Source organism: Leucobacter sp. OH1287 (assembly GCF_003859945.1).
Classification (GTDB): Bacteria; Actinomycetota; Actinomycetes; order Actinomycetales; family Microbacteriaceae; genus Canibacter.
Map to the genome: position 1 here is coordinate 1 of NZ_RQYM01000012.1, position 57,671 is coordinate 57,671.

The following is a 57,671-nucleotide window of genomic DNA, read 5'->3' on the forward strand; positions in this document are numbered from 1 at the left end:
CATTGTTGCAGTATTCATTCGTGTTTTGTCCTTCCTGCTGAACATATCAGCGAGTTGAACCAGTTACACACTTAAATCCACAGTCCCCAACCATTATCTCGGCGGTTTCTGGTGTTGCGAAGGGGATTCGGATCCTCTCAAACATCAACATGGTGCTCGCAGTCGGCCTGGCCGTGTTCATTTTTGTTGTCGGGCCTAGCGCCTTCATTATGAACGCGATCCCGAGCATTATGATCGACTACTTTGCGAGCATCCCCGACGGTCTTTCCGCAAACATGGCAGAAAGCCCCGAGATGCAGAGCTTCCTGAGCGCCTGGACAACCTTCTACTGGGCGTGGTGGGTTAGTTGGTCACCCTTCGTTGGTGTTTTCGTCGCCAAGATTTCTAAGGGACGCACAATCCGCCAGTTCGTGCTCGGTGTGCTGTTTATCCCCAGCACGATTGTGATTATCGCCTTCACCGTGCTCGGCGGCACCGCGATCTGGTTCCAGCGGGAACAGCAGGCGTTCGCGCCCGGGAATGATCCGGCGCAGCTGCCAAACCCGGACGAGATTATGTTCAGGCTGCTGGAGCTGTTACCGGGCACCAACATTGTGGCGCCGCTGATTATCGGGATCCTCGCGATCTTCTTCATCACCTCAGCGGACTCGGCATCGCTCGTCAACTCGCAGCTGTCACAGCGCGGTAACCCGGAACCGAAGCGACTGGTCACCGCCTTCTGGGCGTTGTGTATGGCGGGGATCGCGGTTGTTATGCTGCTCAGCGGCGGCAAGAACGCGCTACAGGGGCTGCAAAACCTGATCACGATTACGGCGCTGCCGTTCGCGGTTATTCTGGGACTGATCACGGTCGCGCTGCTACAGGAGCTACGCAATGATCCGTTTATGATCCGCATACGCTACGAGGAGAGCGCGCTGAAGAACGCGGTCCGCCAGGGTGTCAGCGAGTACGGCGATAACTTCGCACTGGAGGTGACACCAACCGAGGTTGATGACGAGTTTGCGGCGGGCGCAGACTTCGACTCCGCAGCCCCCGAGGTCACCGACTGGTATGTGCGCACCGACGCCAACGACAACCCGGTTGAGTACGACTACGCAACCGGCGAGTACCTGAACGAAGACGGCGAACCGGACGGGTCAGGAGTCGCGAGCTAATCCTGCGACCATGTTACCGAGCGAGGCGAGTGAGCTCGGGTGGAATGACCCCGCGAGCACATCACGGTAGAGCCTGCTGAGCTCACTGTCTGCCCGGTAGGCTGCCGCGCCACTAACAGCGATAGCCGCGGTGACGGCGTGTTGCGCGCTCGCAACAGCCTGATTCTTGGCTGCTGCAAGATCCACAAACCAAGCTGGCCGGGCTGCCTGCGCGTCTGACTCTGCCGCGAGCAGCTCAACCGAATTAACCGCGGCGCGGTGCGCAAGCTGGGCCTCAACAAACCGGGTCTGCAGGGTCGGGTTGTCAAGCGGCAGCACAGTCTCACCGGCCATCGTTACGCGGGAGCGGTTGAGCGAGGCAGCAGCGAGTTCGAGCGCGCGGTCGGCGACGCCGAGATACACCGAAGCGGTCAGCAGCGAGAAGTTGGTGAAGATCGCAAACACGAGCGGGTTTGCCCCGTCACCCGGCTCGCAGACGGTGATCACGTCGCTGTTTTTCAGCGGCACATCGTGAAGCTCGGTTGTGTAGCTGTGGGTGGCCCGCATACCGAGGGTGTTCCACTCTCCCGGGTGGGTTATGGATCCGCCAGCAAGCCCGTCACTTCCCGCTTCCTGGCCGCGAGCACTAAGCTCCTTACCCGCTGTGTCGCCGCGCCGGATCACGCCGAACACGAGTTTGCCTTTGTCTGGGCCAGAGGTGATTTTGGCGTGCACCCCGAGCCGCGACCAGACCGGTGAGAGGGTTGTGAAGATTTTGGTGCCGCTGATCAGGTAGCCGTCGTCGGTTGGTTCCGCGGTTGTTTTTGAATCCAGCAGAACAGCCTCGTTGCCGGGCTCAGAAATGCCGAAGGCTGCGATCTCCCCCGCCGCAATGTCCGCGAGCAGCCCGTCTGCCCCCGCGATTTCGCGGTTGTTTAGCCAGGCGGTGATCTGCGCCCACACCTGGTGCATGTTTGCGGCGAGCGCGGTTGCCGGTGAGGCGGCGGCGAGCTGGCGCTGCAGCCTGGTTTGAGCGAGCAGGGTGGTTGCGGATCCGCCCAGCGACGTCGGGGCTGCGGTGCGGAGGTAACCGCTCTCTCGCAGCGCCGCGATGTCGGCGAGACAGAACTCGTTTGCGAGGTCGTAGCCTGCTGCGCGGTCTGCGATTTCTGTTAGGACTGCTGGATCAAACTGAAAATCACTCATTCTTTAACGATATATTATAAAATCGCGTTGCGCTAACGCCTGAAACACAAAGTTCGCTGGCAATCATATCGATTCACAAAAACGAGTAGACTTGTTGCAGGTACCCAAAAACAAAACTACCAGCGGGAGAGGTTTTGCGCACAATAGACTGGCAAGACGGTGCAATCACAATGATTGACCAGACGCTGCTACCCCACGAGGTTAAGCAGCTGCGAGTTACCGACGTAGACACCCTCATCACCGATATTCAAAGGCTCGCGGTGCGCGGAGCCCCCGCCCTCGGAATCGCCGGAGCGCTCGGTGTTGCGCTGCTCGCTGACCAGTTCCGTAACGACCCCGAGCGTGTGCGCGCCGACGCAGCGAGACTGCGTGAGGCAAGACCAACCGCGGTTAACCTGTCTTGGGGTGTGGACCAGGCTCTCGCCGCCCTCCCGGAGGGCCACGCGGCGGTTCTCACTCGCGCGCTGCAACTGCGCGACGCCGATATTGCAGGCTGCGTCTCCATGGGTGAGTACGGCGCTGACCTGGTAACCCGTCTGGTGAGCGAAAAAACCGGGAAAGATCAGGTGCGGATGATGACAATCTGCAACACCGGCGGCCTCGCAACCGTTGAGCGCGGCACAGCGCTCGGCGTTATCCAAACACTGCACGAGCGCGGCTCACTCGCGCACGTTATCGCCTGTGAAACCCGTCCCCTGCTGCAGGGCGCCCGCCTCACCGCCTGGGAGCTGACCAACTTTGGCGCACCGTTTGACCTCGCCGTTGACTCTGCAGCACCGTTCCTGCTCAGCCGCGGAGCAGCCGATGCGGTTGTGATCGGCGCTGACCGGGTTGCCGCCAACGGTGACACCGCAAACAAGATCGGCTCCTTCAGCCTCGCGCTCGCCGCCAAATACGCCGGTGTGCCGTTTATTGTTGTTGCACCCGAGAGCACCGTCGACCTCAGTTGCGCAGACGGTGAGGCGATTGAGATTGAGGATCGCGGATCCGCCGAGGTGGTTAACTTCGCTGGCACCCAGACCGCGCCCGCGGGCACAACCGCACTGAACCCAGCTTTTGATGTCACCCCGCACAGTCTAATCACCGCGCTGGTTACCGAGCGCCGGGTGGTTAACTTCGCTGCCGGGCAGACACTAAAGGACACCCCGCTTGGCGAGCTTCGGCTGCCTTAACCCAATATGAAAGGAAAACCCATGACCTGGTTTACTAAAACCCGAGTAACAGCGTCAATCGCTGGTGTGGCAGCCGCAGGTTTGCTACTCGCTGGCTGTGCCGGCGGCAACAGCGCTGACTCAAACTCTGCAGCAGAGAACAGCAAGTTCGTTTACATCACCTCCGACCCGATCGGACAGAACGAGTTCCTGCGCTCCGGTAAAACCGGAATCGACACCGTTGCTGAGAAGCACGACGGTGAAGCAGTCACCTACGAGTCAAAGGATGACGCAACCCGCCGCGCAAACCTGGAGCAGGCTGTTGCTGAGCAGCCAGCCGTGGTTGTGATGCTCGGCTTCCAGTTCGCAGACCTCGCTAAAGAGTTTGCTGAGCAGTACCCAGAGCAGAAGTTCCTGCTGATCGACACCTTTGTTGAGGGCGCACCAGAGAACCTCTACCAGGCAACCTTCCGCGAGCAGGAGCCTTCATACCTGCTCGGTGTTGAGGCTGCCCTGCTGACCAAGCAGAACAGCGTTGGCGCGGTGCTCTCTGTAGACAACGACCTGCTGCGCAAGTACTCTGACGGTTTCGCAGCTGGCGCGAAGAGTGTAACCGCTGACATTAACGCGCTTGAGCCGCAGATCATCGGTGGCGAGAACCCGTTCGCTGACACCGCCCGCGCGAAAGAGCAGGCGATCGCATACGTTTCAACAACCGCAACCGATCAGGTGTTCGCGGTTGGTGCGGCAGCTAACGGTGGCATTATGGAGGCCGCCGCTGAGAAAGGCTTCTTCGCGTACGGCGTTGACGCAAACCAGTGCGGTATGGCTCCCGGCCACGTCGTTGACGGCACCCTGAAGGCCGTAAACAAGGTTGTTGAGACCGTTGTTGGCGAGATCCTCGAGGGTAAGAGCAACCCCGAAGCAACCAGCTCATTCGGCCTCGCTGAGGGCGGTATGAACGTGGTTAGCCTCGCAGACGGCGCAGACGACTCAGGCTGTGTTGTGATGGAGCACCCAGAGGTGCTGAAGCAGGTGAAAGAGGTTGCCGAGAAGATCAAGTCCGGCGACATCAAAGTAACCGAGAAATCAGGTTCATAACCCGGCTACACAGCTACACGGCTAAACGGCTTCACAGCCGGGCGGCCACACAGCTAAACAGCTAAACGGCTTCACAGCCAGATAGCTACCCGGGGCGGATTTAAGGGTAAAACCACTCTCGATTTCCGCCCCGGGTGTTATCATAGACCGGCAGGATTAGGGGCAGCAGAATGACAGACAACGCAATTGAGATGCGCGCAATCACCAAGCGCTTTCCCGGGGTTGTTGCCAACGACAGCGTAGATCTAACCGTTCGAAGCGGCGAGATTCACGCGCTGATGGGTGAGAACGGCGCTGGTAAATCAATTCTGATGTCCCAGCTTGCGGGTATTTACCGGCCCGATAGCGGATCCATTCGAATCAACGGCAAAGAGGTCAACTTCACCAACCCGCTGCAGGCGATTGATGCCGGCGTGGGCATGGTGTTCCAGTCTTTTAAACTGTTCCCGTCACTGACCATCGCAGAGAACGTGGTGTTTCGGCAGGAACCAACCAAGCGCGGCATAATCGACCGCCGGGCAGCCGAGGCGGAGGTTGCCGCAATCGCCGAAAAATACGGCCTGCAACTGGATCCATCCGCCCGCGTCAGCGAGGTGCCCGTCGGTGTGCTGCAGCGCGTTGAGATCGTTAAAGCCCTCTACCGCGGCGCCCAGATTCTGGTGCTCGACGAGCCAACAGCCGTTCTCACACCGCAGGAAACAGAGAAACTGTTTGAGGTTTTGCGGGCGCTGCAGGCTGACGGGCGAACAATAATTATTATCACCCACAAGCTCAGCGAGGTGCTGTCCATCTCCGACCGCGTCACCGTGCTGCGTGACGGCAAAAGCATCGCCGAGTTTAACACCAAAGAAACAACCGCCGCCGAGCTCACCCAGGCAATGACCGGGCGCGATGTGGATCTGCGTCAGCCCGCGCCGAAGCAGCCTACGGGTAAGACAGTGCTCGCCGTTGAGCAGCTGACGGTCGCAGGAACCGGCAGAAACGCGGTTGACAGCGCCTCCCTCACCGTCCGCTCCGGCGAGATCGTTGGCATCGCGGGCGTTGCCGGAAACGGCCAGGTGGAGCTCGCCGAGGCGATTATGGGGATGCGTCCAACCCTCTCCGGCAGTGTCTCGGTAAACGGTAAAACCCTCGACAGGGCCTCGATTGCGCAGCGCCGCGACGCGGGTATCGCCTACATTCCCGAGGATCGCCACGCGGTTGGATCCGCCGGCTCCGCCTCCGCAATCGACAATCTCGCGCTCGGTCACCACCGGCACGCCCCGCTGCTGCAGCGCGGGCTGCTCTCAAAACAGCGTCTGACCGAGCACGCGAAACGGTTGATCTCGCGCTTTGGCGTGAAAATCGCGAGTCCCGCAACTCCGGTTGGCACACTCTCCGGCGGTAACCTGCAAAAGGTTGTGGTTGCCCGCGAGATGGACACCGAGTCACCGCTGTTAATCGCCGAGCAGCCGACACGCGGGGTTGATATTGGCGCGATTGCCGCGATCCACCGCGAACTCACCGAGTATCGGGACCGGGGCGGTGCGCTGCTTTTGATCTCCGCCGAGCTCTCCGAGATTATGTCGCTCGCGAGCAGGATTCTGGTGATGTTCGAGGGCAGGATTGTGGTGGAGCTCGACCGCCAGGAGGCGACCGAGGCGCTTATCGGCCTCTACATGGCGGGGCACTCCCCCGACAGCGTTGCCACCGAGGCCAGCGATGCTGCCGAGGCCAACGATACCGCCGTGGCCAGCGATGCCGCCGAGGCCAGCGATGCCACCGAGGCTAGTCCAGCAGGCGGTGCGCAGCCAGCATAATGTGGTGATCGAGGCCCGCCTGCCCGTAGGACCAGTCTCCCCCGAGCAGCGAGGCGATGCGATCCAGCCGCTGCCGAACCGTGTTCGGGTGCAGGTGCATCTGCTCAGCAACCAGCGGCACCGACCGGCCCACAAACAGGAAGGTGTAGGCGGTTTCGGCGAGGTCTGTTCCGTGTTTGCTGTCGTAGTCGAGAATCGGCCCGAGCGTCTCCCGCACCGCCATCCGGGTCGGTTCCAGGTTCACCCGCGACAGGAAGGCGCCGATCGCGCCGTAAGACTCAAGCGACACCAGCACTTCATTTTGTGGGGCGGATCCGCCCACAGCCCCGCTTCGTGCGGCGCTGTTTCGTACCGCGCTGCTCCTGGCGGCGCTGACAACGCGCTCCACCAGCGACATCTCGGGCGGCACAATCTCGATGCGGTGAAGCCGCGGAGAGTGACCGATCAGCAGCCCCTCCCAGCCGCGGTTGCTGCCGGAGAACAGCTCACGCACGAGTTTGAAGGTTGCCTCGTTGACGAGACTGACCAGCTGATTGCCGATAATCGCCCGCAGCATGCCCGCCCCGAAATCCTGCTCTAGCCGGTGATCGAGCGCGGAGAGGGTGTGGCGGTCACCGTCACCGACGAGCACACGGAAGGGTTCACCCTGCACAATGCCGTGCTCCTCAAGACGGCGCAGCATAGTTTTGCTGATGCCACCGACCGGCGGGGTTAGCACATACTCGAGCAGCTCCCGCTGCCTGACGGCGATGTCGCCGCGGATCCGCCGCTGCGCTGTAATGAAGGTTGAGACCACTCGCCCACAGCGCCGCATCACGCTCGCCGTTTGTGTGTCGAGGACGCTGGAGACGATGAGCGCGCCAACCACCTCGGTGCCGCGTTTCACGCTAAAGGCGGTGATTGGGTGTCCGTTTTCGTCGACGGAGCTCTGCGGGTTGGTTTCGCGCGCGGCGGCGTCGAGCAGCTGCCGTTCGGCGTCGCTGAGGCTTGCAGAACCGCGCACATCGTGACGGACGGTGAGGTCGAAGATCCGCACCTGGGCGCCGAGCGCGCGGCTGATACCGGCGCTGAGGTCCTCCAGGCCACCACCGGCCGCGAGCGCGTCAAGCAGCGCCTCGTCAGCGAGCAGCAGTCGGCTGTGCAGGTCGTTTCTGTCCTGCTCAACCCGCAGGTCGTGCTGCAGCGCCTTAACCTCGGCGACTAGGTGACTCTGCATGTTTTCCATGTGTAACATTCTACATACTTCAGTACAAAGTGTTTGTTTAGCCACATAAGGTTTGCTCGTTTGTGGGTGCAAACTTTAAGTACTAAACCCTTCACCCTCATCACGATGGAGTTGATAAACATGGCGACAAAACAGATCCGCGGCGCGGTGCTCAACCAGATTGGCGCAGCAGCACCGTTTGCAGAGAGCAAACCAATCACTGTTGACACTGTGGAGCTCACCGGCCCCGCCGAGAACGAGGTGCTCGTAAAGATCGAGGCAGCCAGCATCTGCCACTCCGACCTCTCGGTTGTTAACGGATCCCGCCCCCGCCCAACCCCGATGCTGCTCGGCCACGAGGCGGCCGGCATCGTCACCGAGCTGGGGTCAAACGTCACAGAGTTCAAGCCTGGCCAGCGCGTTGTGCTGACCTTCCTGCCGCGCTGTGGTGAGTGTAAAGAGTGTCTCACCGACGGTAAACTGCCCTGCGCACCCGGCTCAAAAACCAACGAGGCTGGCACCTTGCTGGACGGCACCGGCCACCTCACCCGTGACGGCGAAGAGGTTAAACACCACCTCGGCTGCTCTGGTTTTGCCGAGTACGCGGTTGTTGACAAGCGCTCAATCGTGGCGATCGGCGAGGATGTGCCACCAGCAATCGGTGCGGTTCTCGGCTGCGCTGTGCTCACCGGCGGCGGAGCTGTGCTCAACGCCGCGCAGGTGACCGGCAAAGACACCGTTGCAATCGTTGGACTCGGCGGAGTTGGTATGGCTGCGCTGCTCACCGCTGTTGGCCTTGAGCCCGCAAAGGTTATTGCGATTGACGCCAATGAACAAAAACTTGACCTGGCTAAGGAGTGGGGCGCTCACGAGGCGTACACCCCGCAGCAGGCAGAGGAGCTCGGAATCACCGCCGACGCTGTTATTGAGGCAGCCGGTCACCCGAAGGCGTTTGAGACCGCGTTCAAACTGATCGGCTTCGGCGGCCGAATGGTCACCGTTGGCCTCCCAGCTCCAGGCGCTATGAGCGAGGTGGAGCCCGTTAAAATCACCGGTCGCGCCCAGACAATCATCGGCTGCTACCTTGGTTCCGCTGTGCCAAAGCGCGATATTCCACAGTTTGAACAGCTGTGGCGCGAGGGCAAACTGCCGCTTGAGCGGCTGATCTCTGGCAGCTTCGAACTCGACAACATCAACGAGGCTATGGATGCGCTGGCGAGCGGCAGTGTGCTGCGCCAGATCGTCGAGTTCTAATTTTGCGGATCCGCGAATTGCATTGCCCCCGACAAGCGGATCCGCAATCCCCCTAAATAACAACTTTCGAAACTAAAAAACTTACTCTCCACCTTCGATAACAAAGGAAGATATAAAATGACTAAGCACTATCGTGTAGCTATTCTCGGTTCTGGATTTGGCGGTCTCGGCATGGCAGCCCAGCTCGTTCGCGCTGGGATTGAGGACTTCGCTGTGTTCGAGAAGGCTGACTCTGTTGGCGGTGTTTGGCGAGACAACACCTACCCGGGCGCAGCCTGCGACACCCAGGCACACGTTTACTGCTTCACCTACTTCCCACACCTGCGCGTCTCCCAGATGTACGCTGCGGGTGAGGAGATGCTAGGCTACCAGGTTGCTCTGAAGGACGCCTTCGGCATCGAGAAGCACATGCACTACAACGCCGAGGTGATTGAGGCTCGCTGGAACGACGAGGCAGCCCACTGGGAGATTAAGACCCGCGACGGCGGCGAGTACACAGCAGACTTCTTCATCCCAGCATGGGGTCAGCTAAACGCACCAAAGACCCCAGAGTGGGAGGGTATGGAGAAGTTCAAAGGCATCCAATTCCACTCAGCAGAGTGGCGCCACGATGTTGACTTCACCGGCAAGAAGGTTATCTCAATCGGATCCGCTGCGTCAGCTGTGCAGTACATCCCTGAGGTAGCAAAAACCGCTGGCCACCTCGACGTGTTCATGCGTTCCGCTAACTACATTCTTCCTCGCGACCAGATCACCTTCACCCCTGAGCAGCTCGACAACTTCGAGCAGCACCCTGAAACCTTCGAGGCATCACGCCGCGAGATCCACACCATGCGTGAGGAAGGTTTCGAACGCACCCGCAACAACACCAGCAGCCAGGCAGAGGGACGCCAGGAAGCACTCAACTACCTCTACGAGGTGGTAACCGATCCAGAGCTGCGCGAGAAACTCACTCCGAACTACGACTTCGGTTGTAAGCGAATCCTGCGCACCTCTGCTTTCTACCCAGCACTGCTGCGCGACAACGTTAGCGTTGTTACCGAGGGCATCGACCACTTCACCGAGAACGGTATCGTTACCGCTGACGGCGTTGAGCACGAGGCTGACGTTATCATCTACGGCACCGGCTTCTACTCACAGCGCTTCCAGGGTGATCTGAAGATCATCGGTCGCGACGGCCTGTCACTCGCAGACCGCTGGGGCGAGGAGGACGCAGAAGCATACGTTGGTCTGTCAGTTGATGGTTTCCCAAACATGTTCCTGATGTATGGGCCAAACACCAACCTCAACCACAACTCTGTTGTTACCATGCTGGAGATCCAGCAGGAGCACGTGCTTGACGCGCTGCGCAAAACCGCTGACCTCGACAAGGCATCTGTTGAGGTGAAGCCGGAGGTGCTTGAGGCGTTCAACACCAAGCTGCAGAAAGACATGGAGGGATCTTCATTCTCTAGCGACTGCTCTAGCTGGTACAAGAACTCTAAGGGTAAGGTTATTAACAACTGGTCAGGAACCGTTGAGGAGTACCGCCAGCTCGCTGAAGAATTCAAGCCAGAGGACTACGTTGTGCGCTCAGGCGCTGAGGTAGTATCCCTCTAAACAGTAAAGAAGAGGTGGATTATGTCTGACCTGATTCCCACAACAGAGGTTGCCGCAGACCAGCGCCCCCTGATTGAGGCGTTCCGCGAGAACGGCAGCAAGTCGTTCCAGGATGCCCCGGATGTTGCAACCGCTCGTGCAAACTACGAGAAATCATCTGCCGCAAACGGCCTCACCCCCGACGGGGTTTTAAGCGTTAGAGACGTGGCGGTCGGGTCAGACGATTCACGCTTCCTCGTGCGAGTCTACGACAACCGCAGCAGCAAACAGCCAAGCGACGGTGTTATCGTGTTCTTCCACGGCGGCGGCTGGGTTATTGGATCCCTCGACACCCACGACCCGGTCTGCCGCAGGCTCGCAACCCTCACCGGTCTGCCGGTGGTTGCGGTTGACTACCGGCTCGGGCCGGAGCACCGCTTCCCCGTCGGCCACGAGGACTGTGTTCGCGCGATCGAGTGGATCCGTGACACCGCCGCAGAAAACGGCTGGGATGCAAACCGCATCGCCACCATCGGCGACTCCGCGGGCGGCGGTCTCGCAAACGTTATCGCCTTCGAACCGCGTATGCTCGTTGACGGCACAACCGTGAAATGCCAGGTGCCGCTCTACCCGATGCTGAACGTTGACAGCGAGTCACCGGGCTGGGAGCAGCTCGCCGACGGCTTCCCGCTCAGCGCAAAAACCCTCCGCTGGTTTATCGACAACTACATTGAGGGCGGCTGCGGCGGCGACGGTGGTTCACTGCCGGAGCACGGTGCCCGCGGTGAACTAGCGAAAGACTACCGCGTATCACCGCTGTTGCTGGCGCGTGAGGCTGCTGCAGGCAGGGCTGACAAGCAGCTGCTGCGTCAGCCACCCGCGCTGATTCAGTCGCTGGGGTTGGATCCGCTCGGCCACGAGGCTGTTGAGTATGCCGCGCTGCTCGCGCAGGGCGGCACCCACGTTGAGCTTGTGCACTGGCCACACCACGCGCACGGGCTCTACACCTCGGCCGGTAAGATTGCCTCCGGTGAGGCGTTCCTGGAGCGCAGCGCCGAGTTCATCAAGCGGTTCATCTAACTCCTCTCTGACGGGAGATTTAACCGAATAACAAAGCCTTTTAAGGGGCGTTTAGCGACTGTTAGCTAAACGCCCCTTACTAAATGGCGCGGGGCTCACAAATGTGGTTGGATTATTAGTATGGTTCAGCAACAGTCCCGAGCGGCCGGGCTTAATCGGCTGCTCACCAAGGCAGCCAGCAGCTCTGTGCTCCTGTCTATTCTCTCCGCGTTCGCCGTTGGCGCGGTGTTTATGATTATCACCGGCTCCGACCCGATAACCGGCTACACCGCGATGGTGAAGGGCTCCTTCGGCACCGGCATCGGTTTCACAAACACAATCAACCGCGCAATCCCGATCGTCTGCTTCGGTATCGCAATCGCAATCGCCTTCCGCGCCGGTATTTTCAACCTCGGCGCCGAGGGTCAGGCGGTGCTCGGGGCGCTCACCGGCGGCCTTGTCGCCCTCTACCTGCCGGGCCCCGCGATCCTCGTCACAATCGCCGCGATTGTCACCGCGTTTATCACCGGTGCGCTGTGGGGACTGATCACAGCTGTGCTGCAGAACCTGCTCGGTGTGCCAATCCTCATCTCAACACTGCTGCTCAACTACCCCGCCCGATTCTTCTCCTCCTGGCTGATCCGCTTCAAGCTCAACGACCCGAGCACCGACCTGATTGCGAGCGCCCAGATTAACAAGGATGTGCTGCTGCCCTATATTGTGCCGCGTGGCAGCGAAACCGCGAAGTCTCTCGCCGCTAACTTCGGCGGCACAAGCCACATCACCTCGTTCCTGACCGGCGTAAACGTCTCACTGTTCCTGGTGATTGCGCTGCTTGTCGCGGTTGTGTTTATGAACGCGAAAACCAAGTACGGTTTCGAGTCCGGCCTCGCCGGCAAAAACCCCGAGTTCACCCGCTACGGCGGTGTTAATCCGGGGCTTTTAACCGTGAAAACAATGGTGCTGTCGGGCGGTCTCGCCGGTGTTGCCGGTGTGTTGCTGGTGATCGGCCTGCCAAACACCCGCATGCTAGAGGGTCACGTTGTGCAGACCGGTTACGCCTACACAGCGCTGCTGGTCACCCTGCTCGCCCTCTACCGCCCGCTCGGCACCGCAATCGCTGGCGTGTTCTTCGCCGCGATTATGGTTGGCAGCGACGCAATGGGCCGCGAGCTTGGCATGTCACCGCAGATTTCCGCGGTGATCCAGTCGCTCGTTATCATCTTTATCTCCTTCAAAATCGTTTTGCCGCAGCTTAAAAAATCCCGCTCGGCCGCCGCCGCGGGAGGTGCGAAGTGAACCTGTTTGACCTGGTAGACTCCGATCTGTTTGCATCGGTTTTAAGATCCCTGATCCCGATTCTGCTCGCCGCCCTCGGCGGTATGCTGTGTGAGCGGGCCGGTGTTTTCAACATCGGTCTGGAGGGCATGATCCTGGTCGGTGCCTTCGGCGCGGTTGCCGGATCCTTCTTCGCCAGCAGCTGGGTTGTTGGCGCGCTCGCCGGTGCGCTCGCGGGCGCCGTCTTCTCGCTGATTCTCGGCTACGGCAGCGTCTATCGCGGCGGTGACCCGATTGTGCTCGCGGTTGCGATGAACATTCTCGCTGTCGGTTTAACAACCTTCCTAATCGTCGCGGTGTTCGGCGTGCAGGGTGTTTTCAAAGACCCCGGCATCCACGGCATCCCGGTGTGGCGGATCCCGCTGCTCTCTGATATCCCGTACCTCGGTGAAATCTTCTCACTGACCCCGGTCGGCTATCTTGCGCTGCTGCTTGTGCCGGTGCTGTGGCTTGTGCTGTTCCGCACCCCAACCGGGCTGCGCCTGCGCGGCGTTGGTGAGCGCCCCGTCGCCGCCGCAACCCTCGGCGTTAACCCGCACCACTACCAGCTGACCGCGGTGATTATCTCCGGCGCGCTCGCAGGACTCGGCGGTGCTCAGCTCGCGCTCGGTAACGTGCAACAGTTCACAGAGAACATGTCGGCGGGTCGCGGGTGGATCGCGGTGGTCGCTGTGATGCTCGCTCGTGCCCACCCGATCGGGGTGCTCGGCGCTGCGCTACTGTTCGGCCTGACGGACGCCTTCGGGTTCAGGCTGCAGAGCCTCGGCCTGCCGCAGCAGCTCACCGACGCACTGCCGTATGTTGTGACGCTTGTTGTGCTGCTGTTTATGGCTAAGCGTTTCAAGCAGACTAAACAGGCGCAGCTGGCGTGAGTGCGGATCCGGCGACGCTCGCCTCCCTGCCGGCTGAGGCGCGCGAGATTGTGCGGCAGCTTGAGCTTGCGCCGCTGCCGCACGAGGGTGGATTCTTTCGAAACACTCTCGCCTCCGAGCACTCCAGCGCAATCTATTATCTGCTCGCGGCGGGCGATTTCTCTGCCCTGCACCGTTTAAATTCACCGGAGGTGTATCACTGGTACGCGGGCAGCGCCCTAAACATGCTGGTGCTTAACCCGGACGGATCCACCAGCGAACACCGCCTCGGACCCGACCTGGCCGCGGGTGAACGCCCGCAGCTGATTGTGCCCGCTGACTGCTGGCACGGATCCGCCCCCGCCGGCTCGTGGGCGCTGGTTGGCACAACCATGGCGCCACCGTTCAGCTGGGACGGGTTTGAGCTTGGTAGCAGGGAGGAGCTGTGCGAGGAGTATCCGGCGGCGCGAGACGCGATCCGCCAGCTCACCAGGGCGTAAAAAGGGTTTACAAAGCGGGAACTCATCCACTATATTTTTAGGTAAAGCTAACCTAAGTCTAATTCGAGCTGGAAATCCCCAAATGTCTTTGTTCATTAAATCCGCGCTTGCCCTCTCGCTGCTGGGTGGAATCACTGCCGTACAGAGCCCCGCCGCCGACCCCGCAACCAATCCGGTTACTATTCCCGGCACCGTTCCCGGTTTTGGCACAACAACCGACAGCTGCGATGTTAACGCCGACGGCGTAACCGACCTGGTGATCGGCAGCTACTGGTTCAGCGACCAGGTTGCGACGGTGAAGCTCGGCCCTGTTAGAGCGGACTCAAAAACCCTCACCTTCACCCCGGGCGGATCCAGCTACAACATGGGCATCGAGGTGCGCTGCTCCCCCGACACAAACGGTGACCGCGTTTCAGACCTGCTGCTCACCATGCAGGGCGGAGGCACCGCGGTTGTGTTTGGTGGATCCACCCTGCAATCGCTGGAGCTAAACCAGCTCGGTGAGGCGGGCGTGCGCTTTAGTAGCAACCAGATCCTAAAGACTTTCGGTGTCGGGGATCTAAACGGTGACGGCAAGTCCGAGCTCGCGCACATAACCGCGAACGCCGTCTACATAACAGACACACTCCCCGCGACCGGTGCGCCAGCGGGCAGCTACGATTTTTCTGCGGCAACCAAGATTATTACCGGTGACACAACAACGCTGCTGTCTGCTGCGGCAGCCGGTGACGTAAACGGTGACGGGAAACCAGATCTGGTGCTGGGATCACCGAACGCCTCACCCGACGGCGGCGCTTTCGCGGGTAAAGCCTACGTGCTTACAGACCTGCAGCCACAGGCGGGTAAAACCGTGGTTTTGAGGGACGGCTTCACAGGCTTTAGCATCAGTGGCCCCAAGAGCGGCCATACCCTGCTCGCAACCTCGGTTGCCGGTATTGGTGACATTAACGGTGACGGTTTCGCCGACCTGCTCACCGGTAACCCCGGCCACGACAACCCTGACGGCACACCAAACCCCGGCTCAGCAACCGTTATTCTGGGTGCAGCAAACAGCGCTGACGTGAAAACCGAACGCGGTGTTACCGACCGGGCCGCAGTCACCGACACAGCCGGTAAACACCGCGGTTGGTGGCTTGAGGACTTAAAGAATGCCGACCATCTTGGTGAGGGTAAGGTCTCCGCGACCAGGGTTAACGGCACAACACTGCTGCTGCTGGGCGCGATGGACGGTGACCTCACCGACGCTGCAGCAGGATCCGGCTACGCCGCCGTGATTGACACCGCGCTGCTCCTGGAGCACGGCGCTGCCTCACCCGCGCGCTCCCTCACAGAGCTCGCCGCGGCCGACAGTCGTGTGCAGCTGTTCAACTCGAAAGATCCCGAAACCCGTTTCGGACGCAGCCTCTCCGCGGTTAACCTCGGTGACGGCGGTTTCACCCTGGTAATCGGCGCGCCAGCCAACTTCAGCCAGAGCGCAGAGCCAGCGGTTATTCTGCAGCCTGTCACTGTGAAGGCTCCGCAGCCACAGCAGCCGGGCGGCCAAACTCCCGGTGGTCAGACCCCGGGTGATCAGGGCGGCAACGCGGGCAGCGGATCCGGCGACTCGGGCGCGAGCACCGGCACCGGCACCGGCACCGGTAACAGCTCCGGCAACGGCACCGACGGCACCAGCGGCGCGGGCAGCACGGGAAGCGTGGGCGATAAGGCGGGCACAACCGCCGGCACCGGCTCCGACTCGAAGCTCACCCCCGGCAAGGCCAGGGTTAGTGACGCTGACAGCCTCAGCGCCAAACTGGCGAAAACCGGTGGCCTTAACTTTGGTGGCATCGCGCTCATCAGCGCCGGTGTTATCGGGGTTGCCGCTGCTCTGCTCGCAAACCAGCTGCGCACCAGCCGTGGCGGACGCTACGGCAGCTACGGCAGCAGCGGCTACGGCGGCGCGGGATACGGCGCGGGACGCGGCAGCAGCTGCGGCGGCTACGGCGATCTCGACTAGAGCTTTGCCGCGACCCTAATCCGGGCGGCACTTTCAGCGGCGCGCTGTTTTACCGCGGTCGCGTCAAGCGTCAGGTGCTCACCTGCGGCGTACACGGCTCTGCCACCGATCCACACATAGTCGACGTCTTTACCGCTCGCCGCAAAAACTACGTGCGACAGCAGGTTAGCGTGCGGGACAGCGTTCGCCTCCGAGGTTTTCAGCGCAACAATGTCGGCCTTCTTACCGACCGCGAGCTCACCACAGTCACCAAACCCGATCGCTTCAGCGCCCGCCCTGGTGGCGATCTCAAACACCTGCTCGGCGGTTATCGCGGCGGCATCGTGCAGCACCCCGCGGTGCAGAATCGTCGCGAGCTTCAACTCCTCAAACAGGTCCAGGGTGTTGTTGCTCGCAACCGAGTCGGTGCCCAGCGAGATCCGCACCCCGCTCTGAAGCCAGTCAAGCAGCCTGGCAACGCCGTTGCCGAGCTTCAGATTGGAGACGGGACAGTGCGAGAGCGCAACCCCGGACGCCGCCATCTCGGCGATCTCCTCATCATCAAGGTGCACACAGTGCGCAGCCATGGCGCTTGTCTCGTAGAGGCCAAGCTCCCGCAGGTAGCGCGCCGGCCGCTTGCCGGTTTCCGCAACAACCATCTCGGTTTCCGCGGGCGACTCGGCAATGTGGGTGTGCACCGGGATGCCGGTGCGTTTCGCGTGCTCGATTGTCTCGGCAAAGAACTCGCGCGGCACACTGTACGGCGCGTGGGGACCGTAGGCGATTTTGATTTGCGGATCCGCCGCGTAACGCCGCTGCAGCTCCACCGCGTGCGCAAGCTCATCCCTGCCGGTTTTGGTTGTCACACCGGGGAACATAATCTGTTCCGGCCGGGTGATCGCGAGCGCCGCAACAACCCGCATCCCCGCATCACGCACCAGCTCCAGCAGCTGTGCGTCCCAAACATACATATCGTTGAAACTGGTTGTGCCGCTCTCGATCATCTCCAGCATCGCCAGCTGCAAACCGGCGGCAATATCGTCGTGGGTGAGCTGCTGTTCAAGCGCCTGCACCTCCGCGAGCCAGGGCATAAACCCGTGGTCGTCGCTGACACCGCGCAGCAGCGTCATCGCCGAGTGGGTGTGGCCGTTAACCAGCCCGGGTATCAGAATATGCCCGTCCAGGCGGGTGACGGTGTCATCCTGCCCGGGTGCGGGGGCGTGCGGATCCTGCGCCTCACCAACCCAGGCAATGCTGTCGCCGGTAACCACCAGCAGCGGGTCGATAATGCTTTTCCCGGCGCTTAACAGCGCGGCCGCGTAAATAAACTGAGACATGGGCTCCTACCATCCGGGGGTGGTTTGCATTCCGCAGTCAACAACCAGGTTGTGACCGGTTATTGCCGTCGCGTACGGCGAGGCTAAAAACAGGCAGGCGTTGGCAACATCGTCGCCGCCCACCAGTCGGCCAAGCGGGGCGTGGGAAAGCCAGCTATTAACCCCCTCCGGCCAGTCGCCTGCCAGATTTGGGCGCTCAATTAACCCCGGTGAGACGGCATTAACGCGGATCCCCCGCGACCCCAGCTCCAGGGCAGCAGCCCGCGCGTGCATTATCACCGCCGCCTTACTCACCGCGTAGTGCGCGTGCCCGGTTGCGGGCCGCTCGCCCTCAATGGAGGCGATGTGGGTTATCCAGGATCCCTCCCCGAGCAGCTCAGCGGCCGCCCGCGTCACCGTGAACGGCACAGTGCTGTTCAGGTGCTGCACCGCACTCCACTCCTCCTCGGCCAGCTCCTGGTGCGCCTTCACCAGCTGCACCCCGGCGTTGTTAATAACACCGGTCAGCCCGCCAATCATCCGGTGGGCCTCCCTAACCAGCTGCTCCCCCGCACCGGGGGCAGTTAGATCCTGCGCCACAAACTGACAGCCGAACTGTTCGGCGAGCGCTTCGCCGCGGTGTGGATCGCGGGTGTGCAGCAGCACCGTCGCGCCGGCGTCCAAGAACCTCGCCGCGAGGGATCCGCCAAGCCCGCCGGATGCCCCGGTAATCAGTACCTTTTGCCCGTTCAGCTGCAACATTTATGCTCCGTATCTGCGGCTGCGCCGCGAGTAGTCACGCAGCGCACGCAGCAGGTCTACCTCGCGCAGGTCGGGGTAGAGCGCCTCCACGAAATAGAACTCGGAGTGCGCGGACTGCCAGATCATAAAATCGCTCAGCCGCTGCTCACCGCTTGTGCGGATCACCAAATCCGGGTCGGGCTGGCCGCCCGTCCAGAGGTGCTCACCGATTAGTTCCGGGGTTAGCACCTCGGCGAGGTCATCGATTGTGCCGCCGCGCTGTTTATGGTTCTCCACGATTTTGTGCACCGCCGCCGTAATCTCGCTGCGGCCGCCGTAGCCGACCGCGAGATTAACGTGCAGACCGGTGTTGCCTCGGGTTTTATCCTCGGCGGTTTGCAACGCCAGACGCAGCTGGGACGGTAACAGTTCGGGTTCGCCGACGTGCTGGATCCGCCAGCCGGGAATCTCGGAAATCTCGGCGGCGAGCTCCCCAATGATCTGGAAGAGTTCTTCAAGCTCGCTGGTTTTGCGGCTGCGCAGGTTGTCGGCGGAGAGCAGGTAGAGCGTGACAACGCCAACGCCTGCGCCCGCGCACCAGCCCAAAAACTCGGGAATCTTCTTGGCGCCCGCGCGGTGACCGACGGCTGCGTGTTCAAGCATCCGCTGTTTCGCCCAGCGCCGGTTACCGTCAACAATCACAGCGATGTGGCTGGGTAGCTGATCCTGATTCAGCTGTTTGCGCAACCGCCACTGATAGAGCCTGTAGATCAGACTCGTCTGGGTTTTTTGCGCGGATGCTGCCATATTTTAATTCTACCGGTTACGGTTTTGGGTTTTGCTGCGGAACCTTCTGATCGTGTACATAACCCAGAAACCTGCTGCACCAAAGATCGGGATCAGCAGAATAATCACCGACATCCACATGCGCTCCCGCTGCCAAACCAGCGGTGAGGTGTTGGCGACAACCAGTGTGCCAACGGTAATAATAAAGGCGAAAAAGAGAATCGGCAGCAGCGCGAAGTTGAGTTCTAACATTATATTCCTGATCTAAAATACAAGCCCTGTGCGGCAGAGCCGGCGGTGCGACTGACGGAGCAGCCAGCGCTGGAGCCAGCGGCGGAGCCGGCAGCGGGCAAGGGGTGGGTATTCCCAGTCTACAAGTCTAGAATACAGTTATGTCTGAATCAGCACGCCGCAGTCTCCCATCCCCCGACGCTATCTCCCTGCCGCTGATCGACTCAGCCGCTGGGGGTGGATCCCCCAAACCGCTGCTGCGCGGTTGGCTGCACCTGGGAACCGTGCCGTTCGCGATTGCCTGCGGTGTTGTTTTGATCTGTCTCGCGCAGGGAGCACTTAGTAAGTGGGCGGCCACGATCTACATGCTGACAAGCCTGCTGCTGTTCACCATCTCGGCTCTCTACCACCGTATCAACTGGTCGGCGCGGGTGAAGGCAGTGTTCAGAAGGATCGATCACGCCAATATTTTCCTGCTGATCGCCGGCACCTACACGCCCATCGCAATCGGCACACTGCCGCTGCAGAAGGCGTGGACACTGCTCGCGGTTGTCTGGTCAGGGGCGCTGCTCGGTCTGTTCTTCCGAGTGTTTTGGCTGTCTGCGCCACGCTGGCTATATGTGCCGCTGTATCTCGCGCTCGGCTGGGCCGCGATCTTCTACATTGTTGATATTGCCCGCGGTAACCTCGCCGTGATGATCCTGGTTCTCGTCGGTGGTGGACTCTACTCCCTCGGCGCTGTAGCCTACGGCACCAAGTGGCCGCTGCGCAGCAACAGGTATTTCGGGTTTCACGAGGTGTTCCACAGCTGCACCGTGGCGGCGTTCTTCTGCCACTGGGTAGCCTCGCTTTTGGCGCTGCTCGACCCGGTCTATCTGCGCTAGCGACGTAACCGCCGGGAGCTTGGTTGGTGGCCAGCTCTAGCGAGCCACGCTAGCCACCCCGGAGGCTAGCCGCGCTCTGGGGCGCCGCCGTTTTCTGGGGCGTCGCCGCTCGCATCGGTGTCGCCCACCGGATCCGCACCCGCCGCAGCATCGCGAGCCACGTGATCCGCACCCGCCGCAGCATCGCGAGCCGCGAGCTCCTCCGCGATCTCCTGCTGCACCTCTTCCCGGTAACTGATCCGGCGAAGCGTCCGCACAATAAAGAAGCCCAGCCCAAACACCAGAATCGCGAGCACCGCAATCGCGGTGAAGCCCTCAATACCGGGGGTGACCGCGGCAGGATCCACCGGGTTTTCCTCCGGGGTGGATCCGTCTAACCAAAGCAAAATCGACCTCACCGCTGCTCCTCCTTACGCTGTTATGCCCTGGAACAGGTCTGCCTCAAACTGCGCCGTTGGCACGCGCGAGGCTGCGAGCCGAAAGTCCTCAAACGGCCACGCCTCACGCTGCACCTCGTTAGGCCAGAAGAAGAACGAGCTTTCAGGACTGACCTGGCTGGCGTGAGCACGCAGAGCGAGGTCTCGCTGCTCCAGATAGTTGCTTATCTCAATCTTAGCTGTTCCCTGGTAGGGGCGATCCTTAAACCGCTCCAGAATCTCTGCCAGCCTGGCGGCTGTTTCCGGGTCGCTGCTCGTGGCAACCAGCGCCTGATACAGCGCGCTGAACCGTTCAACGTGGAAGATCTCTTCGTAGTAGAGCTTCTTAATCTCCCACGCCGGCCCGGCATCTGGGTAGCTTGCCGGGTCACCTGAGCGATCCCAAGCGATCTTACTGATCTCGTGGCAGCGGATATGGTCGGGGTGCGGGTAGCCGCCGATCTCGTTGTAGGTGATCATCACGTGCGGTTTAAACTCGCGGACAATCCTCACCAGCGCCTCAGCCGACACCTCGGCTGGCACGTCCGCGAAACTGAGCGGCGGCACCGGATCCCCCGCGGGCGGCAACCCCGAATCCTCATAGCCCAGCCAAACGTGATCGAACCCGATAATCTCCTGCGCGCGTGCCATCTCACGGCGGCGCACACCCGCGATATCACGGTGCGATTCGGGATCCATCAAAACAGCCTCGTTGAGAATATCGCCCCGCTCACCACCGGTGCAGCTCACAATCAAAACCTCAGCCCCCTGGTCGAGGTAGTGAGCGTAGGTTGCCGCGCCCTTGCTCGACTCATCGTCAGGGTGTGCGTGCACGGCGATTAGACGCAACGCCATTCGAAAGCCTTTCGTGTGTGGTTTTTAAGTTGTACCGTCTAGACTTAGTACCGTAGTTAATTTTAGTGCTAACTTGAAGGTGCAGTCTGTGAGTTTACGTTCCGGTCGCAGCGATGAAGAGTTTGAAGACTCAGTGCTCGGTTTTACCGCCTCACAACCGGCTGACACCCATGCGCAGCTGCAAAACTCCCGGTACGGGGCTAAAAAGCGCAGGCGCGGCGACTTTTTGCTATATGGCGCACTGGCAACGGCGCTGCTCGCGATTGGTGCGGCGTTCTTCTTTAACGGCAACCTGACAAGCCCAAAAACCAGCGTTAGTGTGCGCGATGTGAAACACAAAATCGTTTCCGCCGCTGAGGCAGAGCTCACCTTTGAGGTAACCGCGCCGGGCGATATGACGGTTGCCTGCGCGATTGAGGCGCTCAGCCCCTCGAACGCGCCCGTTGGCTACTATGTGACGGTGATTCAGCCCTCCGGCACCCCCGCTCGGGTGGCGACGCAGCGGATCCGCACCAACGCCGAGGCTACGACCATCACCGCCAGGCTGTGTTGGGAGCAGCAAGACGTCAGCTAACGACCGGGGTTAAACCTGTGACTGAGCACTTTCCCACTGTTTTCTGAGCTGTTGTTTGTTAGACTTGGTGCTGATGCTCCGCGGACTGCGCGGGGCTTTCTTATTAGCGTGCCGCAGCCGCTGACGCCCGCAACAAAAACCACCGGGCAAAACAGCAAAATCGGGCGGCACACCAAGACGAACCGGAGGGGTTTACCTTGACAGAGAAGACCTGGCTCACACAGGAGGCGCACGACCGCCTCGCCGCAGAGCTTGAGGAGCTCACAACCACCGGGCGCAAAGAGATTGCCGCCCGGATTGAGGCGGCTCGTGAAGAGGGCGACCTGAAAGAGAACGGCGGTTACCACGCTGCGAAGGACGAGCAGGGCAAGATGGAGGCGCGGATCCGCGACCTGGAGCACCTGCTGAAAACCTCGATTGTGAAGGATGCACCGCAGAGCTCAGGCGTTGTTGAGATTGGCACTGTGATCACCGCGATTGTGCACGGTGATGAGGAGAAGTTCCTGCTCGGCAGCCGTGAGATCGGCGAGGGCAGCGACCTTGATGTTTACAGCCCGGAGAGCCCGCTCGGCGAGGCAATTCTGGGTCTTAAGGTTGGCGAAACCGCAATCTACACAGCCCCAACCGGCGCTGAGATCGCCGTTGAGGTGACCGCGGTCGAAACCTTCCGCGGCTAGTAGCGCTCACCAACCCGCACAACATACCCCGCCTCGCGCAGCGCCGCAACAACCTGTGCGCCGTGCTCACTGCCGCGAGTTTCGATGTGCAGTTCCAGCTCAACATCGCTGATCGGCAGCTCGGTTGCGTGGCGGGTGTGCAAAACCTCAATCACGTTGGCGTGCTGCGCCGCAACAATCTCGGCTGTGCGAACCAGCTGACCCGGATGATCGGGCAGCAGGATCCGCAGCTTCAGATAGCGGTTCGCAGCCGCCAAACCGTGACCGATAACGCGCTGCAGCAGCAGCGGGTCAATATTGCCGCCGGAGAGCACGGTCGCGGTTGGGCCGGCGGAGTTGATTTTGCCGGTGATCATCGCCGCAACGCCGGCGGCGCCAGCGGGCTCCACAAGCAGTTTTGAGCGCTCCAGCATTAACACGATCGCTCGCGCAATATCATCGTCGCTGACGGTCACAACATCGTCAACGTACTCCGAGATGACGTCAAAGTTGAGAATCCCCGGTTTCGCCACAGCGATACCGTCGGCGATAGTCGCCTTGGTTTTAATCGTCACCGGGTGACCGGCCGCGAGCGAAACCGGGTAGGCAGCCGCGTTCTCCGCCTGCACACCAACCACCCGGATCGCTTTATCGTTCGCCTCCGCCCACTGTTTTGCCGCGGCCGCCATCCCCGAGATCAGACCGCCGCCGCCGATTGGCACAACCAGCGTCTCAATATCGGGTGCGTCCTCCAGCATCTCCAGCGCGATTGTCCCCTGCCCAGCAATCACCGCCGGATCATCAAACGGCGGAATAAACAGCGCCCCCGTGTCCTCCGCGAAACGGTTTGCAGCAGCGAGCGACTCCTCAACATTAACCCCGACCAGTTCCACGTGCGCGCCATAGTTCCGTGTCGCTTGCAGCTTCGGCAGCGCCACCCCGAGCGGCATGAAAATGGTTGCGGTAATCCCCAGCTCCCGCGCCGCAAAGGCAACACCCTGCGCGTGATTCCCCGCCGAGGCGGCGACAACACCGCGTGCCCGCTCCTCCTCCGACATCTTTGACAGCCGGTTGTAGGCGCCGCGCAGCTTATAAGCACCGGTGCGCTGCAGATTCTCGCACTTCACATAGACCTGTGAGGCGCCGATCTGCTCAGCCAGGAAACGCGAGGTAGCAAGCGGCGTCCGCTGCACAACCCGCCTCACCGTCTCTCTCGTCTGCTCAAACTCCTCAAGGGTTGGCGGGGTGTACTTTGTCACCTGGTTTCCTTTCGTAGGGCACGTTTCAAGCTCCTTAAACGGCCGCGCGCCGTTAACCGGTTACGCCGCTGCGCGTGATATTTCTTGAGCGGATCCTCCATCCCCCGCCATTTGCCGTCCACCAGACTGTTAACCATCGAGTTGGCGCTCGCCGCAATTGGCACAGCAAACAGCGCACCCGGGATACCCGCGAGGATCGCACCGGTTGAAACCGCTATAACCACGCCGAGCGGGTGCACCTTCACGGCGTTACCCATAACCAGCGGCTGTAGGATGTTGCCCTCCAGCTGGTTGACGATCAAAACAACCAGCAACATCAGCACCGCCGTCAGCGGGCCGTTGTAGACGAGCGCTACCAGGCAGGCGATTGCGCCGGTTGTGATCGCACCGAGGAACGGGATAAATGATCCCAAAAAGACCATAATCGCGATCGGCGTGGCAAGCGGCACCTGCAGAATGATTGCACCCAGCCAGATACCGACCGCGTCCACGAAGGCGACCAGGATCTGCACACGCACATACTGACCGACCGAAACCCATCCCGCTTTTGCCGCGACATCGAGCGGCGCGTGCGCGCGTGACGGCAGGAAACCAAGCACCCAGTACCAGATTCTACGGCCGTCAAGCAGCATAAAGATGAGCGAGAAAATTGCGAGGATCGCACCTGCAACGAACTGCCCAACACCGGAGGCAACACCGAGCGCGCCGCTCCACAGGCGTGCCTGGTGGGTCTCAACCGCCTTCAGCACGTCATTCCAGCCGACCGTGTAGTCTGACAGGTCGATGCCGAACGGTTTCGAGTGCAGCCAGTCAAGCGCCTCATTCCAAACATAGGCGATCCGGTCGCTGATACCGTTTAGACCGCTCATAAACTGTGTAACAATCAGCCAGACCAGCACCCCGACAGCAACAAACAGCGTCACAAGCGCCAACAGCACACCGATTACGCGCGGCAGTCGCAGCTTTTTCACCGTCAAGTCGACGATCGGCTGTAACAGCGCGGCCAAGAGAATCGCCACCAGCACGGGGATCACAATCACCCGCAGCTGCACAATCCCCCAGATAAGCACCGCGCTGGCAGCGCAGATTAAAAGTAGGCGCCACGACCAGGCAGCAGCAACCCGCACGCCGAGCGGCAGGTAGACAGCAGCATCCCTTGGCAGTTCAGTCTCATGATCCTTGCCAGCGCCGAGCGCACGCCCAACGGTTTGCGGGGCGCTGTCTTGATTTGAGTGCTCGCGGTTATTCACACGATAATTTTACATCCGGGAATAGAGCGTAGGCTTGAAGTGTTATAACTCTCTGTTGAAAACTAATCTGAAAGGTAAAAAATGACCGCTATCGCAGACCTGAAAGAGTTCGTTCCAGCTGAGAACACAATCACCATGTTCACAACCGACTGGTGCAGCTACTGCAAGCGTCTGAAGCTGATGCTCGCGAGCACCGACATCGCCCTCAACGAGGTGAACATTGAGACAACACCGGGAACCGAGGAGCTTGTGAAGTCACTCAACGGTGGTAACGCGGTTGTGCCAACCGTGGTGTTCCCCGACGGCACAACCGCAACAAACCCGTCAATCACCGAGGTGAAGGCCCGCATCGCTGGCTAGCCCGCGGCGCTCAATCTCGGCCCGCAGCAGCTGCATCAGCACGCCAAGCTGCACCGGATCACTGTTCTCTTCGCTCTGCACATCCCCGTCAAGCGCGCGAGCGGCAAGGCCCGCCTTCGCGTCGATGAGTTCCGCGATCCGCTGATCAACGGTTTGTGCCGCAACAATTCGCCACGCGGTTACCGGCTCCTCCTGGCCGATGCGGTGGACGCGGTCAATCGCCTGCGTCTGCTCAGCATCGGTCCAGCTGAGCTCAGCCAGCACCACGTTCGAACTCGCCTGCAGGTTAACACCAACACCGGCAGCTGTCAGTGAGCAAACAATGACGTGAACATCAGGGTCATTATTGAAGGCGTCAACCGCCTCCTGCCGAGCCTGGGCACTCTGCTCGCCGCGGATCGAGACGGTCTTTAGCCCGCGATCCGCCAGCGCCGCAATCACCTGGTCCATCACGTCAACGTGTTTGGCAAAGAACACAACCTTGCCAACCGAGCGCACCAGCTGCGCGGTGTAGTCGGCAGCGAGCTGCGCTTTTGCGGTGCCGATCTGGCGCACCAGGGAGAAGACGTTAACGCCCTCGCCGGCGCCGCCGTCCTCGTCAAACTCCTGCAGGCAGACCATTCTGATCAGCTGTTCGTCGCTCAGAGTTGCGCCGAGTTTACCCGCCTTCAGCCTGCTAAAACTATCAAAGAGACGGTCTGCGAGTCGCTGCTCGGCAGCGTTGATCTCTGGCGCGAGTGCTCCGTCAAGCTCAACCGGCAGATCTATCACCTGCTTCTCGGGCAGGTCTTTCGCAACGTCGACCTTACGACGGCGGACAATGCCAAGATCTACAACCGCTTGTCTCGCTGACGGATAAAACGCCGCATCGGCCGGCGTGAAACCGTTTGCTTCAAGCTGTGCGAGCAGCTTCTTTGCCGGCTGTTTCTCGTCAATCCACCCGAGGAATCGCCAGATCGCGAGGAAGTCGTCAATGTCGTTAATCAGCGGCGTGCCGGTGAGTGCGATCAGCAGCGGGTCATGCCCGGGGACGCGCTCACGGATCCGCTCGGCAATGTTGAGCACGTTGCGGGAGCGGTTTGACTGCACGTTTTTAATCATGTGCGCCTCGTCAACCACCATGCCCTTAAAACCGAAAGCGGCAAGCCAGCTGAGGTGCCGGTCGAGGATGTCGTAGTTGATGATGAAGATGTCGGCGAACGGATCCACGTCAGCGCCGTCGCCGTGCACAACGGTGACGCGCCGTGACGGCGTCCAGAGCTTCGCCTCGCGCGCCCAGTTCATCTTCACAACGTTCGGCGCAACAACCAGCAGCGGGTAGCTGTCTGAGACGGCGGCCGCGAGCAGCGACTGCGCGGTTTTGCCGAGGCCCGGCTCGTCCGCGAGCAGGAAGCTGCGGTGACCGGCGGCAACCGACGCGAGGAAGCGTGCCTGGTGCGGCATCAGCGCCAACCCGACCGGTGAGATCCTGTCGTTTACCGGCGGCTCCGGCAGCTGCATCGTCGCCGCGGTCGTTGAACCCTGTTCAAAGGATTTCAGCAGCGGGTTCAACAGCTCCCAGTTTGCCAGGTGCACAACCGGCTGCGGCTGTTTCGGGGTGTTAAGAATCGGTGCCTGGAATGGGTTTGCGAGCTTGCGCTTCGCAATCCCCGCGGGCACAACCTGCCGCTCAACAAACTCTGCCGGCACCGTCGCCGCGGCAACAGAGGTTGGGGTTTCCTCCGGCGCCTCCAGCCCGGCTTGCTCCATCATCTTGCGTTTCAGCTGCAGTGTTGCCTCGGTGATTGGTGTCTCCGGCTCCAGCAGCTGAATCAGCGAGGTGTCTTTTGCGGCGGTTTTCACGAGCACCGCGGCAACGCCGTCGAGCCGCTTCAGTGTCTCCTCGCGCTCCGCCTCACTGACCTCGGGGTTGTCTTTCACCCGCGCCAACTCCTCACGCATCAAAAGCGCAACCACGTGGAACTTGGTGCGGTTTAGCGGGGTTGCTTTGCCGCGCTGCGCGGAAGCCTCAACCTCGCGGCTGGCGAGCGCGAGCAGCGGGATAATCCCCTCGTTCTTGACGTAGCGACGCTTGGTGGATCGCGGCCTGCCGCCCTTCTTCGCGGTTGACGCACTTCTTGTCCCGGCTTTGGTTGCCGCTGCGGTTGTCGCTGCTGTGGCAGATTTAGGTGCCAAAAAACACTCCTGTTTTAGAAAGTTATGCCGAACCTGTGCCGACCCTTGAGACTGCTTAAATAACGTCCAATTAACGTAGCTTGCGCACAGTCTGTGCAGTTACTGCTCTATAACACTGTTGTTAAACAGTCCTCAGCCAATTCTATTAGATGCTTCTCAAACAAGCAAACTCCGGCAGATCGCCAGCATCTTAGTGGCGGGGTGGATCCGTCGGAGCCTGCTGTTTAGCGCTTCAGGTGTTTAGAGTGAATCGATCCACTCGGTGAGCTGCTTCAGACCGCTGATGGTGTCGGTGACACCGAGCGCCTGCACGTAGCGGCCCTCGATCAGCTTGATCTTGTCCCCGGAAACAGCCGGCAGCTGCGCAACCGCCTGGTTGTTCAACAGCTCCTGGAACATTGCTTTACCGCTGCCGTTCATGTCAATTAACAGAATTGCGTCAGGGTTTGCGGCCACGATCTGTTCCGCGGAGATTGGCCCGGTGATCTCAATGCCGAGCTCAGAGCTGACCGAGGTTCCGCCAGCGAGTTCCAGCAGCTCCAGCGGCACCGCGTTACCAGCGGTGATGAACGCGCGACCGGCCTGGTTGTTGAGCACCAGGATCCGCTTTGCGTCCGCGCTGTCGGCGGCCTTCTTGTCCTTCTTAGCGAGGCCGTCGCTCAGTTCCTTCTCAAGATCGCCAACCTCTTCATCGGCGCCGATTGCCTCAGCGATAACACCGATGTTGGTTTTCAGGCTGTCGATTGAGGTCCAGGCCGAAGGCAGCAGCAGTGTTTTAATCCCCGCGCCCTCGAGAACCGGTTTGATGCGATCCGCAATGCCGTGACGGCTGCTCATCACAACTAGGTCAGGGGTCGCAGCGAGCACCTGCTCAGCGTTCAACTCTGTGCTGCTCGGGAAGGATGTTTCAACCTTGGTGAAAACATCCGGGGTGGCAGACAGTGCCGGGTTTTGCAGCGCCTGCGAAGCCATCACCAGGTTACCTGCGTAGCCGAGGGCTGCGATCACCGCGCCGCTCTCGTGGTCGAGTGCCACGATCCGCTTCGGCTGCTCAGCGATCTCAAGCTCATAGGCTTCTGTGTCAGCGCCGGCAGGCACCTTCACAGTGCGCGGGAACTCGGCAACAACCTGCTCCTCCGCGGCTGGTTTCTCAGCCTCTTTGGTCTCGGCAGTGCCCTGGCATCCGGTCAGGAATGCGAAGCTTGCAAGCGCGGTTAACGCGGCCGCGAGAACTCTGGGTTTCACTTTTGTTTGGTTTCCTTCCAAGTGGAGCAGCGCAGGCGAGGTATTGTCTGCACCGCGGTTTTCTGGTTTGGCTTATCGCCGTGAGGGGTTAAACGCCGAGAGATGTGTGCTCTCGAACGGTTGCTGCGTCACACACTCCAGCGCATTTGGCGTCCTCACAATCCTCGGTTGTGATGAACCTCCTGCCGCGCGAGGTTGTGTGAACACTTGTTTGCACACCGTATGCCTGGTGTACCAACTCTGGGTTGAGCACGTCATGCGGTGCTCCGGCGTGACTGCGGCCCTCGCGGTCAAGCAACAGAATCTTGGTGCAGGCGTTTAACGCCATGCTTAAATCGTGCAGCGCACAGATAACGATTTTGCCCTCGTTGCCGAGGCGACGCAGCAGCTGCTCAACCGAGCGCTGGTGCCGAAGATCGAGCGCCGCGGTTGGCTCGTCGAGGATAACAATCGGGGTGTCCTGTGCGATAACCCTGGCGATCTGCACCAGCTGACGCCAGCCACCGGAGAGGGTGCCGTAGGCGCGATCCGCTAAATCAATCGCCCCAACCATCTCCAGCGCCGAAGCAACCTGCTCGTCAACATTCTCGGCACCCCCTGCCCTGGCGCCAACCGCGACCAGGTCCTTCACCAGCAGCTCGTCGGGGGCGCGCAAATCCTGGGTGAGCATCGAAATAATTTTGGCGCGTTGCCTCGAGGTCATCTGCGACAGCGTCCTGCGACCGTAGAGGGCGGATCCGTACCGCGCGATTCTGGTGTGGGCAACCGCGCTGAGCAGCGATGACTTCCCGACCCCGTTAGGCCCAACAACCCCCAGGACAGTGCCCGGTTTAATGTTCAGCGTCAGCGGGTGGCTGAGTGCGAACCCGCCGCGCCTGGCGCCAAAGTTGAGCAGTTCGAGATAGTCAGTGTTAAGCATGTTATCCTCGGCTTTGCCTCAGCAGTAAGAACAGGAAGATCGGGGCTCCAACGATCGCACAGACCACACCGGTCTGCACACGGGAACCGTCTAAAATAATGCGGGCAACGGTGTCTGCAAGCACAACAAACAGAGCACCGAAGATTGTGCTGAGCGGCAGCACGCGACTGTGTGTCGCGCCCACCAGGAGTCGCACAACGTGGGGCACAACCAGTCCCACAAAACTAATGATGCCGCTGACAGCAACAGCGGCACCAGTGACAAGGGAGGTAACCAGGAGCATAATGGTGCGCTCCCGGTTGACGTTCACACCGGAGGTTGACGCAACCTGCTCGCCGAGCGCGAGCGCGTCGAGGGAGTGCTGTTTGTAGAGCATAAACGCCAGCCCCAAAAGGATCGGGACGGTTGCGATGGCGACGTGGCTCCAGTCCCGGAAGTTCAGGTCGCCGGCGAGCCAGAACAGCGCCGAGCGGACAAGCGAATCCTCTTTTGCGTGCGCGATCAGCAGGTTAATCATCGCGCCGCACAGCGCCGAGAGCGACACGCCGACGAGGATGATGGTTGAGGATCCGAGATCTCGGCGGGTCTGCAAAACGGTCTGCAGAATCAGCGCAACGCTCGCGGCACCCGCGAAGGCGGCAAGCGGCACTCCCCAGGCGTAGGATCCGGAAAAACCGAGCGTGATACCCGCAACCGCACCAACCGCGGCACCCGCCGATACACCGGTGATTCCGGGCTCGGCGAGCGGGTTGCGCAGAATCGCCTGCATAACCGCACCAACCGTGGCGAGCGCCGCACCAACCAGCGCGGCCACCAGGATCCGCGGGATCCTAATCGACCAGATGATTGCGCTGTTCTTCGGCGAGACGCTATCGGGGGCGATCAACCCCTGCCACGCCTCCAGCGGTGAAATCGCCACAAGACCGAGCGAGATCGAGATCATGCTGCAAGCCAAAAGCGCCACAACACCGAGAGTCGCGGAGGTCCACAGCTTAAATTGCCGCTGTGTTTTCGCAACAGGTTTTTGGAGGCTTACAGACATTTTCCGCTTTTCTAGCAAAATATTTCTACAACATCAGATGATATACATCAGATGTTCTCAGAACCTGATGATAACCTGCATGTATGAAAACAACTCTGTACCCCTATGATGCAATACTGGTATGCTCCTTTGGCGGACCGAACAAAGCCGACGATGTGATCCCGTTCTTACAGAACGTCACCCGCGGTAAGGGAATCCCCGAGGAGCGCCTCAAAGAGGTTGGCGAGCACTACTACGGCTTCGGCGGTAAAAGCCCGATCAACGAGCAAAATCTGGAACTTGTTGCGGCGCTTGAAAAGGAGCTTGCACGCCGCGGCCACGCACTGCCTGTGCTGTGGGGCAACCGCAACTGGCACCCCTACACAACCGACACGCTGCGCGACGCTGCCGCGTTTGGCGCTAAGCGGATCCTCACCCTCGTAACCAGCGCCTACGCATCCTACTCCGGCAGCCGCCAGTACCGCGAGCACCTCGCGCAGTGTATTGCCGAGCTTGGCGACCGGGCACCCGAGATTGACATCATCCGCCCGTTCTTCAACGAGCCAGGCTTTGTGCGAGCAAACTACGACGCGATTATTGAGGCAGCTGACAAGCTCTCTGCGGATCTCGCAGACACCCACATTGCCTACGTCACCCACTCAATTCCCACCACCATGCAGGAGGCATCGGCCGTTACCGGCCCGGGCTACGCCGAGCAGCACGAGGATGTCATCTCGGTGATTAACGAGCTGATTAAGGAAAACCACGGCGTTGAGGTAAACAGCTCACTGTCCTACTGTTCCCGCTCCGGCAGCCCGCACGTGCCGTGGCTTGAACCAGACATTAACGACCACATTGAGGAACTCGCAAAACAGGGCGTTAAGCACCTGATTATCGCTCCGATCGGTTTTGTTTCTGACCACATGGAGGTTGCCTACGACCTTGACGAGGAGGCGCTGGAGACAGCCGAGGAGCACCAAATTGAGGCGGTTCGCGCCGGCACCGCGAGCGTTCGCGATCCGTTTGTTGCGGGCCTTGTTGACATGATTGAGCTGCGCGCGGCACGCGAGCGCGGCGAAGACGCGCCCGAAAAAACCGTTGGCGAATACCCCGCAATCCCTGACGTTGCCGAGCCCGGTTCCTGCCGGATGCGCCACGGTGAGGTGACCGGGATCCCGGTTATCGCCGGTCCAATCGACTAACTGCCGTAAAAAACCACCAGACACTCAACCAAACAAGGAGAATTATGAGCGACAACAGTTCAACCCCCGAAGCAACAGCTCAACCCGCTGAGATCCCGGTGGTTGACCACTCGCACGTTGCAGAGCAGATCAACGAGTCCATCAACTACGCGCTCTACGCCGCGTTCACCGAGACCGGTGACGGCTCTGTGGCGGATCCCGCTGCCGCCGCCGCTGGAATCACCGCGGCGCTCGCTGCTGTCCCGAACCTGACCGTTCGCGGTTTTTACGATATTTCAGGGTTTAGGGGTGACGCGGACCTGTTTGTTTGGATGCACGGCCCAACCCCCGAAACCGTGCAGGCAGGCTACCGTGCGATCGTAGAGGGCGCAAAAACCGCGCTGCAGCCGTTCTGGTCAAACATCGGTGTGCACCGCGCCGCCGAGTTTAACCGCGGCCATGTGCCCGCCTTCCTCGCCGGCGATAAAGCACGCAACTACCTCTGCGTCTACCCGTTTGTGCGCAGCCGTGAGTGGTATCTGCTGCCGGAGGAGGAGCGTCGCAAGATGCTGCGCGATCACGGCTATGCAGCGCGCGACTACCGTGACGTTTTGGCGAACACACTCGCCTCGTTCGCGCTCGGCGACTACGAGTGGCTGCTCGCTTTTGAGTCCGACAACCTGATCAGGATTGTGGATCTGATGCGTGAGCTACGCGCAACCGACGCTAGGCGGCACGTGATCGAGGAGACACCGTTCTTCACCGGTCCGCGCGTTGCCGGTGAGGCTCTGCTGCAGCGCGCGTTCCAGCGCTAGTTAGCGAGGGTGACGATCTCTCGCACCTGGGCAACATCGCTGTGCATCTGCGCGAGCAGCGCGTCGATGTTGTCGAAGGCGGTCATCCCCCGCAGCCGCTCCAGGAACTCCACCTCCACGGACTCCCCGTACAGGTTGCCGTGAAAATCGAGCAGGAACACCTCAATCTGACTCGGCGCATCCGGTGTGAAAGTGGGGTTTCCGCCAACGGAAATGGCGGCGCGGTAGGTTTCGCCGAGCACGCGCGCAAGACCCGCGTAAACTCCGTCCGCCGGCGCCAGCCCCTCATACTTCGGCTCCAGGTTCGCGGTCGGGAACCCGAGCTCGCGCCCGCGGGCTGCGCCGTGCACAACCATGCCGCGCACCGTCACCGGCCGCCCGAGTAGCTGTTTCGCCTGCGCAACATCCCCCGCAATTATCAGCTGGCGGATCCGCGACGATGAAACCCTGCCGCCGCCCACCTCGACATCCCCAACGATCTCAACCACGAAGCCGAGTTCCTCTCCGAGCTCGGTTAAAAGCGTGGTGTCACCCGCGCCGCCCTTGCCGAAACGGAAGTCAGCGCCGACCAGCACGTGTTTTGTGTTTAGTCCGGCAACGAGCACCTGCTCGGCGAACTGTCGCGGGGTGAGCTGCTGCAGCTCCCTGGTGAAGTCAACGATCAGCGTGGCGGAAACCCCGGCGGCGGCGAGCAGTTCGAGACGCTGTTCGGGGCTTGAGATGGCGGGAGGACAGTCCGCTGGACGAAGCGCCGCGAGCGGGTTCTCGGTGAACGTAAAAACACAGGACTCGAGGTTTTTTTCTGCGGCGATCTGCTGCAGTCGCTGAATAATCTGCTGGTGGCCGAGGTGGAGCCCGTCAAACTTGCCGATCGAGGTGACCGTTGGCCGTTGAAAGGCGTCAGCCGGGAGTGCCGAGAAACTTCTGAAACTGCGCATAGTGTTTTGTTTAACCGTCCAAAGTAGTTGATGCAAATGCTATTGTAGCGCTCCGGGCGCCCGCTCTGACCGCTTTTGCGGCTAGTAGAGTGACCCCTCAGCGCTGTAACCCCGGTTGCTGTCTGTCTCAGCCGCCGCCTCCTCTGCGGCATCGCGATCCATCTCGTCACCGTTTTTTAGCCACAGCATTCCCAAAATCGGCAGGAACAGCGGAATGCAGAGGTAGCCGCCACCGAAGTGTGACCAGACGGACGGGTGTCCGAACAGTTCCGGGTGGGTGAGACTGAGAATGCCGACGATAACGACGCCGCTGAACTCAAACACGAGCGCAATCCACGCGACTGTGCGCCAGATGCCGCGGCGTTTTATCAGCGCGATTGTCGCAACCACGTAGACGAGCGCGGCGAGCGCCGAGAGTGAGTACGCGAAGGGTGCCTCATCAAACTTCGAGACGATCTGGTAGAAGGACCTGCCGGTGGCGGCGACCGCGAGGATCAGGTACACCACGATCAGCACACGCCCCATGCCGCTGCCCCGGGAGCGCTGCTTCGCGGTGCGCTCGTTGACAGCACCGTGCTGAGCTGTGTTGGGGTGCTGCGCTGTGTTGGGGTGCTGCGCGGTGTTGGGGTGTTGCGCTGCAGCGTGCTTGGTTCGCTTTACAGAATGTTTGGGCACCAAACCAGTTTACTACCTATTGTTTTTACGCCCCAATGCTGCCCGCTGCTAGCAGGGCTGAGGTCACCGTCATCACCCGTGGGCCGCTCAGCTCGTCGGTGCCTCTCAGCGCTGCGGAGCTAGGCGAAGGCTGGTGTGCCCCAGATGTCGAGCATCCGGTAAACCATCACAACCAGCGCGATGTGCACAACGCCGAGCACCATGTTTGCCCATTTGCTGCGATCCACCAGCGCCCAAACCCCGGCGATAATCGGCATTAAAACCGCAACGAACAGGTAGAGCCCGAACTCGAGCCCGTCACCCCGCGGCGGATTGCCCGTAAACGGCGCAATAATCGAGATAACCACCTGGGCGATCAGCAGCACCGTCACAAGCGCTGTCGCCCCCATTGTCAGGTCGTTCGGCGCGCGCCCAATAAACGCGACCGCAAAGCACAGGATCGCGGCGATTCCGGCGACCGCCATCTGCGCAAAACCAAACCACTCAATCACGGTGTATCACTCTGCTCTTTCCACGGACATCGCAAACCCGGTCACAACCCGCACCTCGCCGTCTGTCACCCGCACCATCGCAGCGAGGCGACCCTGTGGATCCACCGCCGCCGCAAGCTCGTGCTCTGCCGCCCCGGCTGGTAACCGGAGACGCTTTCCGTGCCGGATCGCCACAGCCTGATCGGTATCAAGCTCCAGCACCGGCCACAGTCGCTGTGCTGCGCTGCCCGGGGTGAGCGGGTTAATCGCACTAAAATCTATTTCGCCGTACTCCGCAAGCATTTCAGCAAGCACCTGATCGGCGGTTTTTTCTGAACCGCGCGGCACGATCCCGCGCTCTGCCGCGATCCAGCGGGCGGCACGATCAAGCTCAGCGGAACTAACCGCCTCAGTAACCCGGAACGGCCCGACGGCTGTGCGCCGGAGCGCGGTCAAGTGCCCGCCAACGCCGAGCGCCTCACCGAGGTCACGCGCGAGCGCCCGCACATAGGTGCCAGACGAACAGTCAACGCTCGCCTCCAGCTCCACGGCCGGCCCCGCTGGGGTTTCGATTAGCCGCGGCTCACCAACGGTGAAACTGTGAATGGTCACCGGCCGCGCTTTCAAATCAACATCCTGCCCGGCACGCACCAGGTTGTAGGCGCGCTGCCCGTTCACCTTGATCGCGCTAACCGCTGTTGGCACCTGCATTATCTCGCCGTTCAGTGCCGCTACCGCGCGCTGCAGCCGTTCCGGATCGAGCGCCGCGTCAAGCGCCCCCCGGTCTGCCTGCTCCACAGTCTCACCCTCGGAATCGTCGGTGACGGTGCGCTGGCCGAGCCTAATGGTCGCGGTGTAGGTTTTTGGCAGCCCAACCAGGTGGGTTAGCAGCCTGGTCGCGGGCCCAACACCGAGAATCAAAAGCCCGGTCGCTAGCGGATCCAGCGTCCCGGCGTGCCCGATTTTCTTGGTGCCGAAAACCCTGCGGGAGCGAGCAACCGTGTCGTGGCTCGTCCACCCGCTCGCTTTGTCAACCAGCAGCAGGGCGCCACCGGCTGCGGCCGCAGCTCGGATGGTCTCCCACTGCTCGGGCGAGACGGTTTCAGCCATCTAGCCTGCCGCTGTCGGTGTCGTCCTCGTCGGTTTCCTCTCCGGGCGCGGGCTTGTACGGATCCGCATCGCCCGCGTATTCGGCGTTTGCCGCCTGCTTTGCCACCTCTGCGTCGCGCTGTTTCGCCTCCTCAAGGAGCGCGGTTAGGTGCGATGCTGTCTCTGGCAGCTCGTCGGGGATGAAGGTGAGAGTTGGTGTCAGCCTGGTGCCGAGGTTTTTGGCGACCTCACTGCGCAGCATCCCGGTTGCGGCCTGCAGCGCTTTTGCGGAGTCTTCGCGCTCCTGTTCGCTGCCGTAAACCGTGTAAAACACGCTCGCCTGCTGCAGATCACCGGTGACACGCACCTCTGTGATTGTCACATAGCCCAAGCGTGGATCACGCAACCCCTTCGCTAAGCGGGTCGCCAAGATCTGCTGGATCCGGTCAGCTACCTTTCCTACGCGGGGACTTGCCATTGTTTTCCTTCCCAGTCGGGCTGCTGTGACTGGTTTTGGTGTCACAGGAAGCGGTTTAACAACCGTTGGGGGCCGAGCACGCCCGACCCCCAACAGCCACTAACTAGACTCGTGGTTTTTCGACCATCTCTGTTGTTTCGATTTCGTCACCCTCACGAATGTCGTTGTATTTGCCGAGGCCAATACCGCACTCGTAGTCGGTTTTCACCTCGGTGACGTCGTCTTTGAAGCGACGCAGCGACTCAATCGCGAGGTCGTCGGCGATTACCACACCGTCACGGATAACCCGAGCTTTCGCGTTGCGGGTGATGGTTCCGGACCGCACAATAACACCGGCGATGTTGCCGAACTTGCTGGAGCGGAAGATCTCCCGAATCTCTGCAACACCGGAGCGAACCTCCTCATACTCTGGCTTGAGCAGACCCTTGAGGGAGTTCTCAATGTCGTCGATCGCGTTGTAGATGACGTTGTAGAAGCGAATATCTACGCCTTCGCGCTGTGCACGCTCACGAGCCTTCTGGTCTGGTCGCACATTGAAGCCAATGATAATCGCGTTGTCAATGGTTGCCAGGTCTACGTCTGACTCGGTGATCGCGCCAACGCCGCGGTGCAGGATCCGCAGCTGCACTGAATCGTCAACCTCGATTTTCATCAGTGACTCTTCAAGCGCCTCAACAGCACCGGAAACGTCACCCTTAATAATGAGGTTGAGGGATTCAACCTTGCCCTCTTCAAGCGCCTTAGTGAAGTCTTCAAGGCTCATGCGCTTGCGTGCCTTAGCCAGCTGTGCGTTGCGCTGTGCGGCCTCACGCTTTTCTGCGATCTGGCGTGCTGTGCGATCCTCACCGGTAACGATGAAGCTGTCGCCTGCGCGTGGCACCGAGCTGAGGCCCTGCACCGCAACCGGCCGTGATGGCCCAGCCTCGGTAACACTGTTGCCGTTCTCGTCGAGCATCGCCCGCACACGACCGTAAGCGGTTCCTGTAACGATCGCGTCACCGACACGCAGGGTTCCCGACTGGATGAGCACGGTCGCAACCGCGCCGCGGCCCTTATCGAGGTGCGCCTCAATGGCAACGCCGCGGGCATCCCGATCCGGGTTCGCCTGCAGTTCGAGGCCCGCATCAGCGGTAAGCAGAACCGCCTCCAGCAGGTTGTCAATACCCATGTTGTTCTTCGCCGAAACGTCAACGAACATCACGTCACCGCCGTATTCTTCGGCGATCAGGTCGAACTCGGTGAGCTGCTGGCGCACCTTGGCAGGGTTTGCCTCCGGCTTGTCAACCTTGTTAACAGCGACAACGATCGGCACGTTCGCGGCTTTCGCGTGGTTCAGCGCCTCAACGGTCTGCGGCATGATGCCGTCGTCGGCCGCAACAACCAGGATCGCAATGTCGGTGACCTGCGCACCACGGGCACGCATCGCGGTAAACGCCTCGTGACCCGGGGTGTCAATGAAGGTGATCTTGCGATCCTCGCCCTCGTGCGGGGTTGTCACCTGGTACGCACCAATGTGCTGGGTGATGCCGCCGGCCTCGCCCTGTACAACGTTTGCGTTGCGGATCGCGTCAAGCAACCGAGTTTTACCGTGGTCGACGTGACCCATCACGGTGACAACCGGCGGACGCGGCAGCAGATTCTCATCGTCTGCGGCCTCAGCCTCAAGGTCGATGTCGAAGCTGTCGAGCAGCTCCTTGTCTTCGTCCTCCGGTGAAACAATCTGGATCTTGTATCCGAGCTCCTCACCGAGGATCTCAAACGTGGTTTCGTCGAGCGACTCGGTTGCGGTTGCCATCTCACCCAGGTGGAACAGAATGGTCACCAGGTTTGATGCGCTTGTGTCAATCTTCTCGGCAAAATCGGCAAGAGACGCGCCGCGTCGCATGCGGATTACCGTGTCACCGGTGCCGCGTGGGACGCTAACACCGCCAATTACCGGTGCCTCCCGCATCTCAAACTCTTGCCGCTTCGCCCGCTTCGACTTGCGTGCTTTGCTCTTGGATCCGCCGCGACCGAAGGCGCCAGCGGTTCCCGCGCCACGACCCGCACGGCCGCGACCGGCAAATCCTCCCGGTGCTGGACGTGCGCCACCACCGGCGCCGCCGCCCGGAGCACCCGGACGACTGAATCCACCCGGCCTTGCACCGCCTGGACGAGGAGCGCCCGGACGTGGAGCACCTGGACGCGGTGCGCCCGGTTTACCGGCACGATCCGGCTTGCCTGCGCCCTGCGGTTTTGACGGCTTTGGAATATTGCCCGGGGTTGGACGCTTCGCCATCCCCTGTGTGCGAGTGAACGGGTTGTTGCCCGGGCGCGGTGGCCGCGGAATCCCCATCCCCTGCACGCTCGCAAACGGGTTATTGCCGGGGCGTGGGCCGCCCTTTGCCTCTTTCGCGGTGGATCCTGCTGCCTCCGCCTTAGCCGCATCGGCTTTAGCCGCAACGGGTTTTGCCGCGCCAGGTTTTGCGCCCTGGCGAGCTCCCGGTTTTGCGGCTGGTTTGCCCGCTGCTTTAGCGGCTGGTTCACCGCTGTCAGCCTCGGCACTGTCTTTGCCCGCGGCCGGTTTCGGCCCCGGTTTTGGCGCGCCCTTGGCACCCGCGTCTGCGGTGCCGGCGGCCGTTTCTGTCTGCTTGGCAGCCTTCGACTGCCCTGATTTTGCCTGCGCACCCTTAGGCTGCGCATCCTTTGCCTGGGACTGTGCAGCAGCGCCGGACTTGCCCTTAGCTGCGGCATCAGATTTAGTTTTTGCGCCCGCCTCTGCCGACTCTGGTTTCACACCCTCGGCCTCAAAGGCAGCCTTAACTTTGCGTGCTACAGGCGGCATCACACTGGAGGATGGAGACTTAACAAACTCGCCCAGCTCTTTTAGCTTAGCGAGCACTGCTTTGCTCTCAACTCCCAGTTCTGCCGCGATTTCGTGAACGCGTGGGTTAGCCAATTTTCTCCTGTCTGGGTTCACGCCCAGACAGAGCGAGAACCTTTTCTATCTACTTACGGAACTCATCGTGAACCGTTCATGAGTTATCCATGATCAATTTCAACCTGTTCTCTAAATTGTGTGTTGCAACACTCGCTGCAACGCGCAACGCTCTCGCAAAGGTATTACGAGAAATCGCCTTCTGCACGCATTCGACGCTGTCATGCACCCAGGCTCCACGCCCGGGCATACTAGCCTTATCATCAAACACATACTCGTTGTTTACAACAACGACACGGCGCAGCCCAGCCCGTTTTTCTCGCGCTCGACATGCAACGCAGGTGCGAATAGCTTCCATTCTAGCAGCCTAACTTGAGGATTTTTAGACACCCTCGTATCTGAATATCAGCTTTCTGTCATCACAGAATCAGGCTGAATATCAATCTTCGCGCCGGTCAGCTTCGCCGCCAGTCTAGCGTTCTGCCCCTCTTTACCGATGGCCAGTGAAAGCTGTGCATCAGGCACAAGCGCCCGCACCTGCTTCAGCTCGGCGTTGAGGGTGAACACCTCGGTCACCTTGGACGGTGACAGTGCGTTGGCAACAAACTTGGTCAGCTCCGGTGAGTAGTCAACAATGTCGATTTTCTCCTCACCGAGCTCGCTCATCACAGCGCGCACTCGCCTGCCCATTTCGCCGATGCAGGTGCCCTTCGCGTTAATGCCCTCCTTGGTTGCCCGCACCGCAATCTTGCTGCGGTGGCCAGCCTCACGGGCGATTGACACGATCTCAACAATACCCTCGGTGATCTCGGGCACCTCAAACTCAAAGAGCTTGCGCACAAGCCCCGGGTGGGTGCGTGACACGGTCACCTGCGGTCCTTTTAGCCCCTTAGCAACGCTTGTAACGTAGACTCGCAGCCTAGTGCCGTGCGGGTAGGTTTCGCCCGGAACCTGCTCTTCGGGTGGCAGAATCGCTTCCACCTCGCCGAGATCAATATGCACCATGCGCGGGTTTGGCCCCTGCTGCACAGTTCCCGAAACCAGCTGACCCTCCTTGTTTTTGAACTGGCCAAGCACCGCGTCATCGGCGATCTCGCGGATCCGCTGGTTAATAATCTGCTTTGCTGCGTTTGCACCGATCCGACCGAACTCTTCGGTCTCAACCAGCGCCTCACCGAGTGACTCACCGGCGTCGTTGTATTCCGGTGCGTAAACCCTGATGTCGCCGGTTTTACGATCCAGCTCAACTCGCACCTCACTGTCGTGGGGTACGGTGTCGCCTACGTTTTGGGCGTGCTTAATGTATGCGGAGTGGATCGCCTGCTCAATAATGTGTGCGAGCTCCTCAAACGGAATCTCTTTTTCTCGTTCGATGACCCGCAACTCTGTGAGTTCGATGCGCATGTTTTCCTCCTTATTAAGCTGTAGATAGCCGCGGCTTAGGGAACCGCGGTGGTTGAGGCAAGCACCGTCACTGCCTGCACAACCCTGGTTAAGTATGTAATCTTAGCGCATCAAATTCATTTTTTTATCAATTATTTGCCGCTTCCACCTCCCTCGGTGATCTCCTTCGCTATCCAGCTAAGCGACTGCGTGTTCTCCTGAAAATATCCTTTGACAAGGTCATTGTCGGTGGAGATCATACTGTGTGTGCCGACAAAGGGGCGGTCTTGTAACAGCCGGTTTGAGCTAAACACCTCTGCGCCTTTAAGCTCGCGTGGATCCACCCGGTGCTCACCGAATGTTCTGCCGATCGGTGCAATATAGTCGCTCGCGAGGAGTGCGAGTGTGAGATAGTTGAGCGGCGCGTTTGGCATCAGCGGATTAACCAGCAGGTCTCCCAATTCTCCCCAGTTCTTCGGGTGCGGATCCGCTGTTGTCGCCGCTATTCGCTTGGTTTGCAGCGATTCTGCGGTTGTGCCCGTTTTCAGCCCTGCCGATCCGACAGCGATAAATATGTCAACGGGAGTGTTCAAGCGTTTTATTCCCTCCGCGCCGGTTGTTGTGCCAAAGGAGTGCCCGATCACCGCGAAGGTTTTTGGCGGATTGTTGATGCGCAGCCGCTGCACCTCGTTAATATCCTGCGACAGCATCATCCCTCCCTCCGTGGCGCGCTTCATAAACGGCTCCTCCTTCGCGATCGGGCTGTCGTACCCGATCCACACGCTAACCGCGACACTGTTTGTGTACTTCAGTGACTCCCCCATCAGGTTTAACGCGGCGGTGTTTATCTCCCCTGTCCCCGCAACCGTCGAGTACATGCCCGGCACTATCAAGGCCATGTGCTCTGCGGTTTGTGGATCCCCGAAGCTCACCTGCGCGGTTATCGCGCCGTAGTGTCTCCCAAAGCCGCTGAGGTTAACCCTGTTCTGACTGTTTTCTCGATTTAACGCCTGGGCTGCGATGCCGATCCCCGTTCCCGCGATAAGCAGTTCCGCGTAGTTTTCGTCCGCTTTGTGCAGCTGTTTCTTCAGTATCCGCAGCTGCTTTTTGAACTCGTCAGTCCCCAGGGTTGTCTCGTTAAATCCCATCGCCACATAGGCTTCCTCCGGGTTTTTGGTCGCCCACTTTAACGCCCTCCGGTTTACCCGGTTCTGTTCAGCGGTTGGCAGGCTTGTCAGCTGGCAGGCAAGCAGCGGATAATCCCTCACCAGCTTCCCGTAGGCATCACTGTTTTCGGCGATCAGTGCAGCCGCTTCTTCACCGCTGCTGTTTCTTATCTGCCAGTAAAGCTCCGAGAGTTGCCTGTTTTCCCAGAGCGGCACCCGCTGCGAAACCGGTGTGACGGTCACCGGTTCCCAGCTCAACTGTTGCAGGTCGCTGACACACTTCGACACTGCCTCTGTACAGTCAGTAAGCGCAGTGTTAAGCACCGCTTCTCCCGCTCCTCTGCTGTTGTCTAGTTCCCGCAGCTGCGCTGTTAAGACTGCAGGGGTCTCTCCCGCTGTTAGCGCGCTCTGCCCCTGCATAAACAGTTCGTCCAGCTCACCGCGGTGTGTTTCCAGCGCCTCCGCTGCTCCCGCTACCGCTGCGCTGAGCTCCCGTACGATCTTTGGCAGGTTCTGGGTCAGCAGTGTTCCCAATGCTCCCATAACACGGTGCTGATTTGGCAGCACGGACGGTAGCACGGAGTTTGTCATAACAGTCAGCTCATCGAAGTAGTCTACCTGCGAGTTGAGCGACGCCTTCGCTGTTTCAAGCTCCGCGAGCGTCTCATAGTCAAACCCCTCTGTGGTTATTCCGTTTGTCATCACGTCTCCTCCCCTGTTTACCTGTTTACCGCTACTGGTACGCCTCAACAACCGCGTTTAACCTGTCTGCGCACGCGGTTAAACACTCGGCGAGTTCAATAAAACAGCGATGCAGATGCCCGCCGATGTCCTCGTAGAGCTGTTTGGATGTTTCAGGCAGTGCGGCCGGGACCGCAAGCGGCGGGGCTGCTGCGAGCCCCGCAACCACTCGCAGGGAGCTTTCCACCGACTCAAAGGTGAGCGGGTCGATAAAGACGTCAACGTGCGTTTTCATTGCGGTTCCCTCTCTGCAGCGGTTTTAGCTGCGACTTGTTATCCAGCCGGGCAGGGTTCGCGAGCAGAACAATCCGCTGTTTACTTCCCTGAGGACCTCCCGCGGCCTCACCGCGGTTATCGGTTAGCACCCCGATTAACGAGTCAGCGGGTGTGCTCTTTAACGCTCCCACCGTCGCACTGTCGAGGCTCTGCAAAACCCCGGGTCTTCCCCGCAGCGGATCCCCTCGCAGCTCCGCGTGGTGCACGAAAGCGTAATCGCACCGGTCCGTAACCCGCTGCTGTGCCCAGGTGTCCTGCAGCTCCGAAACATCAAGGACCACGGCGGATCCACCCGGGACAGCCGCGCAAAGCTCATCAACCTGTTTTTCAACAGCGGCGGCGCCCTGCTGCTTCACCGTCTCAACTCTGGCAGAGCGGCCGGTGAGCACGGTCAGCTGGTTAGTCAGGCAAGCAATTACTGCCTGTTTCGCTAGCGGATCCCGCACCGCCACCGCGACGGTGCTCACCGCCGTAAGCTTCACCGGTTCGGCGGTTATAAGATCCACCCCGATGCTGCCCTGTTGCAGCATCGCCTCGGTTTGGGTTAGCCGTTCAGGGATCCGTGCGAGCAACTGCCGCCCGAAGGTGTTTGGGGTGGCATCTTTTGCGGTGGTGGTGAGCAGGTGGGTGAGCTGCTCTTCGACGGTTACCCGCGGATCCGCCCCACCCACCGGCTGACAGCAGAGAGCCAGCTGGCCGGTGATGTTTTGCCCGGGCAGGGCGAACTTTCCGGGCCGGTTTAACTGTTCCAGGGTTTCACGATCGACCCTGCCGCGCAGTTCGAGCGGATCCGCTGCCCGCAGGTAGATGAACCTCTCGAACAGGTTGGGCATGGTTGCTGCGATCCGGTTGCCGCCGGAGCTGGTCGCCACGGCCACACCACCGTTTCTCAGGAAGCGTGTGAGGGTTACCCGCAGTCGCTCGATTGTTTCGGTTGCGGCTCTGCGCACCATCGTTTCTAGCACGGTGTCGAAATCGTCCAGGAGCAGGGCGGTCTGCTGTGCTTGTTCGCCGCTGAGTGTTGTGAGTTCGGCGAGCGCTCTGTTGCAGTTCCAAACATCATCAAAGTCGGTGACGGAGCGCACAAACGGGTGTTTTTCAAGACCCGCAACCTGTTTGTGCTCGACCCCAAGCCAGTAGACGCGGTTTATTCGCGGCCGCTGCTGCAGCGCTGCGATCAGAGTGATTAGCGCGCTGGTTTTCCCGGTTTTTCTCGCGCCGCTGACAAGCAGCGCTGTGCCGGGAGGCAGCGAGAGTTCGTACGGCAGCTGCTGCTGTGCGCGTGGGTTGTCAAACACCCCGACAGCCATCCCATCGCCATCAGCCAAGCTCGCGGGACCAGCGCCCTCGGCACCACCCGCCAACTCCCCGGCACCATCAGCACCCTCGGCACCACCAGCAACCCCGGTTTTAGCCTCCTGCTTGCGGTACCTCCGCACCTCGCTGAGCGCTATCACCGCGGGCAGCTGCGGCAGCAGCACTGGCGGTTGAGTGTTAACAAAGTCACTGTTTTCAAGGGCGATCTTCGCGATTAGCCGAGAGGTTTTCACCTGCCCTCGCTTTCTTTCCGCAGCGGATTTTTCTGCGGCTGGCCAGGCGTGAACCGTGACGGCGTCTAACAACCCGGCGGCGGGCATACGGATCCGCCCGGTTGCCGGTTTTGTCTGCTGTGTTTTCTCTGCGACGAGTGCAGCCTGAAACGCGATCGGTTCGCTGTTGCCGAGCTTTAGCAGTCCCCGACCCGGGTATTTGGCGGGGATTTCAAAGGCGGTGCTGTCCCCGAGCATTTCCCGGCTGTCGGACTTGTTGGCGACCCTGAAGCACACCCTGATTTGCAGGTTTGCTTGGATTTTTTCGCTGATGCTCCCGAGCGGTCGCTGCGCGGCCAAAATCAGGTGCATGCCGAGTGATCTGCCCCGCTGTGCCAGGTCGATAATTGTCTGGCTGGCGTTTGGCAGATCCGCAATAAACACCGCGAACTCGTCAATTGCGATAACCAGCAGAGGCGGGGCTGCGCTCGCCGCGGTTGCGCGCAGTTCGTTAAGGTCTTTGCAGCGGTGTGTGGCGAGCAGTTTTTCACGGCGCAACATTTCAGCTCGAAGGCTCTGCAAAACCCTCTCGCTCGCGGCGGTTGTTAGGTCACTAACGCTCGCAACCGTGTGTGGCAGCTCTGTCAGCTGGCCGAATGTCGCGCCTCCCTTATAGTCGATTAAGACGAGGTTGAGGTGTTTTGGTGCGAGCCTGGCCGCCATCGCAACCAGCCAGCTCTGCAAAAACTCGGACTTGCCCGCGCCAGTTGTGCCGGCGATCAGCGCGTGGGGTCCCTGCGCAATCAGGTCAAGCTCACACAACCCGCCTGCCATCAACCCGATCGGCACACGGGTCATAGACTCTCGCCCGCCAGCGTCCCGCTGATTATCGGCTGATCGCGGTGTTCGATGTTTGGCGGAGCTGACTGTTAGCCCCAGGAGTTCAGCAAGCTCAATGCTGCTCGGAATCTCACCGAGACCGGTTGAGAGTCGGGCGGTGTCGCGCAGGGGTGCGAGCTGTTGCGCGAACCGCAGCGCGTTTTCTGCCTCCATAATAAACAGCTCTGACAGGGACAAAACCTTTACCTGCTGAAAATCAATCAGCTGTTTTTTATCGGCATCGACCAGCAGGTCGGTTGCTGCGGGCGCAGCCTCACCTGTCTCCAAAACCCAGATAACAGTTGCTGCCTCACCGTCACTCAGGCTTGCCAGACTGCGCTGCACCGCCTCAAACTCCTTGGCAGCGGAGGCAATTATCAGCCGCAGACGCGATGCTTCGGCGTGCTGCCAGGATTCACCCGCCCGCTGCTCGTAAGCCCCCTCTTGGCCGTGGTTTACCAGGCTGCTGTGTGGCAGCACCAACATCCACTGCAGTAAACGCGCGCCAATCCCTCGTGAGAGAACGTCGATGCTCAGCCGTGTTGGCGGCAGCTGGGCGGTAAGCTGTGCCACCAGCGTGTTTAGCACTAGCAGCCGGTCTTTACCGCTGAGCGCCAGCTGTCTGCCTGCGAGCGTAAAAATGTAGGGCGTGTTTGGTTGTTTTAGACACCTTGTTATCTCACTGTTGAGGCTGTTTTGCGCCGCAAGCACCAACTGCACGGTCTTTTTATTGCAACGCTGCCTAAGCTCGTCGGCGTCAAGGCCGATAAACTCCGCCAGTTCGCTGCGCTCCTCATAGGTGGCGAGCAGCACGCTCGCGTCGCTGACACGCTGCCGGCCCCAAACACTGCCGGGCAGTTCCGCTGACGGGTACTCCGCCGACAGGAAGCCTGTGCGGTCCGCGACAAGCAGTTTGTTGTAGCGCAGCCGATTGCGGCGGTCCTCCGCCAGGGACTCCTCAGCCTCCGCAAGCTTGGCGATAAACTCGCGCATCAGTTTCTTGTTCTGTTGCTTCTGCGTCCGCCGTTTTTCAATCCAGTTGCCGAGCAGCAGCAGCGGACCAAGCACCAAAAACACCATACTGAAGGAGCTTTTCGTGATTAGAAAGAGCGCCGCCCCGAGCAACAGTGGCAGCGCCAGCGGCAACATCGCAAGCTTCGGTTTTGTGGCAGCATCCGGGTGTTTGGGCGCACTAAACTGCAGCGGTTTGGGCGCGAGCGGCAAAAACCTTGCACGAGGCACGTGAGCAATCTCTGATCGGTAGTTTATGCTCGGCTGAGCCCACTTGGAGCGCAACAGAATCTGCAGCTGCGAATTACCAACCCGGAAGTGTTTCGGGCTGCCAACCGCTAACGCTGCCCGGGCCGCCCCGCCTCGGCCGCTGATCAAAATCTCGGCGGTGTGTGCCAGCAGGTTAACGCACGCGGCAACCGCTGGCACACCCGGATCCACAACCCTAACCGGGCAAACGCTCGCTGAACCGATCAGGTTGCTGCCCGGCTGTAAGACGTGGCGGCGCACAGAGCCCCCGCTGTTAACGGTTGCGATCGCGCGCACCGGATCCGCCCGCACCATGCCGTCAGTGGCTAATTCATACCTCAAGCCGACGCTCATCCCGGCAAGCAGCCCGGAACTTGGCAGCTGTGCTCGGGCGTTTAGCAGCACTCGGGTGTTTGCGCCCGGTCGGATCGCAAACAGCGTTAGGAGCCCCTCCGCGGTTTGACACCAGAGCGGGTTTTTCACGGCGATGCCGCAAGCCTGCCCGTACGATGTCAGAAGCAAACAGGCGAGCTCGTGCACCGTCAGCGTATCCTCGCAGTCCACCTGCACAGCGCAGGGCTCCCCCGCCCGAGCAGGGTCGCACACGGCACCCCGAACAGGGTCGCCCGCGGCGCCACCGTGAGTGCCATCCGCCCGAGCAGGGTCACCCGCGGCACCCCGAGCAGGATCGCCCGCGCCACCACCGGATTCACCTTCCGCGGCATACTCAGCCAGGTTCGGCGGGAGCAGAATCAGCCTCAGCAGCATGGCGTTTAACCGATTTTCGCGGCGAGCTGCGTATCCGTGTCGCGCAGCACCTGGGCTGTCTGTGTCAGATAGGTCTGAATCTCAGTGAGCTGCTCGATCACCTGGCGAGCACCGGTCGAGTACTGCTGATAGGCGTCGTTAAACTTTGCCGACGCAACCTCGGTTACAAACCCGGAGCTAACCAGCTGTTCAATCTCTGACTGCAGCTGCGTGAGCTTCGCCGTTATCTCGTCTCTGCCCGTACCCAGTTTTACCGCCGCGGCCTCAATCTCGCCGTAACTGACTCGAATGTTCATTGTTAACCTCCACCATGGCACGGCTTTTGGTTAAACACGTCTGGTTGACGCTGCTAATCAGCATAGCTAAATCTTTGAGAACAAACCCGCCCCTAAAACAAATTGTGGATAACACCCGCTTTTGAGTGTTATCCACAATCTCGCAATCAGCAATAAAACTGCCCGAGAAAACTACCGCCCCAGTTTGGCGTTAAGCCAGCTGTTTACCTCCGCGATCGGTAGTTTTTCACGCTCGCCAGAGGCTCTGTCCCAGACCTCGGCGATTCCCTCGGCGGCATCACGCCCAACCACAACAACGTATGGCATACCGAGCAGTTCCGCATCACCGAACTTCACACCCGGTGACAGTTTCGGCCTGTCATCAAACAGCACCTCAACCCCGTCAGCAACCAGCCGCGAGGCGAGCTCTTCGGCACGCTCTAAAGCAATCTGATCCTTACCGGTGGCAACCAGGTGCACATGACACGGCGCAATGTTTGCTGGCCAGATAAGCCCCCGGTCGTCGTGATGCAGCTCCGCCATCACCGCGAGGATTCGGGTCACACCGATACCGTATGAACCCATTGTCACGGTCTGCTGTTTACCGTTCTCGTCAAGCAGCTGCAGCCCGAGCGCCTCAGCGTATTTGCGGCCGAGCTGGAAGACGTGCCCGATCTCCATTCCGCGAGCGGTCTGAATCACACTGCCGTCTGGCGCGAGATCGCCGTCACGTACGTTCGCAATGTCAATAACCCCGTCAGCACTAAAATCGCGGCCGTAAACGAGTGACCGGGTGTGTACCTCGGCGCGGCTTGCTCCAGATACCCAGACGGTTCCCTCAGCAACCCGCGGATCCACCAGGTAGCGAATACCTGATTTGTGCTCAAGCCCAAGAATCTGGGCACCGTCAAGCACAGGGCCGATGTAGCCAGCCACCAGCTCAGGGTGTTTCGCAAAATCAGCGGGTGTTGCGGGAGTAACCTCGTAGCCCGCGAACGCAACCTCAAGGCGTTTCTCGTCAACAGCCCGGTCGCCCGGGATCGCGACCACAACCAGCTCACGCTCACCTGCCTGATCGGTCACCGCTAGCACCACATGTTTCAGGGTGTCGGATGCCTGCCAGTCGCGGCCTTCTGGGTGCTCAAACTCACGGTTTAGCAGGTCAACGAGAGTCTCAATCGTTGGGGTTTCCGGGCTGTCAAACTCGACAGGGGCACCAACCCCGTCATAGGGCTGCGGATCCGCAGGCGGCGTCACATACGCTTCAACGTTTGCAGCATACCCGCTGTCGGATCGAACAAAGGTGTCCTCACCGATTTCGACGGGGAGCAGGAACTCCTCGCTGCGGGATCCACCCATCGCGCCCGCATCAGCGGCAACGATCACGTAATCGAGGCCGAGACGGTTGAAGATCCGCTCATAGGCATCGCGCTGCGCCAGGTAGCTCTGCTCAAGCTGCTCATCGGTCAGGCCAAAGGAGTAGGCGTCCTTCATCGTGAACTCGCGCCCGCGCAAAAGGCCCGCGCGCGGCCTCGCCTCGTCACGGTATTTATCTTGAATCTGGTAGATGCTGAGCGGCAGTTCCTTGTAGGACGTGACAATGTCTTTCACGAGCAGCGTAAACGCTTCCTCGTGGGTTGGCGCCAGCAGGTAGTCTGCCTTGTGGCGATCCTTCAACCTGAACAGCGCATCGCCGTACTCGTCCCAGCGCCCGGTCGCCTCATATGGCTCGCGCGGGAGCAGCGCCGGGAAGTGCACCTCGTGCGCACCCGCAGCCGCCATCTCCTCGTGGATAATGCCCTCGATCTTAGCCTTCACGCGCAGACCCAGCGGCAGCCAGGCAAACACACCCGGGGCTTGACGGCGCAGGTAGCCGGCACGCACCAGCAGTTTGTGGCTTGCGACCTCGGCATCGGCGGGGTCTTCACGCAGGGTTTTAAAGAAGAAGTTACTGAGACGAATTAACACCCTTCTATCGTAGCGATCCGAGGCCGGTTTGCGCCAACGGTTTGCTTGTGTTGGGGGTTAATCCTCTTTAATTTCCCAGCGAATCGGGATCACAATGTCCACCTGAGTTCCGCCGTTCTCGCCGTTGCTCCAGTTGATTGTGCCAGCCAGCTCACCCTCGATCAGGGTGCGCACAATCGAGGTGCCGAGGCCCTCAGAGATTTTGCCGTCGGGCAGGCCGGATCCGTCGTCGCTAACCCTGACTCGCAGCTCGTGTTCATCACGCTCCGCCTTGATTGTGACGGTGCCCTCGCGATCCGCAAACCCGTGCTCAACGGCGTTTGTCACAACCTCGGTGAGCGCCAGCGCAAGCGGGGTTGCGTGCTCTGACTGCAGCTTGCCGAACTCGCCCTCTTTGCGCAGCTGGGCGACGGTGTTGTGCAGGCTCGCAACCTCGGCGGCGAGTCCAACAACTCGGTCAAAGACGTCATCGAACTGCACAATCTGTGAAACACCCGCGGCGAGTGTGTCGTGCACAACCGCGATCGCGGCAACGCGGCGCATCGCCTGCCCCAGCACCTGTTTCGCCTCGTCACTCTTGGCGCGCCGTGCCTGCACGCGCAGCAGCGATGCCACGGTCTGCAGATTATTTTTAACACGGTGGTGAATTTCGCGGATTGTCGCGTTCTTGGTGATCAGCTCCTGGGCGTGCTGCCTAATATCTGTGATGTCACGGGTGACGATAATGCCGCCGACCCGTTCACCGCCGATAACCACCGGAATCGACCTCGCCGCAATCGTTCGCCCACGCGATTCAATATCGCCACGACCGGGAATTTTACCCGCCATAATGGACGGCAGACTCTCGTTTGTGTCATAGATACCCTTGGTAATCTCCGCAACAATCTCGGGCAGGCTCTCGTCCTCCAGCTCGTCACGGTAGCCGAGACGCGCAAAACTGGTGAGGGTGTTTGGGCTCGCAAAGGTTATTATTCCGTCTTTATTGACGCGGATCAGGCCATCCCCCGCTCGAGGAGCCCCACGCATTCTCCCCTTCTGCACGGTTGTGTCGGGGAAGTCGCCGTTCTGGATCATCACCAGCAGATCATCTGCGCTGTCACGGTAGGCAACACCCATGCGGGAGGTGTTGTAGGTGTCGTTTGGTGAGGTGTGCAGCGTGATAACCGCGAACGGCCCAATCTTTTTCCCGGTGTCTGGATCGATGCGGCTCACCGGGTAGGCGGTCATCTGCATCGGGGTTTCCTCGTGCCAGGTGAGGCTTGTAGACGCTGCCGGCTGGTTGGTTTTCAATGCCATCTCAACCACCTCACGCCAGTCATCGCGCAGGAAGTCGCCGATCACATCTCGATAGAACATGGTGATCAGACCGGTTGGTCGTGAGTGAGCGAGAGCCAGATACTGGTCACCGCTTGGCACCCACAACACCACGTCGGAGAGCGCCAGATCAGCAAGCAGTGGCCAGTCGAGTGTTAGGTATTCAAGCCACTCGACCTCCGCCTCGTTTAAGTCTGTGTATTTGTTTGATATTTCGCGCAACGTTGACACTCTTCTAACTCTACCAATTCCAAGTTTGTAATTACAGGGCATAAAAACCAGGGTTTAAAAGCCTTTTGCTTTAGCCCCGGTTCCATGTAATTATAAAACTATGTTGCGGGGCAAAAGCAACCACCTGTTACGCGGCGCCGCGGCATAAAACAAAATCAACTGGCTGATGCAGCCCTGAGAGTTAGGCCCCCCAATGTCGACCTCACGAAAAACTCAATCACACCAAAAGTTGCAGACCGCGAAGCAGCGGTCGCAGGCTCAAAAGGCCGCCGCTGCTGCCACCGAGGCCGCTGCGGCCGAGGCTACCGCTGCTTCTGAGACGACCGCAGCCAGCGCTGCTGAGGCCGCAGCCACCTCTGCCGCCAATGCTGCGAAGAAACCCGCTGCTGAAACCGCTGCTAAAACCTCAGCTAAGCCTGCGGCATCCAAACAGCCACCCAAGAAAGCGGCAAAGTCAGCGTCGAAAGCTGAGGGCAGGGAAACGGGCAAGCCAGCACCTAAACCAGCGCTCAAAACAGCAGCAAAACCCGAGACCAAACCCGCAGCGCCCAAACCCACGGCCAAACCCGCAGCAAAGCCTGTGACCAAGGTCCAGGGAGCGGCTGTGACAGCTTCTCTCCCGCCAGCGGCGAAAACCGCCAAGTCTGCGAAACAGCCACCGAGCGATGTACTGATCCGCAACTTCGCTGTGATCGCGGTCGAAACCATCGCTGGCATCCGATCACTCTCGCAGATCCGCTCGTTCGTAACTATGGCCGCGTACCAATCACTGCGCACCCAGCTGGAACTCGCGTGCCGGGCAAGACCTGCGCAACCGTCACCGGCGGATCGCAGCACCTCCACCGTCACGGGCAGGGTCTTTAGCACTCGCCTAAACGACAACATCTACGAGGCCGTTGTGACCGTGCAACAGCAACACCGCGCGGTCATCAACCCCGCCATCGCAGCACAGCAGAGCTCAGCCCTGCAGAGCGCGATCCCGAGCGCCGCCCTCCCCGAGGGCGCGGCAACGGCCAGAGGTAAGAAACCTCCCGACCAGGCTAAACCGCTAACCGACACCGGCACCGGCACCGGCACTGGCACCTCGGCGCAAACCAGCGCGACCGCACCAACAGACACGGCCACGCCAACCGGGACGCTGTTGGGGCTCAGAAACATCGCGGTTGTGCTCAGGCTTGAGCGGATCCGCGGCGGCTGGCGCGCCAGCGAGCTCTACGTGCTGTAAGCTCACAGCTCGGGCGCGAGCCAGCAAGCCACCGCAGCTGCCCCAGCCTCTCGCGAATAATAAGAGGACGTTTTGAACCGCATGTGTTGCTTCTGAAAACTTTTGCATATAGGCTTAGGAAAAGAGAGTCTCACTCATAACCAAAGTTTCGATCAAAGGTGAAGAACTATGAGATCCATCAATCGGCAGTACAGAATCCTAGTAACACTTGAGTACAAGTCCGGTGGTCTCAAATGGAACTTCTCCTCAGGCTCATACTTTGATATCCCATGCGACAACTAAGTCTAACCAAAGCGAGCGAATATCCACAGGGAACGTTCTTAGAACTCCCTTTCCCTGCGGACAGTAGCGTACCGGCACGAGTATTTGCTCAGCGAAGGCATACTGGAATTTTCGAGTTTTCCCTTCTGTTTCAAAGAGAGGCTCCGCCTCCGCAAGAGGTAAATATAGATTTTTTTGATTACCTCCTCTCTCTCCGAGCGGACGAAATTGATTTATTTAGAGGGGATCTATGGATTGAATCAAGAACCCGAAACAATCCGATCAGCTGGGTTTATTATCGCGTTTTAACCAACGCTTTGCCCTCGGTTCTTTATGCCAGGGTTGGCGGTACAGTCGAGGTAAAAGTGCCAGCGGACACCATTGAAAATCTGCCACAAGAGGTTCTGAAATCCGGAGTATCCGTCTCTCAATTTCAGGGCGTATTCACGCGAGTTTCAATGATGAAAGCTGAACCTAACCCTCCGCGCCATATGTGGTTCCGACTCCATCCGCAAGACAGAGAGACCTGTGCAGACTACAGAAATGGGCCAGACGAGACCTTCATGGACGGGTTTTTGTTTGGATCCCCTCAGCCTGATCTTGAAATTGAGTTCCTTGAGAGTGCTGTTGGTTCTGGTGGCAGTCACTATCTAACCGTGCTCAGTAGCGCAGGCCTCGAACTCTATCTGCGTCAACCTAGCTAACCCTCTATCCCCGTTCGGCGCGCAGTCTCGCAATCTCGTAGCATGCCACGCTCGCGGCGATGCCCGCGTTCAGCGACTCGGTTGCGGCAGAGATCGGGATCGAAACAATCGCGTCACACTGCTGAGCAACCAGCCGTGACAGACCACTGCCCTCGTTGCCCACAACAATCGCGAGAGGGCGATCCGCCAGTGGCAGACCCGGCAGCGGCACATCGCCTCCGCCGTCAAGCCCAACAACAAACACTCCCTGCGCCTGCAGGTCCTTAATCGTGCGGGTGAGGTTCGTCGCCTTCGCAACCGGGCAGCGGGCTGCCGCACCGGCCGAGGTTTTCCAGGCGGCTGCGGTCACACCGGCTGCCCGCCGCTGCGGCACAATCACCCCGTGACCGCCGAACGCGGCAACGGAGCGAATAATCGCGCCCAGGTTGCGCGGATCCGTCACCCCATCAAGAATCGCCAGAAGCGGTGTCTCTGATTTCTCAAACGCGCGCTCCAGCACGTCAAGCGGGTGACTGTACTGGTACTCGGGCACCTTCAAAACAACACCCTGGTGGACGGTGTCGCGGGTGACCATCCGGTCCATCTCAGCGCGCATCACCTCAAGCACCGGGATCCCTCTCCCGGTCGCAATGCCGAGGATCTCTTTCACCCGGTCATCAAACTCGGTTCGGGCCGCGATATACAGCGTGGTCGCCGGGATTTTAGTGCGCAGCGCCTCCAAAACAGAGTTGCGTCCGGTCACCAGCTCAGCGTCCGACTGCACAGGACCGCTCGGCCGCTGCGGCTTCTGCGGGCGTTTCGCCGCGGCACGCTCGCGCAGCTGCTTCGCCTTATACGCCTTGTGGTACGGCCGGTCCTCAGCCTTCGGGGTTGGCCCCTTACCCTCCAGCGCCTGCCTGCCGTGACCGCCGGTTCCTACCGACTTGCCCTTGCTCTTTTTGCGGACCGCCCCCGGCCGCCCCATTCTCTTTACGTTCATGCTAGATTCCAGTGTGTCTCTGTCGCGCTATCTTCTAAAACAATACCCGCCTTCTGCAGCGAGTCGCGGATCATATCACTGCGCTCCCAATCGCGGGCGCTTCTCGCGACTGCCCGCTCAGCGAGCATGTCAGCAACAAGCGACCCGAGCGCCTTTTCGGCCTTGCTGCCCCCGGCCGACTGCGACCAATCAGGGTGGCGCGGATCCAGGTGCAAAACCGCCAACATCGCAAACAGGCACTCAGCACTCGCTGCGGCACTCTGTCGGTCGCCACCGTCAAGCGCGGCGTTAATCGCGCGCACCGCCAGGTGCACCTCGGCGAGCGCGAGCGGCACCGCAAAATCGTTGCACATTGCCTCCGCAAATTTCGCGGGAACCAGTTTAGCAACACCGCCAAGCTCACTGGTTGGATCCGGCAGCTCACCGCCAAACTCACGCTCCAGTCGAGCAACAACCGCGACAATGCGACCAACCGCCGCAGCCGCTTCGGCGAGCAGTTCGGTGCTGTAAACCGTGGTTGAACGATAATGGCCGGCGCCCAAGAAATATCGCAGCACAAGCGGGTCGTTTGCCGCGATCACATCGTGGGCGAACAGTGAGTTACCGAGCGATTTCGACATTTTCTGCTCGCCAACGTTAACCATGCCGTTGTGCACCCAGTATTTCGCGAAGGCATCGCCCGCAGCGTTTGACTGCGCGAGCTCGTTTTCGTGGTGCGGGAACCTGAGATCCCTGCCGCCGCCGTGAATATCAAAGCTCGGCCCTAAGAACCTGGTTGCCATTGCGGAGCACTCAATATGCCAGCCGGGCCTGCCGGATCCACCCACCCCGATCTGCCACTGCGCGTCAACGGGCTCACCCTCACGGTGTGCCTTCCAGAGCGCGAAATCGGTCGCGTTACGTTTACCGGTTGCGGTTGGTTCACCGTCGACCATGTGCTCGCGCCGCTGCCTGGTGAGCGCGCCGTAAGCCTCCCAGGCGGCGGTGTCGAAGTAGATGCTGCCGTCCGCTGTCTCGTAGGCGTAACCGCGCTCGATCAAACGTTCAATCAACTTGCCCATCTCGGCAATATGCCCTGTCGCGCGGGGTTCAGCGGTTGGTGGCAGGATCCCGATAGCGGCGTATGCGCTGCTGAACTCTCGTTCAACACGGGCGGCTAAAGCCCACCAGGTTTCAGGGTTTGCCGTCTGCTCACTGGCAACAGCGTTCACCAGGATTTTGTCGTCAATGTCGGTCACGTTACGAATGAGCGTCACCCGCATATCGCACGCCGCAAACCAGCGCCGCATCTGATCGTAAACCAGGGCGCTGCGCAGGTGCCCAATGTGGGGCGCCGACTGCACAGTCGGGCCGCACACATAGATCCCCACCTCGCCCGGACGGTGCGGCTCAAAAGCAACAATCTGCTGCTGCTTTGAATCGTAAATTTGCTGTATCACCCTATAAGCCTACTGGGTTTGCAGCAATTCTGCCTGGTTTACGCGCTGACCGGTTGACCTGACAGGAAGTAGTCCATCTGCTTTGCGATGGCAACCGCGTGGTCGCCGAAGCGTTCGTGGTATCTGCTGGCGAGCACAACATCAACAATGTGCTCCGGTTTTGCAGGGTTGATACTGTCGCTTAACACCCGCTCAAACACCTTGCTGTGCAGCTCATCCAGGTCATCATCCAGGTCGCGGATCTGCACAATAGTACTGCGATCTTGCTGTCTGAGCAAAGCAACAATTTTTTGCGCCATCTGCGCGTCAATCTTGCTCATCTTGCGGAAGATTTTTTCAAAGTTCTCGGGCAGTACCTGCTCCGGGTAGCGGTAGCGGGCAAGCTGCGCAATATGCTGGGCGAGATCCGCCATCCGCTCAAGTGATGCGCTCATCCGCAGCGAGCTAACCATCAGGCGCAGATCACTGGCAACCGGCTGCTGTCTAGCGAGCACGTCGGTCACTTTTTCGTCGAGCGTTGCCGCGAGCCGGTCAACGTTTTCGTCGCTCTCAATAACCGCCTCGGCAAGGGCGACATCACTGCCCGCGAAGGCCGCGGTCGCGTTAGTTATGGCGGTTTGTACCAGTTCAGCCAGCTCTACCAGACCGTCTTGAATCTCACGCAGTTCCTGCTGAAATACCTCGCGCATGTTATCCTCTCCGGTTCCTCTCCGGACTAATCTACCCGCTTAGCACGGCGTTGCTATCCAGTCTGCTAGACGATACTGAACATTACTCTACAAACAGGTAAACAGCTGGCAAACAAACCTAAAACAACCGCTTTCACACCATAGAATTAAACTATGGATCGCACACTGCTAACCATTCTATCGCTGTTAGCCGGCGGGTTAATTGGCGGTGTCGGTGTTTGGTTTGTGTTGTTTTCTAAGCGTTTAAGCCGCAGCCGAGCAGCGGCGCGGCGCCCCCAGCTATCAGATATTGCCACCACTATTTTCGACAATTTCGAGTCCGCCGCGGTTATCCTCGATGCCTCCCTCACCCCCATCTACACTAACCATATTGCCCGCGACGACCACCGTTTCATCGGCAGCGAGATGTTCCGCGATCCCTCATTCTTGCGATCCATGCGCGAGGTTATGCAAACCGGTGCCCCGTTCAACCTGGTGCCCGACACCGCCGATTTTGCGGGAGCTAACCTGCGGGTGCGCGCGTTCCGACTGCAGCAGCGTTTCGTCGCCGTGCTGATTGACGACGTCGGTGAGGCACAGCGGGTTAACGCGATGCGCCGCGACTTTATCGCAAACGTCAGCCACGAACTAAAAACCCCGGTCGCTGCCATCGGCCTGCTCGCCGAGGCGATGCTTGAGGGTGCGGACGAGCCGGAAACAGTGAAACAGTTCGCAGGCAGCCTCGTCCACGAGTCCAAACGACTCGGCGAGCTCAGCCGCGACATCATCCACCTCTCTCAGGCACAGTCAGCGCTGCGTCCCGAGGATCGCGAGCCGATCAACCTGCGCAAGCTCATCAAATCCGAGGTGAAGGCGCACCAAAACCTTGCCGAACAGCAGCAGGTTGACCTGGTTATCACAGAATCGCTCGCAACAGCGAAACAGGAGGCGACGATGCTCGGCAGAAAGAGCGCGCTCGGAACCGCGGTCGCGAACGTCCTGAGCAACGCGATCCGCTACTCACCTCCCGGGGGTCGGGTCGGGGTTGGTTTGCGGATCAACACAGGCAAGCTTGAGGTAAGCGTCACCGATCAGGGGTCCGGCATCCCGCCCGAGTATCAGCAGCGGGTGTTTGAGCGCTTCTTCAGAATCGACAGCTCCCGCACAAGAGACTCCGGCGGCACCGGCCTCGGCCTCAGCATCGC

Annotated in this window: 51 protein-coding genes (1 of these 51 running past the window's edge); 20 read left to right on the forward strand and 31 right to left on the reverse strand. The window is 60.2% G+C overall.

The genetic code is table 11. The annotated features are described in order from the left end of the window. Positions 1-95 precede the first annotated feature (95 nt). Entirely contained in the window at positions 96-1,154 is a 1,059-nt protein-coding gene (locus tag EII30_RS07135; RefSeq protein WP_370267049.1) for a BCCT family transporter, read from the forward strand. Here the strand turns inward: EII30_RS07135 and EII30_RS07140 are convergent. Beyond that, on the reverse strand, positions 1,137-2,339 hold the full coding sequence (locus tag EII30_RS07140) for an acyl-CoA dehydrogenase family protein (RefSeq protein WP_124886646.1): 1,203 nt from the start codon (positions 2,337-2,339) through the stop codon (positions 1,137-1,139). The two genes, EII30_RS07135 and EII30_RS07140, sit on opposite strands and share 18 nt — an antisense overlap. Positions 2,340-2,473: 134 nt before the next feature. Between EII30_RS07140 and mtnA the strand changes: the two genes are divergently transcribed. The 3 genes from mtnA (at position 2,474) to EII30_RS07155 (ending at position 6,390) form a co-directional block, all read left to right on the forward strand. Further along, positions 2,474-3,511: an S-methyl-5-thioribose-1-phosphate isomerase gene (mtnA, locus tag EII30_RS07145; protein ID WP_124886647.1), complete on the forward strand. Its 1,038-nt coding sequence runs from the start codon at positions 2,474-2,476 to the stop codon at positions 3,509-3,511. Between the two features lie 21 nt (positions 3,512-3,532). Then, the gene (locus tag EII30_RS07150; RefSeq protein WP_124886648.1) at positions 3,533-4,591 is read left to right on the forward strand and encodes a BMP family ABC transporter substrate-binding protein; all 1,059 of its coding nucleotides are present in this window, start codon (positions 3,533-3,535) and stop codon (positions 4,589-4,591) included. Positions 4,592-4,761: 170 nt separating this feature from the next. After that, positions 4,762-6,390: an ABC transporter ATP-binding protein gene (locus EII30_RS07155; protein WP_124886649.1), complete on the forward strand. Its 1,629-nt coding sequence runs from the start codon at positions 4,762-4,764 to the stop codon at positions 6,388-6,390. On the opposite strand, the gene EII30_RS07160 is transcribed toward EII30_RS07155, so the two are convergent. After that, positions 6,359-7,615: a helix-turn-helix domain-containing protein gene (locus EII30_RS07160; RefSeq protein WP_158608683.1), complete on the reverse strand. Its 1,257-nt coding sequence runs from the start codon at positions 7,613-7,615 to the stop codon at positions 6,359-6,361. The two genes, EII30_RS07155 and EII30_RS07160, sit on opposite strands and share 32 nt — an antisense overlap. 120 nt (positions 7,616-7,735) lie before the next feature. Here EII30_RS07160 and EII30_RS07165 point away from each other — a divergent pair, with 120 nt between their 5' ends. The 7 genes from EII30_RS07165 (at position 7,736) to EII30_RS07195 (ending at position 16,170) form a co-directional block, all read left to right on the forward strand. Next, positions 7,736-8,848: an alcohol dehydrogenase catalytic domain-containing protein gene (locus tag EII30_RS07165; protein ID WP_233569440.1), complete on the forward strand. Its 1,113-nt coding sequence runs from the start codon at positions 7,736-7,738 to the stop codon at positions 8,846-8,848. Positions 8,849-8,965: 117 nt separating this feature from the next. Continuing rightward, positions 8,966-10,447, forward strand: coding sequence for an NAD(P)/FAD-dependent oxidoreductase (locus tag EII30_RS07170; RefSeq protein WP_124886651.1), 1,482 nt, complete (start codon positions 8,966-8,968; stop codon positions 10,445-10,447). A 21-nt stretch (positions 10,448-10,468) separates the two neighbouring features. Next, on the forward strand, positions 10,469-11,506 hold the full coding sequence (locus tag EII30_RS07175; protein WP_124886652.1) for an alpha/beta hydrolase: 1,038 nt from the start codon (positions 10,469-10,471) through the stop codon (positions 11,504-11,506). Between the two features lie 120 nt (positions 11,507-11,626). Then, positions 11,627-12,784, forward strand: a complete 1,158-nt coding sequence (locus EII30_RS07180) for an ABC transporter permease (RefSeq protein ID WP_124886653.1) — start codon at positions 11,627-11,629, stop codon at positions 12,782-12,784. Continuing rightward, positions 12,781-13,695 (forward strand): ABC transporter permease, encoded by a 915-nt coding sequence (locus tag EII30_RS07185; protein WP_124886654.1) that lies wholly within the window; start codon positions 12,781-12,783, stop codon positions 13,693-13,695. Before EII30_RS07180 ends, EII30_RS07185 begins: the two co-directional genes overlap by 4 nt. Next, positions 13,692-14,174, forward strand: coding sequence for a cupin domain-containing protein (locus tag EII30_RS07190; RefSeq protein ID WP_124886655.1), 483 nt, complete (start codon positions 13,692-13,694; stop codon positions 14,172-14,174). Before EII30_RS07185 ends, EII30_RS07190 begins: the two co-directional genes overlap by 4 nt. 82 nt (positions 14,175-14,256) lie before the next feature. Next, complete coding sequence (locus tag EII30_RS07195) at positions 14,257-16,170, forward strand: FG-GAP repeat protein (RefSeq protein WP_124886656.1); 1,914 nt, start codon at positions 14,257-14,259, stop codon at positions 16,168-16,170. Here EII30_RS07195 and EII30_RS07200 read toward each other — a convergent pair. The 4 genes from EII30_RS07200 to EII30_RS07215 are packed head-to-tail and all read right to left on the reverse strand — an operon-like array spanning position 16,167 to position 19,244. After that, positions 16,167-17,486: an amidohydrolase family protein gene (locus EII30_RS07200; RefSeq protein WP_124886657.1), complete on the reverse strand. Its 1,320-nt coding sequence runs from the start codon at positions 17,484-17,486 to the stop codon at positions 16,167-16,169. The two genes, EII30_RS07195 and EII30_RS07200, sit on opposite strands and share 4 nt — an antisense overlap. Before the next feature lie 6 nt (positions 17,487-17,492). After that, positions 17,493-18,227: an SDR family oxidoreductase gene (locus EII30_RS07205; protein WP_124886658.1), complete on the reverse strand. Its 735-nt coding sequence runs from the start codon at positions 18,225-18,227 to the stop codon at positions 17,493-17,495. Continuing rightward, positions 18,228-19,013: an isoprenyl transferase gene (locus tag EII30_RS07210; RefSeq protein WP_124886659.1), complete on the reverse strand. Its 786-nt coding sequence runs from the start codon at positions 19,011-19,013 to the stop codon at positions 18,228-18,230. It lies immediately after the preceding gene. Between the two features lie 9 nt (positions 19,014-19,022). Beyond that, entirely contained in the window at positions 19,023-19,244 is a 222-nt protein-coding gene (locus EII30_RS07215; protein ID WP_124886660.1) for a hypothetical protein, read from the reverse strand. A gap of 140 nt (positions 19,245-19,384) precedes the next feature. On the opposite strand from EII30_RS07215, the gene EII30_RS07220 reads away from it, so the two are divergent. Further along, positions 19,385-20,107: a hemolysin III family protein gene (locus tag EII30_RS07220; RefSeq protein ID WP_124886661.1), complete on the forward strand. Its 723-nt coding sequence runs from the start codon at positions 19,385-19,387 to the stop codon at positions 20,105-20,107. Between the two features lie 65 nt (positions 20,108-20,172). Here EII30_RS07220 and EII30_RS07225 read toward each other — a convergent pair whose 3' ends face one another. Beyond that, the gene (locus EII30_RS07225) at positions 20,173-20,505 is read right to left on the reverse strand and encodes a hypothetical protein (protein WP_124886662.1); all 333 of its coding nucleotides are present in this window, start codon (positions 20,503-20,505) and stop codon (positions 20,173-20,175) included. A 12-nt stretch (positions 20,506-20,517) separates the two neighbouring features. Next, positions 20,518-21,378 carry a mycothiol conjugate amidase Mca gene (gene mca / locus EII30_RS07230; RefSeq protein ID WP_124886663.1) on the reverse strand — a complete coding sequence of 287 codons (861 nt, stop codon included), beginning with the start codon at positions 21,376-21,378 and terminating at the stop codon, positions 20,518-20,520. A gap of 88 nt (positions 21,379-21,466) precedes the next feature. Here mca and EII30_RS07235 point away from each other — a divergent pair, with 88 nt between their 5' ends. Together EII30_RS07235 and greA are read left to right on the forward strand one after the other, a co-directional pair. Next, a complete protein-coding gene (locus EII30_RS07235; RefSeq protein ID WP_158608684.1) occupies positions 21,467-21,952 on the forward strand; it encodes a DUF4307 domain-containing protein in 486 nt (161 codons plus the stop codon). Positions 21,953-22,149: 197 nt separating this feature from the next. Then, the gene (gene greA, locus EII30_RS07240; protein WP_124886665.1) at positions 22,150-22,629 is read left to right on the forward strand and encodes a transcription elongation factor GreA; all 480 of its coding nucleotides are present in this window, start codon (positions 22,150-22,152) and stop codon (positions 22,627-22,629) included. Here the strand turns inward: greA and ilvA are convergent. Next, on the reverse strand, positions 22,626-23,867 hold the full coding sequence (gene ilvA, locus EII30_RS07245; protein ID WP_124886666.1) for a threonine ammonia-lyase: 1,242 nt from the start codon (positions 23,865-23,867) through the stop codon (positions 22,626-22,628). The genes greA and ilvA overlap by 4 nt on opposite strands. After that, positions 23,864-25,117 carry an AI-2E family transporter gene (locus tag EII30_RS07250; RefSeq protein WP_233569441.1) on the reverse strand — a complete coding sequence of 418 codons (1,254 nt, stop codon included), beginning with the start codon at positions 25,115-25,117 and terminating at the stop codon, positions 23,864-23,866. The genes ilvA and EII30_RS07250 overlap by 4 nt, the downstream gene beginning before the upstream one ends. An 81-nt stretch (positions 25,118-25,198) precedes the next feature. On the opposite strand from EII30_RS07250, the gene EII30_RS07255 reads away from it, so the two are divergent. Further along, a complete protein-coding gene (locus tag EII30_RS07255; RefSeq protein WP_124886667.1) occupies positions 25,199-25,477 on the forward strand; it encodes a glutaredoxin domain-containing protein in 279 nt (92 codons plus the stop codon). On the opposite strand, the gene EII30_RS07260 is transcribed toward EII30_RS07255, so the two are convergent. The 4 genes from EII30_RS07260 to EII30_RS07275 form a co-directional block, all read right to left on the reverse strand. Next, entirely contained in the window at positions 25,442-27,652 is a 2,211-nt protein-coding gene (locus EII30_RS07260) for a DEAD/DEAH box helicase (RefSeq protein ID WP_124886668.1), read from the reverse strand. The genes EII30_RS07255 and EII30_RS07260 overlap by 36 nt on opposite strands. A 240-nt stretch (positions 27,653-27,892) precedes the next feature. Then, entirely contained in the window at positions 27,893-28,897 is a 1,005-nt protein-coding gene (locus tag EII30_RS07265; protein ID WP_158608685.1) for an ABC transporter substrate-binding protein, read from the reverse strand. Between the two features lie 88 nt (positions 28,898-28,985). Then, on the reverse strand, positions 28,986-29,816 hold the full coding sequence (locus EII30_RS07270; RefSeq protein ID WP_124886670.1) for an ABC transporter ATP-binding protein: 831 nt from the start codon (positions 29,814-29,816) through the stop codon (positions 28,986-28,988). A gap of 1 nt (position 29,817) precedes the next feature. Continuing rightward, positions 29,818-30,858, reverse strand: a complete 1,041-nt coding sequence (locus tag EII30_RS07275; protein WP_124886671.1) for an iron ABC transporter permease — start codon at positions 30,856-30,858, stop codon at positions 29,818-29,820. A gap of 83 nt (positions 30,859-30,941) precedes the next feature. On the opposite strand from EII30_RS07275, the gene EII30_RS07280 reads away from it, so the two are divergent. Next, positions 30,942-32,039 (forward strand): ferrochelatase, encoded by a 1,098-nt coding sequence (locus EII30_RS07280; protein ID WP_124886672.1) that lies wholly within the window; start codon positions 30,942-30,944, stop codon positions 32,037-32,039. Between the two features lie 44 nt (positions 32,040-32,083). Then, positions 32,084-32,833: a hydrogen peroxide-dependent heme synthase gene (hemQ, locus tag EII30_RS07285; protein ID WP_124886673.1), complete on the forward strand. Its 750-nt coding sequence runs from the start codon at positions 32,084-32,086 to the stop codon at positions 32,831-32,833. On the opposite strand, the gene EII30_RS07290 is transcribed toward hemQ, so the two are convergent. The 14 genes from EII30_RS07290 to EII30_RS07355 all read right to left on the reverse strand — a co-directional run bounded on the left by EII30_RS07290 (position 32,830) and on the right by EII30_RS07355 (position 51,190). Next, positions 32,830-33,771, reverse strand: coding sequence for a bifunctional riboflavin kinase/FAD synthetase (locus tag EII30_RS07290; RefSeq protein WP_124886674.1), 942 nt, complete (start codon positions 33,769-33,771; stop codon positions 32,830-32,832). The two genes, hemQ and EII30_RS07290, sit on opposite strands and share 4 nt — an antisense overlap. An 81-nt stretch (positions 33,772-33,852) precedes the next feature. Further along, positions 33,853-34,296, reverse strand: a complete 444-nt coding sequence (locus EII30_RS07295; protein ID WP_124886699.1) for a hypothetical protein — start codon at positions 34,294-34,296, stop codon at positions 33,853-33,855. A gap of 269 nt (positions 34,297-34,565) precedes the next feature. Continuing rightward, positions 34,566-34,937 carry a hypothetical protein gene (locus tag EII30_RS07300; protein WP_124886675.1) on the reverse strand — a complete coding sequence of 124 codons (372 nt, stop codon included), beginning with the start codon at positions 34,935-34,937 and terminating at the stop codon, positions 34,566-34,568. Positions 34,938-34,943: 6 nt separating this feature from the next. After that, positions 34,944-36,026: a tRNA pseudouridine(55) synthase TruB gene (gene truB / locus EII30_RS07305; protein ID WP_124886676.1), complete on the reverse strand. Its 1,083-nt coding sequence runs from the start codon at positions 36,024-36,026 to the stop codon at positions 34,944-34,946. Continuing rightward, entirely contained in the window at positions 36,019-36,483 is a 465-nt protein-coding gene (gene rbfA / locus EII30_RS07310; protein WP_124886677.1) for a 30S ribosome-binding factor RbfA, read from the reverse strand. The genes truB and rbfA overlap by 8 nt, the downstream gene beginning before the upstream one ends. A 103-nt stretch (positions 36,484-36,586) precedes the next feature. Next, complete coding sequence (gene infB / locus EII30_RS07315; protein ID WP_370267050.1) at positions 36,587-39,397, reverse strand: translation initiation factor IF-2; 2,811 nt, start codon at positions 39,395-39,397, stop codon at positions 36,587-36,589. 100 nt (positions 39,398-39,497) lie between these two features. After that, positions 39,498-39,758: a YlxR family protein gene (locus tag EII30_RS07320; RefSeq protein WP_124886679.1), complete on the reverse strand. Its 261-nt coding sequence runs from the start codon at positions 39,756-39,758 to the stop codon at positions 39,498-39,500. A 47-nt stretch (positions 39,759-39,805) separates the two neighbouring features. Then, positions 39,806-40,804 carry a transcription termination factor NusA gene (gene nusA / locus EII30_RS07325; RefSeq protein WP_124886680.1) on the reverse strand — a complete coding sequence of 333 codons (999 nt, stop codon included), beginning with the start codon at positions 40,802-40,804 and terminating at the stop codon, positions 39,806-39,808. Between the two features lie 131 nt (positions 40,805-40,935). Then, the gene (locus EII30_RS07330) at positions 40,936-42,651 is read right to left on the reverse strand and encodes an alpha/beta hydrolase (protein WP_124886681.1); all 1,716 of its coding nucleotides are present in this window, start codon (positions 42,649-42,651) and stop codon (positions 40,936-40,938) included. Positions 42,652-42,682: 31 nt separating this feature from the next. Then, on the reverse strand, positions 42,683-42,925 hold the full coding sequence (locus EII30_RS07335; protein ID WP_124886682.1) for a hypothetical protein: 243 nt from the start codon (positions 42,923-42,925) through the stop codon (positions 42,683-42,685). Further along, entirely contained in the window at positions 42,909-47,402 is a 4,494-nt protein-coding gene (locus tag EII30_RS07340) for an FtsK/SpoIIIE domain-containing protein (protein ID WP_124886683.1), read from the reverse strand. The genes EII30_RS07335 and EII30_RS07340 overlap by 17 nt, the downstream gene beginning before the upstream one ends. A gap of 5 nt (positions 47,403-47,407) precedes the next feature. Next, complete coding sequence (locus EII30_RS07345; protein ID WP_124886684.1) at positions 47,408-47,698, reverse strand: WXG100 family type VII secretion target; 291 nt, start codon at positions 47,696-47,698, stop codon at positions 47,408-47,410. A gap of 171 nt (positions 47,699-47,869) precedes the next feature. Next, positions 47,870-49,645, reverse strand: coding sequence for a proline--tRNA ligase (locus EII30_RS07350; protein WP_124886685.1), 1,776 nt, complete (start codon positions 49,643-49,645; stop codon positions 47,870-47,872). A 57-nt stretch (positions 49,646-49,702) separates the two neighbouring features. Continuing rightward, positions 49,703-51,190 carry a sensor histidine kinase gene (locus tag EII30_RS07355; protein ID WP_233569442.1) on the reverse strand — a complete coding sequence of 496 codons (1,488 nt, stop codon included), beginning with the start codon at positions 51,188-51,190 and terminating at the stop codon, positions 49,703-49,705. Between the two features lie 193 nt (positions 51,191-51,383). Between EII30_RS07355 and EII30_RS07360 the strand changes: the two genes are divergently transcribed. Together EII30_RS07360 and EII30_RS07365 are read left to right on the forward strand one after the other, a co-directional pair. Next, entirely contained in the window at positions 51,384-52,415 is a 1,032-nt protein-coding gene (locus EII30_RS07360; protein WP_124886687.1) for an Rv3235 family protein, read from the forward strand. A 269-nt stretch (positions 52,416-52,684) separates the two neighbouring features. After that, the gene (locus tag EII30_RS07365) at positions 52,685-53,380 is read left to right on the forward strand and encodes a hypothetical protein (RefSeq protein WP_124886688.1); all 696 of its coding nucleotides are present in this window, start codon (positions 52,685-52,687) and stop codon (positions 53,378-53,380) included. 4 nt (positions 53,381-53,384) lie between these two features. Here EII30_RS07365 and rlmB read toward each other — a convergent pair whose 3' ends face one another. From rlmB to phoU, 3 genes are read right to left on the reverse strand one after another with little or no spacing between them, the layout of a single operon-like run. Continuing rightward, positions 53,385-54,359 carry a 23S rRNA (guanosine(2251)-2'-O)-methyltransferase RlmB gene (gene rlmB / locus EII30_RS07370; protein WP_124886689.1) on the reverse strand — a complete coding sequence of 325 codons (975 nt, stop codon included), beginning with the start codon at positions 54,357-54,359 and terminating at the stop codon, positions 53,385-53,387. Continuing rightward, positions 54,356-55,798: a cysteine--tRNA ligase gene (cysS, locus tag EII30_RS07375; protein ID WP_124886690.1), complete on the reverse strand. Its 1,443-nt coding sequence runs from the start codon at positions 55,796-55,798 to the stop codon at positions 54,356-54,358. Before cysS ends, rlmB begins: the two co-directional genes overlap by 4 nt. A 38-nt stretch (positions 55,799-55,836) precedes the next feature. Next, entirely contained in the window at positions 55,837-56,487 is a 651-nt protein-coding gene (phoU, locus tag EII30_RS07380; protein WP_124886691.1) for a phosphate signaling complex protein PhoU, read from the reverse strand. 153 nt (positions 56,488-56,640) lie between these two features. On the opposite strand from phoU, the gene EII30_RS07385 reads away from it, so the two are divergent. Beyond that, a protein-coding gene (locus EII30_RS07385; protein ID WP_124886692.1) for a cell wall metabolism sensor histidine kinase WalK crosses the window boundary here: on the forward strand, positions 56,641-57,671 show its 5' portion. 163 nt of this gene lie beyond the right edge of the window; the window shows 1,031 of its 1,194 coding nt (coding positions 1-1,031); the start codon lies at positions 56,641-56,643; its stop codon lies beyond the right edge, outside the window.

Coding starts and splice junctions, on each gene's coding strand:
- EII30_RS07210 (WP_124886659.1), bottom strand. CDS start 19,013: ATGGCAGCATCCGCGCAAAAAACCCAGACGAGTCTGATCTACAGGCTC.
- EII30_RS07180 (WP_124886653.1), top strand. CDS start 11,627: ATGGTTCAGCAACAGTCCCGAGCGGCCGGGCTTAATCGGCTGCTCACC.
- EII30_RS07170 (WP_124886651.1), top strand. CDS start 8,966: ATGACTAAGCACTATCGTGTAGCTATTCTCGGTTCTGGATTTGGCGGT.
- EII30_RS07195 (WP_124886656.1), top strand. CDS start 14,257: ATGTCTTTGTTCATTAAATCCGCGCTTGCCCTCTCGCTGCTGGGTGGA.
- mca (WP_124886663.1), bottom strand. CDS start 21,378: ATGGCGTTGCGTCTAATCGCCGTGCACGCACACCCTGACGATGAGTCG.
- EII30_RS07360 (WP_124886687.1), top strand. CDS start 51,384: ATGTCGACCTCACGAAAAACTCAATCACACCAAAAGTTGCAGACCGCG.
- EII30_RS07205 (WP_124886658.1), bottom strand. CDS start 18,227: ATGTTGCAGCTGAACGGGCAAAAGGTACTGATTACCGGGGCATCCGGC.
- EII30_RS07320 (WP_124886679.1), bottom strand. CDS start 39,758: ATGGAAGCTATTCGCACCTGCGTTGCATGTCGAGCGCGAGAAAAACGG.
- EII30_RS07295 (WP_124886699.1), bottom strand. CDS start 34,296: ATGGGGCGTGTGCTGATCGTGGTGTACCTGATCCTCGCGGTCGCCGCC.
- EII30_RS07345 (WP_124886684.1), bottom strand. CDS start 47,698: ATGAACATTCGAGTCAGTTACGGCGAGATTGAGGCCGCGGCGGTAAAA.
- EII30_RS07155 (WP_124886649.1), top strand. CDS start 4,762: ATGACAGACAACGCAATTGAGATGCGCGCAATCACCAAGCGCTTTCCC.
- EII30_RS07215 (WP_124886660.1), bottom strand. CDS start 19,244: ATGTTAGAACTCAACTTCGCGCTGCTGCCGATTCTCTTTTTCGCCTTT.
- EII30_RS07200 (WP_124886657.1), bottom strand. CDS start 17,486: ATGTCTCAGTTTATTTACGCGGCCGCGCTGTTAAGCGCCGGGAAAAGC.
- EII30_RS07330 (WP_124886681.1), bottom strand. CDS start 42,651: ATGACAAACGGAATAACCACAGAGGGGTTTGACTATGAGACGCTCGCG.
- nusA (WP_124886680.1), bottom strand. CDS start 40,804: ATGCGCATCGAACTCACAGAGTTGCGGGTCATCGAACGAGAAAAAGAG.
- EII30_RS07290 (WP_124886674.1), bottom strand. CDS start 33,771: ATGCGCAGTTTCAGAAGTTTCTCGGCACTCCCGGCTGACGCCTTTCAA.
- phoU (WP_124886691.1), bottom strand. CDS start 56,487: ATGCGCGAGGTATTTCAGCAGGAACTGCGTGAGATTCAAGACGGTCTG.
- EII30_RS07275 (WP_124886671.1), bottom strand. CDS start 30,858: ATGTCTGTAAGCCTCCAAAAACCTGTTGCGAAAACACAGCGGCAATTT.
- EII30_RS07255 (WP_124886667.1), top strand. CDS start 25,199: ATGACCGCTATCGCAGACCTGAAAGAGTTCGTTCCAGCTGAGAACACA.
- EII30_RS07340 (WP_124886683.1), bottom strand. CDS start 47,402: ATGCTGCTGAGGCTGATTCTGCTCCCGCCGAACCTGGCTGAGTATGCC.
- truB (WP_124886676.1), bottom strand. CDS start 36,026: ATGGCTGAAACCGTCTCGCCCGAGCAGTGGGAGACCATCCGAGCTGCG.
- EII30_RS07335 (WP_124886682.1), bottom strand. CDS start 42,925: ATGAAAACGCACGTTGACGTCTTTATCGACCCGCTCACCTTTGAGTCG.
- EII30_RS07175 (WP_124886652.1), top strand. CDS start 10,469: ATGTCTGACCTGATTCCCACAACAGAGGTTGCCGCAGACCAGCGCCCC.
- EII30_RS07220 (WP_124886661.1), top strand. CDS start 19,385: ATGTCTGAATCAGCACGCCGCAGTCTCCCATCCCCCGACGCTATCTCC.
- rlmB (WP_124886689.1), bottom strand. CDS start 54,359: ATGAACGTAAAGAGAATGGGGCGGCCGGGGGCGGTCCGCAAAAAGAGC.
- EII30_RS07280 (WP_124886672.1), top strand. CDS start 30,942: ATGAAAACAACTCTGTACCCCTATGATGCAATACTGGTATGCTCCTTT.
- EII30_RS07160 (WP_158608683.1), bottom strand. CDS start 7,615: ATGGAAAACATGCAGAGTCACCTAGTCGCCGAGGTTAAGGCGCTGCAG.
- EII30_RS07165 (WP_233569440.1), top strand. CDS start 7,736: ATGGCGACAAAACAGATCCGCGGCGCGGTGCTCAACCAGATTGGCGCA.
- hemQ (WP_124886673.1), top strand. CDS start 32,084: ATGAGCGACAACAGTTCAACCCCCGAAGCAACAGCTCAACCCGCTGAG.
- EII30_RS07270 (WP_124886670.1), bottom strand. CDS start 29,816: ATGCTTAACACTGACTATCTCGAACTGCTCAACTTTGGCGCCAGGCGC.
- EII30_RS07150 (WP_124886648.1), top strand. CDS start 3,533: ATGACCTGGTTTACTAAAACCCGAGTAACAGCGTCAATCGCTGGTGTG.
- EII30_RS07365 (WP_124886688.1), top strand. CDS start 52,685: ATGCGACAACTAAGTCTAACCAAAGCGAGCGAATATCCACAGGGAACG.
- rbfA (WP_124886677.1), bottom strand. CDS start 36,483: ATGGCAAGTCCCCGCGTAGGAAAGGTAGCTGACCGGATCCAGCAGATC.
- EII30_RS07140 (WP_124886646.1), bottom strand. CDS start 2,339: ATGAGTGATTTTCAGTTTGATCCAGCAGTCCTAACAGAAATCGCAGAC.